The 45,258-nt window shown below is 64.5% G+C and carries 45 protein-coding genes (1 of these 45 cut by a window edge); 22 read left to right on the top strand and 23 right to left on the bottom strand.

What is annotated here, in order from left to right:
* Positions 1-54 precede the first annotated feature (54 nt).
* Positions 55-321 (bottom strand): hypothetical protein, encoded by a 267-nt coding sequence (locus EOC83_RS14000; protein WP_013528900.1) that lies wholly within the window; start codon positions 319-321, stop codon positions 55-57.
* A 130-nt stretch (positions 322-451) separates the two neighbouring features.
* On the opposite strand from EOC83_RS14000, the gene gcvA reads away from it, so the two are divergent.
* Positions 452-1,387 carry a transcriptional regulator GcvA gene (gene gcvA / locus EOC83_RS13995; RefSeq protein ID WP_013528901.1) on the top strand — a complete coding sequence of 312 codons (936 nt, stop codon included), beginning with the start codon at positions 452-454 and terminating at the stop codon, positions 1,385-1,387.
* A 139-nt stretch (positions 1,388-1,526) separates the two neighbouring features.
* Here the strand turns inward: gcvA and EOC83_RS13990 are convergent, their stop codons facing one another.
* Genes EOC83_RS13990 through tsaD form a run of 6 tightly spaced genes read right to left on the bottom strand, consistent with a single transcriptional unit; the run spans position 1,527 to position 5,543 of the window.
* On the bottom strand, positions 1,527-1,943 hold the full coding sequence (locus EOC83_RS13990) for a DUF1761 domain-containing protein (protein ID WP_024503046.1): 417 nt from the start codon (positions 1,941-1,943) through the stop codon (positions 1,527-1,529).
* Between the two features lie 51 nt (positions 1,944-1,994).
* Complete coding sequence (locus tag EOC83_RS13985) at positions 1,995-2,693, bottom strand: methyltransferase (protein ID WP_174299057.1); 699 nt, start codon at positions 2,691-2,693, stop codon at positions 1,995-1,997.
* A complete protein-coding gene (locus tag EOC83_RS13980) occupies positions 2,648-3,073 on the bottom strand; it encodes an EVE domain-containing protein (RefSeq protein ID WP_063169521.1) in 426 nt (141 codons plus the stop codon). The genes EOC83_RS13985 and EOC83_RS13980 overlap by 46 nt, the downstream gene beginning before the upstream one ends.
* Positions 3,074-3,110: 37 nt before the next feature.
* Positions 3,111-3,407 carry a YciI-like protein gene (locus tag EOC83_RS13975; RefSeq protein WP_063169520.1) on the bottom strand — a complete coding sequence of 99 codons (297 nt, stop codon included), beginning with the start codon at positions 3,405-3,407 and terminating at the stop codon, positions 3,111-3,113.
* 31 nt (positions 3,408-3,438) lie between these two features.
* Complete coding sequence (locus EOC83_RS13970; protein ID WP_063169519.1) at positions 3,439-4,461, bottom strand: NAD(P)H-dependent glycerol-3-phosphate dehydrogenase; 1,023 nt, start codon at positions 4,459-4,461, stop codon at positions 3,439-3,441.
* Positions 4,458-5,543 carry a tRNA (adenosine(37)-N6)-threonylcarbamoyltransferase complex transferase subunit TsaD gene (gene tsaD, locus EOC83_RS13965; protein ID WP_181172687.1) on the bottom strand — a complete coding sequence of 362 codons (1,086 nt, stop codon included), beginning with the start codon at positions 5,541-5,543 and terminating at the stop codon, positions 4,458-4,460. Before tsaD ends, EOC83_RS13970 begins: the two co-directional genes overlap by 4 nt.
* A gap of 101 nt (positions 5,544-5,644) precedes the next feature.
* Here tsaD and hemC point away from each other — a divergent pair, with 101 nt between their 5' ends.
* The 6 genes from hemC (at position 5,645) to EOC83_RS13935 (ending at position 11,731) form a co-directional block, all read left to right on the top strand.
* Positions 5,645-6,571, top strand: a complete 927-nt coding sequence (gene hemC / locus EOC83_RS13960) for a hydroxymethylbilane synthase (RefSeq protein WP_063170402.1) — start codon at positions 5,645-5,647, stop codon at positions 6,569-6,571.
* Between the two features lies 1 nt (position 6,572).
* Complete coding sequence (locus EOC83_RS13955) at positions 6,573-7,289, top strand: uroporphyrinogen-III synthase (RefSeq protein WP_063169517.1); 717 nt, start codon at positions 6,573-6,575, stop codon at positions 7,287-7,289.
* Between the two features lie 109 nt (positions 7,290-7,398).
* On the top strand, positions 7,399-8,871 hold the full coding sequence (locus EOC83_RS13950) for a COG4223 family protein (protein ID WP_063169516.1): 1,473 nt from the start codon (positions 7,399-7,401) through the stop codon (positions 8,869-8,871).
* A gap of 10 nt (positions 8,872-8,881) precedes the next feature.
* A complete protein-coding gene (locus tag EOC83_RS13945; protein ID WP_063169515.1) occupies positions 8,882-10,486 on the top strand; it encodes a heme biosynthesis protein HemY in 1,605 nt (534 codons plus the stop codon).
* Positions 10,487-10,522: 36 nt separating this feature from the next.
* Entirely contained in the window at positions 10,523-11,002 is a 480-nt protein-coding gene (locus EOC83_RS13940; protein ID WP_013528912.1) for a TerB family tellurite resistance protein, read from the top strand.
* Between the two features lie 15 nt (positions 11,003-11,017).
* Positions 11,018-11,731, top strand: coding sequence for a glutamine amidotransferase (locus EOC83_RS13935; protein WP_024503038.1), 714 nt, complete (start codon positions 11,018-11,020; stop codon positions 11,729-11,731).
* 100 nt (positions 11,732-11,831) lie between these two features.
* Here EOC83_RS13935 and EOC83_RS13925 read toward each other — a convergent pair whose 3' ends face one another.
* The 8 genes from EOC83_RS13925 to EOC83_RS13890 all read right to left on the bottom strand — a co-directional run bounded on the left by EOC83_RS13925 (position 11,832) and on the right by EOC83_RS13890 (position 21,209).
* Complete coding sequence (locus EOC83_RS13925) at positions 11,832-12,140, bottom strand: NIPSNAP family protein (protein WP_063169514.1); 309 nt, start codon at positions 12,138-12,140, stop codon at positions 11,832-11,834.
* A gap of 51 nt (positions 12,141-12,191) precedes the next feature.
* Positions 12,192-13,430 (bottom strand): MFS transporter, encoded by a 1,239-nt coding sequence (locus EOC83_RS13920; protein ID WP_063169513.1) that lies wholly within the window; start codon positions 13,428-13,430, stop codon positions 12,192-12,194.
* A 162-nt stretch (positions 13,431-13,592) separates the two neighbouring features.
* Complete coding sequence (locus EOC83_RS13915; protein WP_063169512.1) at positions 13,593-14,693, bottom strand: pyridoxal phosphate-dependent aminotransferase; 1,101 nt, start codon at positions 14,691-14,693, stop codon at positions 13,593-13,595.
* Between the two features lie 225 nt (positions 14,694-14,918).
* On the bottom strand, positions 14,919-15,380 hold the full coding sequence (locus EOC83_RS13910) for a MucR family transcriptional regulator (RefSeq protein WP_013528917.1): 462 nt from the start codon (positions 15,378-15,380) through the stop codon (positions 14,919-14,921).
* A 216-nt stretch (positions 15,381-15,596) separates the two neighbouring features.
* Positions 15,597-16,316 (bottom strand): ROK family protein, encoded by a 720-nt coding sequence (locus tag EOC83_RS13905; protein ID WP_063169511.1) that lies wholly within the window; start codon positions 16,314-16,316, stop codon positions 15,597-15,599.
* 13 nt (positions 16,317-16,329) lie between these two features.
* Entirely contained in the window at positions 16,330-17,706 is a 1,377-nt protein-coding gene (gene zwf / locus EOC83_RS13900; RefSeq protein WP_063169510.1) for a glucose-6-phosphate dehydrogenase, read from the bottom strand.
* Positions 17,707-17,728: 22 nt separating this feature from the next.
* Positions 17,729-18,742 carry a phosphogluconate dehydrogenase (NAD(+)-dependent, decarboxylating) gene (gene gnd / locus EOC83_RS13895; protein WP_063169509.1) on the bottom strand — a complete coding sequence of 338 codons (1,014 nt, stop codon included), beginning with the start codon at positions 18,740-18,742 and terminating at the stop codon, positions 17,729-17,731.
* A 34-nt stretch (positions 18,743-18,776) separates the two neighbouring features.
* Entirely contained in the window at positions 18,777-21,209 is a 2,433-nt protein-coding gene (locus EOC83_RS13890; RefSeq protein ID WP_063169508.1) for a glucan 1,4-alpha-glucosidase, read from the bottom strand.
* A 323-nt stretch (positions 21,210-21,532) separates the two neighbouring features.
* Between EOC83_RS13890 and EOC83_RS13885 the strand changes: the two genes are divergently transcribed.
* From EOC83_RS13885 to EOC83_RS13845, 9 genes are all read left to right on the top strand, one after another.
* On the top strand, positions 21,533-22,813 hold the full coding sequence (locus EOC83_RS13885) for a histidine kinase (protein WP_063169507.1): 1,281 nt from the start codon (positions 21,533-21,535) through the stop codon (positions 22,811-22,813).
* The gene (locus EOC83_RS13880) at positions 22,813-23,535 is read left to right on the top strand and encodes a response regulator transcription factor (RefSeq protein WP_027163049.1); all 723 of its coding nucleotides are present in this window, start codon (positions 22,813-22,815) and stop codon (positions 23,533-23,535) included. Before EOC83_RS13885 ends, EOC83_RS13880 begins: the two co-directional genes overlap by 1 nt.
* 81 nt (positions 23,536-23,616) lie before the next feature.
* Positions 23,617-24,618: a YihY/virulence factor BrkB family protein gene (locus EOC83_RS13875; protein WP_063169506.1), complete on the top strand. Its 1,002-nt coding sequence runs from the start codon at positions 23,617-23,619 to the stop codon at positions 24,616-24,618.
* A gap of 195 nt (positions 24,619-24,813) precedes the next feature.
* The gene (locus EOC83_RS13870) at positions 24,814-25,704 is read left to right on the top strand and encodes an SMP-30/gluconolactonase/LRE family protein (RefSeq protein ID WP_063170401.1); all 891 of its coding nucleotides are present in this window, start codon (positions 24,814-24,816) and stop codon (positions 25,702-25,704) included.
* 95 nt (positions 25,705-25,799) lie between these two features.
* Entirely contained in the window at positions 25,800-26,813 is a 1,014-nt protein-coding gene (locus EOC83_RS13865; protein WP_013528926.1) for an ABC transporter substrate-binding protein, read from the top strand.
* Between the two features lie 49 nt (positions 26,814-26,862).
* Positions 26,863-28,332, top strand: coding sequence for a sugar ABC transporter ATP-binding protein (locus tag EOC83_RS13860; RefSeq protein ID WP_063169505.1), 1,470 nt, complete (start codon positions 26,863-26,865; stop codon positions 28,330-28,332).
* Between the two features lies 1 nt (position 28,333).
* On the top strand, positions 28,334-29,314 hold the full coding sequence (locus tag EOC83_RS13855; protein ID WP_063169504.1) for an ABC transporter permease: 981 nt from the start codon (positions 28,334-28,336) through the stop codon (positions 29,312-29,314).
* A 3-nt stretch (positions 29,315-29,317) separates the two neighbouring features.
* Entirely contained in the window at positions 29,318-30,265 is a 948-nt protein-coding gene (locus tag EOC83_RS13850) for an ABC transporter permease (protein ID WP_013528929.1), read from the top strand.
* A 137-nt stretch (positions 30,266-30,402) separates the two neighbouring features.
* Positions 30,403-32,469, top strand: coding sequence for a 3-hydroxyacyl-CoA dehydrogenase NAD-binding domain-containing protein (locus EOC83_RS13845; RefSeq protein WP_063169503.1), 2,067 nt, complete (start codon positions 30,403-30,405; stop codon positions 32,467-32,469).
* A gap of 5 nt (positions 32,470-32,474) precedes the next feature.
* On the opposite strand, the gene EOC83_RS13840 is transcribed toward EOC83_RS13845, so the two are convergent.
* Positions 32,475-33,281 carry a LuxR C-terminal-related transcriptional regulator gene (locus EOC83_RS13840; RefSeq protein WP_024504754.1) on the bottom strand — a complete coding sequence of 269 codons (807 nt, stop codon included), beginning with the start codon at positions 33,279-33,281 and terminating at the stop codon, positions 32,475-32,477.
* A 114-nt stretch (positions 33,282-33,395) separates the two neighbouring features.
* Between EOC83_RS13840 and EOC83_RS13835 the strand changes: the two genes are divergently transcribed.
* The 6 genes from EOC83_RS13835 to EOC83_RS13810 all read left to right on the top strand — a co-directional run bounded on the left by EOC83_RS13835 (position 33,396) and on the right by EOC83_RS13810 (position 39,209).
* Positions 33,396-34,532, top strand: a complete 1,137-nt coding sequence (locus EOC83_RS13835) for an ABC transporter ATP-binding protein (protein ID WP_013528932.1) — start codon at positions 33,396-33,398, stop codon at positions 34,530-34,532.
* Positions 34,513-35,676 (top strand): spermidine/putrescine ABC transporter substrate-binding protein, encoded by a 1,164-nt coding sequence (locus EOC83_RS13830; protein WP_024504752.1) that lies wholly within the window; start codon positions 34,513-34,515, stop codon positions 35,674-35,676. Before EOC83_RS13835 ends, EOC83_RS13830 begins: the two co-directional genes overlap by 20 nt.
* A gap of 73 nt (positions 35,677-35,749) precedes the next feature.
* Positions 35,750-36,613: an ABC transporter permease gene (locus EOC83_RS13825; protein ID WP_063169502.1), complete on the top strand. Its 864-nt coding sequence runs from the start codon at positions 35,750-35,752 to the stop codon at positions 36,611-36,613.
* Positions 36,613-37,425: an ABC transporter permease gene (locus tag EOC83_RS13820; RefSeq protein WP_063169501.1), complete on the top strand. Its 813-nt coding sequence runs from the start codon at positions 36,613-36,615 to the stop codon at positions 37,423-37,425. Before EOC83_RS13825 ends, EOC83_RS13820 begins: the two co-directional genes overlap by 1 nt.
* Positions 37,426-37,435: 10 nt before the next feature.
* Positions 37,436-38,197: a glucose 1-dehydrogenase gene (locus tag EOC83_RS13815; protein ID WP_063169500.1), complete on the top strand. Its 762-nt coding sequence runs from the start codon at positions 37,436-37,438 to the stop codon at positions 38,195-38,197.
* A 301-nt stretch (positions 38,198-38,498) separates the two neighbouring features.
* Positions 38,499-39,209: a hypothetical protein gene (locus EOC83_RS13810; protein WP_063169499.1), complete on the top strand. Its 711-nt coding sequence runs from the start codon at positions 38,499-38,501 to the stop codon at positions 39,207-39,209.
* Positions 39,210-39,356: 147 nt separating this feature from the next.
* Here the strand turns inward: EOC83_RS13810 and EOC83_RS13805 are convergent, their stop codons facing one another.
* The 7 genes from EOC83_RS13805 to EOC83_RS13770 form a co-directional block, all read right to left on the bottom strand.
* Positions 39,357-40,865, bottom strand: coding sequence for an aldehyde dehydrogenase family protein (locus EOC83_RS13805; RefSeq protein WP_063170400.1), 1,509 nt, complete (start codon positions 40,863-40,865; stop codon positions 39,357-39,359).
* A gap of 160 nt (positions 40,866-41,025) precedes the next feature.
* Positions 41,026-41,370, bottom strand: coding sequence for a cupin domain-containing protein (locus EOC83_RS13800; RefSeq protein WP_013528939.1), 345 nt, complete (start codon positions 41,368-41,370; stop codon positions 41,026-41,028).
* 23 nt (positions 41,371-41,393) lie between these two features.
* The gene (locus EOC83_RS13795) at positions 41,394-41,735 is read right to left on the bottom strand and encodes a cupin domain-containing protein (RefSeq protein ID WP_063170399.1); all 342 of its coding nucleotides are present in this window, start codon (positions 41,733-41,735) and stop codon (positions 41,394-41,396) included.
* A 17-nt stretch (positions 41,736-41,752) separates the two neighbouring features.
* Complete coding sequence (locus EOC83_RS13790) at positions 41,753-42,103, bottom strand: cupin domain-containing protein (RefSeq protein WP_063169498.1); 351 nt, start codon at positions 42,101-42,103, stop codon at positions 41,753-41,755.
* Positions 42,104-42,332: 229 nt separating this feature from the next.
* Positions 42,333-43,607, bottom strand: coding sequence for a glycosyltransferase (locus EOC83_RS13780; RefSeq protein ID WP_063169497.1), 1,275 nt, complete (start codon positions 43,605-43,607; stop codon positions 42,333-42,335).
* A gap of 13 nt (positions 43,608-43,620) precedes the next feature.
* A complete protein-coding gene (locus tag EOC83_RS13775; RefSeq protein ID WP_024504743.1) occupies positions 43,621-44,694 on the bottom strand; it encodes an ABC transporter ATP-binding protein in 1,074 nt (357 codons plus the stop codon).
* Positions 44,691-45,258: the 3' portion of an ABC transporter permease gene (locus tag EOC83_RS13770; RefSeq protein ID WP_063169496.1), read on the bottom strand. Its footprint extends 227 nt past the window's final position; only the last 568 of its 795 coding nucleotides appear in the window; its start codon lies beyond the right edge, outside the window — the gene reads right to left on this strand; it ends in the stop codon at positions 44,691-44,693. The genes EOC83_RS13775 and EOC83_RS13770 overlap by 4 nt, the downstream gene beginning before the upstream one ends.

Below are 45,258 nucleotides of genomic sequence, written 5' to 3'. Positions count from 1 at the left end.
TTGACAAGCTCGGCGTGGCCTTAGTTTTTCCTATTCCCCTATTCCCCTACTCCCCTACTCCCCTATTCCCCTACGGCCAGGTCTCTGCCAGCCGATGTCGAGCAGGCCCAGCCGGCCAAGCTCCTTGTCCATTGCGCGAGCGACATCACGGCGCGCGCCGCCGATATCGCGCAGTTGGCGGTCGGAGAGATCCTCGACGTTCTGGTAGGCAGTATCGCGGCGGGGGAGGCGTATCGCGACCCGGGCGTGACGCAACCAGTCGAGGGTTTCGGCCAGCCAGTTCGGACGATGTGCGGACGAATTCAAAACGATGATGGACATGGTGTGCTCCGTTCTCCCCGAATATCAAATCCGGCTTGATGATGTTTCGATGGACAGATCATGCCAGATTGAAATCTCTGTAGGAAACGAGTAGTTTTCTCTCGATCATCAAGTTTTCTTTGAGGATAGGATGGCTCGTCTTCTGCCTGGGACTCGTGCCTTGAGGACGCTGGAGGCGGCGGCCCGGCACCTCAATTTCACCCGTGCCGCCGACGAGCTTGGGCTGACACCGGCCGCCGTCAGCCATCAGATCAAGGAAATCGAGGATCAGCTCGGGCTGGTGCTGTTCACGCGCACCAGCCGCACCATCCGGCTCACCGAGGCGGGAACGGTGCTGTTCGACGCCTCGGCGGACGCGCTCGACCTGCTTGGCCGGGCTGTTTCGCGGGCGCAAAAGCTGACGCGCGGCACCGCTCTTTTGAAGGTAACGCTCGACGCGCAGTTCGCGTCAAAATGGCTGATGCGACGCGTCGACGATTTTCGCAAGCGTCACCCCGATATCGAGTTGCGATTCGACATTGCCTATGAAGTGCGGGATTTCGAACTTGACGACATCGATGTCGGCATCCGTTTTGGCGCTGGCAAATATCCGGGCCTTCGCACCCACCGGCTGTTCGACAACATCCTCATTCCGGTATGCAGCCCGAGCCTTTTGACGTCCGGTCCGCCGCTGCGCGAGCCGCGCGATCTTTTCAACCATACGCTTGCGCATATCGAATGGTCGCGGCAAGGCGTGACGTGGCCGAACTGGCGGATGTGGATGGCGGCGGCCGGCATCAATGATTTCGACGACAGCCGGACAGTCGTGTTCGGAAATTCCACGGATGCCGTCCAGGCAGCGCTCGACGGCAATGCCGTTGCGCTCGCCGATTTCGCCATGGTGGCGAACGACCTTTCCCAGGGCAGGCTGGTGCAGCCTTTCGAACTCGGCCTGCGCGTGGCGCCCGAGTTCGCCTATTTCCTGGTCTATCCCGAGAATACCGCCGACGATCCGCGCATCGTCGCCTTTCGCGAATGGATGCTAGAGGAAGTCGCCAAGACGCGGACCACGGATAAAGGGCAGTAGGGCAGTAGGGCAGTAGGGCAGTAGGGCAGTAGGGCAGTAGGGCAGTAGGGCAGTAGGGCAGTAGGGCAGTAGGGATAGGCGTCGGTGCCGTCTGCTCCCCTATTCCCCTACTGCCTTACTGCCCTACTCCCTTCTTGACTCAGCTTGCCACCGCGCCGAACCAGCCGATGACGGCGCCGATGATCAGTAGCACGCCGAGCCAGTGGCCGCCGTCGATGAGGGTCAGGTCCCAGCCGAAATTCTCGTAGCGATGGTTGACCGAGAGCGTCGTGGCGACGAAACCCAGCCAGAGCACGAAGCCGAAGACAAGTCCGGCGAGCCATGTCGGCTCGCCGCCGGTCATCGCGCCGACGACCAGCGCCATTATCGTGGCCATGACCAGTTCGGCGATGAAGCTGACGACGAAGGGCAGCGGCGACTTCTTCATCGTGGCCGGATCGAGCTTGGCGGCCTTCAGCCACGCCTTGCTCAGGCTCATGTACCAGGCGGCGCCGAACAGCCACGCCACGATTGCGGCAGCGACCACCGCCAGCCAGTTCACTGCTGAAAAATCCATGAGCTCCCCCCTCTGATTTGGATATGATGGAACGCCTGTTCGGCGATCGCGTCAAGCGAACCGCCAGACGGTCGTGCGCTTGACCAGCGCATCCTCCAGCGCCCGCGTGACGGCCACTTCATAGACCGCAAGCGGCTCCAGCCCTGTCTTCGGCAGATACGACCGGCCGGGATCGCCGACAAGGATTTCGGCGCCGCGCGCCTTCAGCGTTGCGAACCATGGCACCAGCCGGTCAGCGAAAGATTTGTCATAGAAAACATCACCGGCCAGGACCACGTCCCAACCTGCATCGGTGCCGATGCAATCCGTGCCGAGGAATTCGGTCCCGATACCGTTGATCTCGCTGTTGAGCCGGATCGCGGTGGCGCAGAACGGGTCGATGTCGGAGGCGATCACCTTGGCGGCACCGGCCTTGGCGGCGGCGATGGCGACAAGGCCGGAGCCGGAAGCAAAGTCGAGCACGTGCTTGCCACGCACCGTGCCGGAATTGTCCAGGACATAGCGGGCAAGGCCCTGGCCGCCGGCCCAGGCAAAGGCCCAGAAGGGCGGCGGCAGGCCGATTTCGACCAGCTCTTCCTCGGTCCGCTGCCACAGATCATGCGCTTCGTCGGCAAGATGAAGCAGGATCTCCGGCACGTGCGGCGGCGCCATCAGCGCCGTGTTGTCGAGAATGAACTGTTTGGCGCTGTTGGGCGTGAGCGCCGTCACGGAACCGGCGTCAAGCCGCCCATGCGGCAGACTTCCTTCCATTCGGCCGGCGTCACCGGCTGCACGGAAAGCCGTCCGAGCCGCACCAGCGCCATGTCGGCAAGCCTCGGATTGGCCTTCACCTGTTCCAGCGTCGGCGGGTTCGGTACATCCCTTACGGCGCGGATGTCGACGCATTCCCAGCGCGGATCGTCCGACGTGGTGTCGGGATGGGCAAGCGCGCAGACTTCAGCGATGCCGACGATGTTCAGCCCCTCGTTGGAGTGGTAGAAGAAGCCGAGATCGCCGATCTGCATCGCCTTCATGTTGTTGCGCGCCGCGTAGTTGCGCACGCCGTCCCATTGCGTGCCGGCCTTGCCCTTGGCCTTCAGCATCTCGAAGGAGAACTTGAATGGCTCGGATTTGAACAGCCAGTAGTTCATGTCTTTCTCCTCCTTGGAGTCGCGCTGGCGACCGGGATTAACTAGCCGCCGGCTTGTTGAACGTCCAGTTCCACGGGCGGATTTCGACGCTTTCGAACAGCCCGGCCTTGGCGTAGGGGTCGGCGGCCGACAGAGCCTGCGCCCCTGCCAGGTCGGGCGCTTCGACGACCACGAGGCTGCCATTGGACCTGCCTTCAGTGTCAAGGAACGGACCGGCGAATGCCAGCTTCTTGTCGCCGTTCAACCCCTCGAGAAAGGCAACATGCTCGGGCCGCGTGTCGAGGCGCACCTGCAGGCTTCCGGGCTTGTCCTTGCAAATCACAGCAAACAGCATTTTTTCTCCTGATCGTTCAAAGTCGTGGGGATCAATCGTTGGTTTCGGTCTTCAGCGGCCGGGTCATCAACGCCGTCACGGCCTGCCGGACGGTGATGGTGCCATCCAGTATGGCGGCGACGGCGGCAATGATCGGCGCGTCGATGTTGCGCTCGGTCGCAATGCGGGCTGCGATCGCCGCCGTCGGCACGCCTTCTGCCAGCGGCAATCCGGCAAGTGGCTTGCCTTGCCCGAGCGCCAACCCATAGGCGAAATTGCGCGACTGGGTGGACGAGCAGGTCAGCAGCAGGTCGCCAAGGCCGGAAAGCCCCATCAGCGTTTCGGGCCTGGCGCCGAAGGCAGCGCCGATGCGGCGCAATTCGACAAAGCCGCGCGTCACCATGGCGGCCTGGGCGCTGGCGCCGAGACCCGCCCCAGTGACGGCACCTGCGGCAATGGCAAAGACGTTCTTCAAGGCGCCGCCGATCTCGACGCCGATCAGGTCGTCGTTCGAATAGCAGCGCAGATTTTCGGCGGAAAAGCGGGCGGCGAGATCGGCGGCCAATGCCTCGTCGCGGGCGGCGACCACAACGGCCGTCGGCAGGCCGCGGGCGACGTCGGTGGCGAAGCTCGGGCCCGACAAAACGGCAACCGGATTGAGCGGCAGGATTTCTTCGACAATCGCCGATAGCAACGCGCCAGTCTCGCTTTCGATGCCCTTGGCACACAGAACCAGCGGGATACCGGCCGGCATATGGTCCTTCGCGGCCGCCAGCGTCGCCCGCAGCGACTGCGCCGGCGTCACCGCCAGCACGCAATCGGCACCGTCGAGCGTGGCCTGGATGTTGCTCGTCGCCACGATGCCGGGCTGGAGCGTAATGCCCGGCAGGTAGCGTGGATTTTCGCCGCGGTCGATCGCGGCGACGGTCTCCGGATCGCGCGCGTAAAGGCGGACGAAATGGCCGGCGCGCAGCATGGCCAAGGCCAAGGCAGTGCCCCAGGCGCCGCCGCCGAGCACGGCAACGCGCCAGCCGCTTGGCGCGGTGACGTTGCCGCTCATTGCCACCTCGTTCATGCCTTGGCTCCGCGCCGGCCGGAGCCGACCATCGGCGCCGAGATGCTGTCCAGCGGCCAGCGCGAGCGCGGCACGAAATCGAAGCCGTTCTCTTGCGCCATGCCCTCGCGCAGCCGCTCGATGCCGGCCCAGGCGATCATCGCCGCATTGTCGGTGCAAAGTTTCAGTGGCGGCGCAATGAAGGTGAAGCCGGTCTCGGCGCAGAGCCGCTCCAGCATGGTCTTGATCGTGCGGTTGGCGGCGACACCACCGGCAACGACGAGGGCTGGGTTCCTGGTGCCGGGAAATGTCTCGCGAAAGCGCGTCAGCGCGCGAGAAACACGGTCGGCCAGAGCATCGGCTACGGCCCCCTGGAACGAGGCGCAGATGTCGGCGACGTCCTGGTCGCTCAGCGGCGCAATGGCGCTCGCCGCCTGGCGCACGGCGGTCTTGAGGCCGGAGAAGGAGAAGTCGGGCTGGGCCGAGCCCTTCATCGGACGCGGAAAGGCAAAGCGCGAGGCGTTGCCGGCCTGTGCCGCCTTTTCGACATTCGGTCCGCCGGGATAGGGCAGGCCAAGCATCTTGGCCGTCTTGTCGAAGGCTTCGCCGAGCGCGTCGTCGATAGTCGTTGCCCAGCGCTGGTAGCCGCCGACACCCCGCACGGCGACGATTTGCGTATGGCCGCCGGAGACCAGCAGCAAGAGATAGGGAAAGTCGAGCCCGTCGGTCAGCCTTGCGGTCAGCGCATGGCCTTCGAGGTGGTTGATGGCGATCAGCGGCTTGTTCGCCGCCGCGGCGATTGCCTTGGCGGTCATCAGCCCGACGATCAGCCCGCCGACCAGGCCGGGGCCGGCGGTGGCGGCAATCGCGTCGATATCGGCTAGCGCCGTGCCCGAATCGGCAAGCGCCGCCTCGATGATGCCGTCCAGCGCCTCGACATGGGCGCGCGCGGCGATTTCCGGCACGACGCCGCCGAAAGCGGCATGCTCCTCGATCTGGCTGAGCACGATGTTGGACAGGATTTTTGGCGCGGCGTCGCCGTCGACGGCCACCACGCTGGCGGCGGTCTCGTCACAACTCGTCTCTATGCCCAGCACGCGGATCAATTCGTCGCTGTCCCTAAAGATTGTATCATGGGGTTTTCCCCGTTAGGAGAACCCCGGAAAAGCCTCGCTTGCCGGGGGGTTATCACGGACTGCGCGCCATGCAAACAATCTTGAGAATCGGAACACGCGGCAGCCCGCTGGCGCTGGCGCAGGCGCATGAAACGCAGGCGCGGCTGATGGCCGCGCATGGCATGCCGGCGGAGGCGTTCGAGGTGGTCGTCATCTCGACCAGCGGCGACCGCATTCAGGACCGGCCGCTGTCGGAAGCCGGCGGCAAGGGCCTGTTCACCAAGGAGATCGAGGAGGCGCTGCTGGCCGGCCGGATCGACATCGCCGTGCATTCGTCGAAAGACATGCCGACGCAACTGCCCGACGGCCTCGAACTGTCGGCCTTCCTGCCGCGCGAGGACGCACGCGACGCCTTTGTCGGCAAAGCGGCGAAGACGATCGCCGAACTGCCGCGCGGGGCGAAAGTCGGCTCGTCGTCGCTACGGCGGCAAGCGCTGATCCGCCGGATGCGGCCGGATCTCGACGTGGTGATGTTCCGCGGCAATGTGCAGACGCGGCTGCGCAAGCTCGACGAAGGCGTCGCCGCCGGCACGATCCTGGCCTATGCCGGGCTGAAGCGGCTTGGGCTCGAGCATGTCGTCACCGACCTGATACCGCTCGATGTCTTCCCGCCGGCGCCGGGGCAAGGCGCGATCGGCATCGAAACCCGTATCGGCGACCGCGATGTCGAAAAGATGCTGGCGGCCGTCCATGATGTGCCGACCGGCCAGGCGCTGGCCTGCGAGCGTGCCTTCCTGGCGGCGCTCGATGGCTCCTGCCGCACGCCGATCGCCGGCTATGCGGCGATCGAGGCCGGAAAACTGTCTTTTGCCGGGCTGATCATCTCGCCCGACGGCACGCAGTCACACACGGTCGAACTGCAGGGACCGGCGCAAGACGCCGCCCGGATCGGCGGCGAAGCGGCCCGGAGCGTGCGCGCCAGGGCCGGCGAAAAGTTCTTCGACGGCTGGCTCTGAAATGCTTCGCGTCCTGGTGACCAGGCCGGAACCGGGTGCTTCGCGCACAGCGCATCGGCTGGAGGAGGCAGGTTTTCAGCCGGTTCTTTTGCCCCTGACCGAAACAAAGGCGTTGCCTGTCGCCGCCGGACTGATCCCGGACGATGCCGTCGCGGTGGCCGTCACAAGCGCCAATGCCATGCGCCATGCGCCGGAAGAAATCATCGCGACGCTCGCCGCCTTGCCTTGTCATGCCGTCGGCAGGCGGACTGCGGAAGCTGCCCGCAAAGCGGGGTTTTTGTCGGTCAGTGAAGGCCCCGGCGATGCCGAGGCGCTGGCCGACGTTCTCGCTGCCGATTTTTCTGGAAAGACGATTGTCTACCTCTGCGGGCGCGTGCGTTTTCCGGCGTTCGAACAGAGGCTCGGGACGGCGGGCGTTCGGGTCCACGCCGTCGAGACCTATGACACGCTGACAGTGGGTTATCCGGACGAAGTCACCCTCGAACGCCTGTCGGGGCAACCTGCCGACGCGGTATTGCTCTATTCAGCCAAGGCGGCGGCGGCGATGCAGATGTTGGCAAGACGGCCCGCTCTGCGCGGTCTCTTCGAAAAAACATGGGTTTTTGCGCTTTCCACGCGGATCGCCGCAGCCTTCGACGATGCCGCCGGCGAAAGGATCCGCATTGCCGCGCAACCTGACGAGGAGGCATTGCTGGCGCTTTTGCAGGCGCCGCGCTGAGCCGCGTCATCACACCGCCCCTTTTCACCGCTTGGTGATGTGCTAGACCCTTTCTGAACCATCATGCGCCGCCAGGCGTTGAGACGAAGCGAATGTGCGGAGCCCAGGCATGGTCAAGACGCCGAAGATGCGACACTCGAAAAGCCGCCGCGAGCCGGTGACCATCGATCTCGAGCCGGGCGCCGTCTCACGCATCGCCGACGAGGACGCCGCCACGCAGGAGGCGCAGACAGACGAGGCGAAGGCCGAGGAAGCAGCGAACGCTTCGCAGCCCGAGGTTCCCGAAGAGCCGGTTCATGCCGACCAGACCGATCTCGAGCCGTGGGAGCATGCCGATGGCGCCGCAGGTGCGGAAGGGCAAGCGCCGGCGCATGGCGGAGCCAAAGCCGCCGAGCCAGAGCTGCCTTATCCCGGTTCGGATGCGCCGCCCAACCGCGCCAAAACCTTCGACTACAGTTTCGACGACGCGTCGGCAGCGCAGACCGACGGCAACAAGGCAAAAGCCGAGACACAGGACGAGAAAATGGCGCCAGCCCCTGAAAAGCGTGGCGGCCTCAACGGCATCGCCGCCGGCATCATCGGCGGCGTCATCGCGCTGGTCGGCGCCGGCGGGCTGCAATTTGCCGGCCTGCTCGGCGCGCCGGGCTCCGGCGCCAGCGTCTCGCTCGATGGCGTCAATGGCGACATCGCCTCGCTGAAGACCGAAATCGCCGGCTTGAAGGACGCCGGCGGCAACGGCGATGCAGCGGCGAAGATGGTCGGGCTGTCCTCGGGCCTGGAGCAGGTCAAGGCTGATGTCGCGGCGCTGAAATCGGCTGTCGAGAAAGGTGGAGCAGGCGACGCGGCCGGCGTCACCGCACTGGGCGACAAGGTCGCGCAGATCGAGACGGCGGTCGCCGCCCTCGGCAAGGCGGGCAGCGCGGCGCCGGTCGATCTTGGTCCGCTCACCGAAAAACTGGCAGGCCTCGACGCGCAGGTGAAGTCGGCCGGCGAGGCGGCTACCGCGCAGGATGGCCGGCTGAAAGCGCTGGAGCAGTCTGTGTCGCAGCTGTCCGGCAAGGTCGAGGCGGCGGCGGGACAGCCGAAGATCGCGCTTGCCATCGCGGCGTCGGCCTTGAAGGCGGCGCTTGAGCGTGGCGGGCCGTTTTCGGCCGAACTCGAAACCCTCGCCGCGATTTCGCCTGATGCGCCGCAGCTTGCGGCACTGCGCCCCTATGCCGAAAAGGGCGTTCCAACCCGCGCCGAGATCGCATCGCAGGCTGATGCCGCCGCCAATGCCATGGTCACGGCGGCGACGCCTGTCGATGAGAATGCCGGCTTCGTTCAGAGCCTTCTGTCGAGCGCGCAATCGCTGGTCAAGGTCAGGCCGATCGGCGCCGTCGAAGGCGCCGGCGCACCGGAAACCGTCGCGCGCATGGAGGCGGCGGTCAACCAGGGCGACTACGCCAAGGCACTCAGCGAGTATGAAACGCTGCCCGAGGCCGCCAAGGCCGCGGGCGCCGACTTTGCCGGTAAGCTGAAGGCGCGCATCGAGGTCGAGACCCAGGTCGATGCGCTGATCTCGGGCGCGATGAAGGCATGAGGGCAACACAATGATCCGCCTGCTCGCCTTCCTCATCGTCGTTTTCGCGCTCGGGCTGGGCTTTGCCTGGCTGGCCGACCGGCCGGGCGACATGGTCGTCACTTTCAACGGCTATCAATACCAGGTCAGCCTGATGGTGGCGGCGGTGGCTGTCGTTGCCGTGGTCGCTGCGGTGATGATCCTGTGGTGGCTGCTCAAGTCGCTGTGGAACAGCCCCTACACCATCTCGCGCTATTTCCGTGTCCGCCGCCGCGATCGTGGCTATCAGGCGCTGTCGACCGGCATGATTGCCGCCGGCGCCGGTGATGGCGCGCTGGCCCGCAAGAAGACCAAGGAAGCCGCCAAGCTGATCCGTTCCGACCAGGAGCCGCTGATCCACCTGCTCGAAGCGCAGGCGTCGCTCCTCGAAGGCGATCATGAAGGCGCGCGGCAGAAATTCGAGAGCATGCTCGAGGATCCCGAAATGCGGCTGCTGGGTTTGCGCGGGCTTTATCTGGAAGCCGAACGGCTCGGCGACCGCAACGCCGCCAGGCATTATGCCGGCCGCGCCGCCGCTGTGGCGCCGCAGCTGGCCTGGGCGGCGGAATCGACGCTGGAAGAGCTGACCGCGCGCGGCGACTGGGACGGCGCCCTGAAACTCGTCGACGCGCAGAAAGCGACACGGCAGATCGAACGCGATGCCGCCAACCGCCGCCGCGCCGTGCTGCTGACCGCCAAGGCGCAGGCGCTTGCCGACAGCGATCCCGCCGCCGCCAGGACGGCGGCGATCGAAGCGAACAAGCTCAGGCCCGATTTCGCGCCTGCCGCCGTGGCCGCCGCGGCCGCACTGTTCAAGCAGAACGATGTGCGCAAGGGCTCGAAGATACTCGAGGCGGCGTGGAAGGCCGAGCCGCATCCGGAGATCGCCGAGCTCTATACCCATGCAAGGCCGGGCGACGCGGTGCTCGACCGCCTCAACCGGGCGAAGAAGCTGCAGGAGATGAAGAAGAACCACGCCGAATCGTCGATGACGGTGGCGCGCGCCGCGCTCGACGCGCAGGATTTCGCGACCGCCCGCCGCGAGGCCGAGGCGGCGATCCGGATGGACCGTCGCGAGGGCGCCTATCTGCTGCTCGCCGACATCGAGGAGGCCGAGACCGGCGATCAGGGCAAAGTTCGGCAGCTGCTGTCCAGGGCGCTGCGGGCGCCGCGCGATCCGGCCTGGGTCGCAGACGGCGTGGTATCGGAACGCTGGGCTCCGGTATCGCCGATCACCGGCCGGCTCGACGCCTTCGAGTGGCGCGCGCCGATGGAGCGTCTTGGCCAGTTGATCGACAGCCATGATGACGCGCCAGCGGGTGCGGCACCGGTTATTGAAGCATTGGCAAAGCCGACGAGCGAAAAAAGGCCGATCGAAGTGATCGACGACGCCGGTGGCGAGACGTCGGCGGGCAAGCAAGCTGAAAGTCGCGAAGAAGATCATGTCAGACCGATCACGGCAGCGGCCTTCGCCGCGGTGCCGAGCGATGCCGAAGGCGTCGAGCCGGCCGAGGAGCTTGCGCGGCTGCCGGACGATCCCGGCGTCGATCCGGACGAGGAAGCGGAGAAATCGCCGCGCCGGTTTCGGTTGTTTTGAGTTGGGCAGGCCGTCAGGCCGTTGGGGTATGGATCTATGTTTGAACGCGTTCTGTCGTTTCTCAGGGATTTGCCGGCCGGTGCCGGCACGCATGCCAGCACGGACGATCCGCGTGTCGCCGCCTCGGCGCTGCTCTACCATGTGATGAACGCCGATGGCGTGCGCCAGGATGTCGAGTGGGAGCGGTTCAAGGCGGTGCTGGCCGAGAGCTATTCGATCAGTGGCGCGGAACTCGAAGCGTTGGCCGCTGCCGGCGAGCGGGCCGACAATGAGGCGATCGATCTCTACGCCTTCACCAGCGTCTTGAAGCGCCATCTCGATGCCGATGCGCGCAAGGCTTTCATCGGCCTGATGTGGGAAATCGTCTATGCCGACGGCGAGTTGCACGAGCTCGAGGACAACACCGTCTGGCGCGTCGCCGAGCTGATCGGCGTCGAACGCCACGACCGCGTCGAGGCGCGCCGCAAGGCGGCGGCGCACGCGCCCGGCGCCACCGGAACATCGAGCGACGAATAGGATCTTCGCCTTCCCATGCCACGCCAGACGAGTTCGAAGCCAAAGATCCTGATCGTGCTGCATCAGGAGAGTTCGAGCCCGGGACGTGTCGGCCACATGTTGCTGGAAGAGGGTTTCGATCTCGACATCCGCCGGCCGCCGCTTGGCGACGCCTTGCCCGAAACACTGGACGACCACGCCGGCACGGTGGTGTTCGGCGGCCCGATGAGCGCCAATGACGACGACGAGTTCGTCCGCCGCGAGACCAACTGGCTGGAAATACCGCTGAGGGAGAACCGGCCATGTCTCGGCATCTGTCTCGGTGCGCAGATGCTGGTCAACTGTCTCGGCGGCAAGGTCGAGGGTCATGGTGAAGGGCTGGTCGAGGTTGGCTGGTATCCCCTGAAGGCGACCGAAGCCGGCAAGCAACTGATGCACTGGCCGGAGATGGTCTACCAGTTCCACCGCGAGGGTTTTTCGCTGCCCAGGGACGCGACGCTGCTGGCGACGGCCGAAACCTATCCCAACCAGGCCTTCCGCTACGGCGACAATGCCTGGGGCATCCAGTTCCATGGCGAACTGACCAGGGTGATGATGCAGCGCTGGGTGGTGCGCGGCGCGCATCGCTTCGAATTGCCCGGTGCCCAGCCCGGCCGCGATCATCTCGGCGGCCGGCTGATCTGGGACATGCATCTCAAGCGCTGGCTGGACGAGTTTTTGCGGATGATCTTCGGCAAGTCGAGCAGATAGCTAAACCGTCGTCTGAACGGATTTCAGGCGACCCGCTTTAGGTCTTTGTCTTCATGCATGTCGTTCTCCCAAAACCGGGGCCACTTTTGGGCGACATGCATTAAGGTTCGAGCACCGGCCGCAGGAAGCTGCGCTCATAGCTGAGAATGCTGCGATTGCGCTTTTCCATTTCGAACACGTCCTGGCATTCCGGGTCGGCAGCCATCCGTTTGCGATAGTCCTCGTAGTCGGCAAGACTCGGAAAGCTGAACATGGCATAGGCGATGTTGCTCGCCCCTTCGCTTGGAAGGAAATAGCCGTGATGGTTTCCGCCGAGGCGGTTGACCAGAGCTATCCAGCGACGACCATAATCTTCGAACTCGGCAAGCTTGTAGGGGTCGATGACGTATTTCAGGTAGCAAGTGATCATGAGAGCTCCTGTGGCATGGGCTAGGCATGTCGGCTGTCAACCGTGGGAAGATCAGTTGCGCCCGTTGAGGTGGCGCACCTTGCGCAGTTGCGGGAACAGCACCACCCACAGGCCCGCGACGGCGATGGCGCCGATGCCGCCGATCACCACGGCCGGCACCGTGCCGATCAGCGCGGCCATCGTGCCGGCCCGGAATTCGCCGACCTCGTTGGAGGCGCCGACAAAGACCTGGTTGACGGCGTTGACGCGGCCGCGCACCTCGTCGGGCGTCCACAGCTGGATCAGCGTCTCCCTGATGTAGACGCTGAACATATCGGTGGCGCCAAGGAAGACCAATGCCACGATCGACAGCCAGGTGATGGTCGACAGGCCGAAAACCACGGTGAAGGCGCCGAACGAGGCTGCAGCGGCCAGCATGATCATGCCCGCGTGGTTGCGAAGTGGATGCCCGGCCAGCCAGATGGCGACGCAAATGGCGCCGATGCTGGGCGCCGAGCGCAGCAGGCCGAGGCCCCACGGGCCGAGCTGGAGGATGTCGCGCGCATAGACCGGCAGCAGCGCCGAGGCGCCGGACAGGAGCACGGCGAACAGATCGAGCGAGATGGCGCCGAGCACGATCTTCTCGCTCCAGATATAGCTGAACCCGCCGAGCAGGTGCTGCATCGTCGGCTTGTCCGACTCGGTGCGCTGCGACGGCTTCGGGATGGTGAAGATCAGCAGCCCGGACACAAGCATCAGGACAGCGGCGGTTCCGTAGGCCGCTTCCGGCGACACGCCGTAGAGCAGGCCGCCGGCGACGGGTCCGACGATGGTCGCCGTCTGCCAGGCCGATGAATTCCAGGCGATGGCGTTGGCGAAATCCTGAGGCGGCACCAGATTGGCGAACAGCGAGGCCGAGGCCGGACCGAAGAAGGCGCGGGCGACGCCGAACATGGCAAGCACGCAGAAGATCGGCAGCGGCCCGCTGATGCCGCGCAGCGCCAGGAACAGCAGCGCCAGCGCGCACATCGCCTCCACCACGACCGCCAGCGCCATGATCAGGCGGCGGCCGAAGCGGTCGGCGGCGACACCGGTGACCAGCACCAGAAGCAGCGACGGCAGGAACTGGACGATGCCGACCAGGCCGAGATCGAGCGGGTCGCGGGTCAAATCGTACATCTGCCAGCCGACCGCGACGGACACGATCATGGTGGCGAATGTGGTGAGGAAACGCGCCGCCCAATAACTCAGGAAGGAGCGGTGGCGGAACGCGGCATAGCGCTGGTCCGGTGATATCTGTTCGGCGGTCATGATTTAAGAGGCCCCATTGCAGTGGCGTCAGCTGGCGGGGCACTTCCACGATGGGCGCTGGTCCGGCTGGCGGAACTTTTAGCTCAGTTCGCCGCGGATATGCGTCAGAATCAGTGCTGGATCAAGGAATTTTCAGCCTGCTCCATCGCCGGCACGCGGAAGTTACTGCCGCAGCGCGACGGAGATGGCGTCGAGGCCGCCGCGCAATTCGGCTTCCGTCGGCCAGCCGAAGCCGACGCGGAAGAAGCGTTTTTCCATCTCGAACCAGTGGCCGGGTCCGACATAGGTTCCATGGTTCTCCAGCAGGTTCGCATAGAACCGGTCGAGGTCGAAGCCGGGTTCGATATCGAGGCGCGGGAAGCCGACGACACCGCCTTCGGGCCTGATCCAGTCGACCAGCGGTTCGCGGTCGATCCAGGCCTGGACGATGTCGCGGCGCTTGGCCATTTCGGGCAGCAGTGTCGCCAGGAAGGCATCCCGGCGCTCGAGCATGCCGCGGGCAATGCCTTCGTCGATGACGCTGCCGCAGATGCCGATCTGTTCCTTTGCGGCGAGGAATTTTTCCTGAAGCACCGCATCCCTGGTGATCAGCCAGCCGATGCGGATGCCGGGAATGCCGAAGGCCTTGGACAATGACGAGACGCTGATCGCCTTTGGGCTCAGTGAGGCAGCCGTCGGCAGCCGCCTGCCGTAGGAGAGGTCGCGATAGGTCTCGTCGACCAGCAGATGGCAGCCGCGAGCCTCGGCAAGCGCCACCAGCGCATCGAGCTCGGCTCGGCTCATCATCGTGCCGGTCGGGTTGTGCGGGCAGGTGACGCTGATCAGCTTCGTGTCCGGCCGAATCGCGGCCTTGACGCGTTCGACGTCGATGGCGAAGCCTTCCTCGAATGCCAGGTCGACAAAGCTGATGGCGCAGCCGATCGCCCTTGGGGTTTCGATGTTGGTGGCGTAGTTGGGCCGGATGACGACGAGATGGTCGTTGGCCGACAAAAGCGAGGTCGAGATGATGAACAGTGCGCCGGCGGCACCGGCGGTGACCAGCACATCATCCGGCGAAATGCCGGCATCCTGCGCCGATATCAGTGCACGCAACTGCTTGTCGCCGCGATGCTCGCCATAGAAAAGCGTGAGATCGGGCAGCGACAGGCCGATGTCGGAGAGCTTCTGGTCGGCGATCGAGCTTTCGGAAAGATTAAAGCGGATACGGTCGTAGCCGTATTCTTCCGGTGCCTCTTTCTCGATCCCCATCCTGGTGTAGTTCATGGCTCACTCCCCAAGAGCAGTTCACCGTTTCACGGAAACGGCGACCCGCTCTAACTCCTTGTTTTTTTACGCAATTCCGGACGGAAAACCGTTTCACACTTTTCCTGGAATTGCTCTAGGAACCCGGCCACCTATCCAAGCCATAAAAATAGGAAGCCGGCCAAGGCGGATTCGCCGGCAGGCTTCTGTTCCAGTCGTCCTAACTGTTGGCTCAGGACTGAATGTTCAGGCCGAGGCCTTGGCCTTCCTGCCCTTGGCGGGCGCCTTGACGGGGGCGGCCTTGCGGCCGAGGCCGATCGACTTCGCCAGCAGCGAACGCGAGGCCGCGTAGTTGGGAGCGACCATCGGATAGTCCGACGGCAAGCCCCATTTGGCGCGATAGGCGTCCGGCGTCAGGCCGAAATGTACACCGATGTGACGCTTCAGCGATTTGAACTTCTTGCCGTCTTCGAGGCAGATGATGAAATCGGGCGTCACCGACTTCTTGGGATTGACCGCCGGGACCAGCGGGGCAGCCACCGGGACCGCAGGCTTGCCGAGCCCGCTTATCGAGGCGCTGACGCTGGCGATGAGGTCGGCCAGGCCGGAGGCAGGCAAGCGGTTCTTCTCGACGTAAGCGGACACGATGTGGGCGGTCAGCTCGAGCAGATCGATGTCTTTACGGGCACTGTTGCTATCGTCGGTCACTCTATTTCTCCGTCTACAGCGAATGACCTGAAAATCGGATTCGACTTCCGGAAAGGATCATGCGCGAAATCAAAATGCTATGGCGTCCTTCGTGCGTCCACGGGACGAATTGGCGTTGTTGTAGCGCGGAATTCCTAGTCGGCAAATCTGCGTATTGCAACGACTTGATGGCAGGTCACACGTTATTTTGAACAACTATATTAAACAATAACAGTATCAGACTATCAGCGCCTTGTCGCGCCACAAACGAAACCCGCCTTCGAAGGCGCGTGTGTTGTCGCCGCGCCTGGAGTCGGCGGGCAATTCATCGAGCTTGTCGACGTTGCCGCCGCCAATGACGACATAGTCAGGCTGCATGGCGGCACGGAGCCGGTCGACGACGTCGAAGACGTATTTGCGCCATTTCTTCTTGCCGCGCTTTTCCAGGCCGCGTTCGCCGACATAATCCTCGAAGCTCTTGCCCTTCTTGTAGGGCAGATGCGCGAGTTCCATCGGTTGGGCGACGTTGTCGGCAATCATCGCCGCACCGAGCCCGGTGCCGAGCCCGAGGAACAGCATGCGCCCGCCCTCGTAGCTGCCGATGGCCTGCATCAGCGCGTCATTGACCACTTTCACCGGTTTGCCGAACGCGCCCGCAAAGTCGAATCCAGCCCAGCCCTTGCCGAGATTGGCGGGGTCGGCGAGCGGCCTGTTGTGGTTGACCGGACCGGGATAGCCCATCGAGACGACGTCGTAGGACAGGCCTTCGGCGAGCTTCTTCACGGTATCGATCATCTGTTGCGGCGTCAGCCCCGGCCCCGAATCGGCGCGGCGCTCCGCGCCGCCGGCGCTGGTGAGGATCTTGACGTGCGAGCCGCCGATGTCGATCGTGAGCACGATCTTTTCAGTATCCGGCGTCTCGGTGCCCGATGCTGGTTGCTTCACTGCCTTGGCCATCGCGTGGTTCCTCTCACTTCACCGGATCGATCCAGCCATTGGGTGGCCCGAACCCGGCCATGACGTCCGCCGGTCCCCATGTCAGCGGCTCGTAGAGGTGCGGCGGCGTGGTGTCGCCAAGCACCGGGCCGACGATGCGCCAGGCCAGTTCGCTGGCGTCCTGGCGGGTGAACAGCTGGCCGTTGCCGTTCATGGCGTCGCCTATCAAGCGCTCATAGGGCGGCATGTCGCCCTTCGAGTCGTCGAGCGCCGTCAGTTCGACCTGCTCGCCGATCATGTCGTCGCCCGGCGCCTTGCGCTGTGCTCCGATGGCGATCACCACCTGTGGGTCGATGCGGAAGCGGACGTAGTTCTGGTCGGCGGGCTTGATCGGATCGAAGACATCGAGCGGCGGCCGCTTCAGCCGCACCACCACTTCGGTGACATGCACCGGCATGTTCTTGCCGGCGCGGATGAAAAACGGCACGTCCTGCCAGCGCCAGGTGTCGACGAAGAAACGCACCGCCGCGAAGGTCTCGACGGGCGAGTTCGGCGCCACGCCGGGTTCAGTGAGATAGCCGGTGAACTGGCCGCGCACGACATCGTCTTTGGTCAGCGTCCTGATCGCGCGCAGCACCTGCACCTTCTCGTCGATCAGATCGTCGGCGGAGCGGCCGACAGGCGGCTCCATGGCAAGCAGCAACAGGATGTTGAGCAGATGGTTCTCGATGACGTCCCTGATGCAGCCGACATCGTCATAGAAGCGGCCACGTCCCTCGACGCCGAAATCCTCGGCCATGGTGATCTGCACGCTCTCGACGTAATTGCGGTTCCAGATCGGCTCGAGGAGGGAATTGGCGAAGCGGAAATAGAGCAGGTTCTGGATCGCTTCCTTGCCCAGGTAGTGGTCGATGCGGAAGATCGACTGCTCGTCGAACACCAGATGCAGGACCCGGTTCAGCCAGCGCGCCGATTGCAGATCGTGACCGAAGGGCTTTTCCACCATCAGCCGCGCGCCATGCGCCGTGCCCGACTGCTCCAGCCCCTGGACGACGGTCTCGAACATGGTCGGCGGCACCGCCATGTAATGCAGCGGTCGCTGTGCGGTGCCGAGCGCGCTCTTCAGTTTCTCGAACGTCGCTCCGTCACGGTAGTCGCCGCTGACGTAGCGCAGCAGCGAGGCGAATTTGGCGAACGCTTTTTCGTCGATCTTGCCGAGCGCATTGACGATGCCGTCACGCGCGCGCGCCTGCAGTTGCTTGAGGTCCCAGGCATCGAAGGCGACGCCGATCACCGGTTCGGTAAGCGTGCCCTTGGCGACCATCTGGTAAAGGGCTGGAAATATCTTCTTGTGGGCGAGGTCGCCGGTTGCCCCGAAGAGCACCAGCGTGTCGGACCGTTCCTGGCTCATGCGCGTGTCTCCCCCGCTGTCCTCACTTGCCGGCCTTCGGCTTCTCGACATGGCCGCCAAAGGCATAGCGCATGGCGGAGAGCAGCTTGTCGGCGAATTCGGATTCGCCCTGCGAGGAGAAGCGGTCGAACAGCGCCGAGGACAGCACCGGAGCCGGCACGCCGGTGTCGATGGCCGCCTTCAGCGTCCAGCGGCCTTCGCCGGAATCCGAAACGCGGCCGCCGAAATTCACCAGGCCCGGATCGCTTTTCAAGGCGCCGGCCGTCAGGTCAAGCAGCCAGGAGCCGATAACGCTGCCATGCCGCCAGACCTCGGCCACCTGGGGAAGGTCGATGTCGAACTGATAGTATTGCGGGTTTTCCAGCGGGCTGGTCTCGGCGTCCGCCGTCCGTTGCCGCTTGCCTGCATTGGCCGATTTCAGGATGTTCATGCCTTCGGCATAGGCGGCCATGACGCCATACTCGATGCCGTTGTGCACCATCTTGACGAAGTGGCCGGCGCCGCTCGGTCCGCAATGCAGGTAGCCGAAGGGCGCGGTCCCGGCATCCCTGGACGGATTGGAGCCGGCATCGGCGCCCGGCGCCAGCGTGGCGAAGATCGAATCGAGGTGCTGCACCGCCACGTCGGGACCGCCGATCATCAGGCAGTAGCCACGCTCCAGGCCCCAGACGCCGCCGCTGGTGCCGACATCGACAAGATGGATGCCCTTGCCGGCCAGTTTCGCGGCCTGGTCGACGGCGTCGTGATAATAGGAATTGCCGCCGTCGATGACGATGTCGCCGGGCTCCATCAGGGCCGCCACCTGGTCGATGATCCTGCCGGTGATCGCCGCCGGCAGCATCAGCCACACACAGCGCGGCTTGGCCAGCTTGCCGATGAATTCTTCCATCGAGGCCGCCCCTGACGCGCCGTCGGTCACCAGGGCCGCGACGCTGGCCGGGTTGATGTCGTAGACGACGCATTCGTGGCCGTCGCGCATCAGGCGCCGGACCATGTTGGCGCCCATCCGGCCCAGTCCCATCATTCCGATCTGCATGGTTTCGTCCCTGTTTTCTAGGAGATTTGCGGGGTTATCGAGGGAAGGTCTGCTGGCTGTCCTGGTCGCCTGAGATGACGGAGAAGTCGACATTCTCCCAATCGCCGGCCCCGGGCCAGAAAAAAGTGAAGGTCAGCGTGCTTCCCTTGGGAAGGCCAGAGACGGGCAGATCGGCAAGATGGATGCCGAAATCGTTTTCTACCGTCTGGCTGTCGTGGGCGGTCGCCCAGTTGTCGGTGCTCCAATGGACTGTAGCCGGGGCCAACAGTTCGAAGCGCAGCGTCTTGCCGGCCGGGACCGTGCGGATCTTGTTGTTGAACCGCCATGTTCTGAACGGCGATACGGTCTTGTCCTCGATATAGCGCTTGACGCCTTGCGGGGGCATGTCGAAGACCGCGCCGTCGCGCAGCGAGCGCAACAGCTTGATATGCTCCGAATGCGCCCAGACCAGCGGCATGGCGCTGCCCGAGGGGCGGCCGTGCAGCAGTTCGCGCTCCGGCCTATCGGCGCCGTCCCAGACCTGCTCCGGCAACAGGCCGCCCGGTCCGGCCGAGCCTTCCAGCGCTGCCAGCAGGCTGGCTGCCTTTTCCCTGCGCCCGGCCGCCAGCTCATAGTGGGCGCGTTCGCCGGCCAGCAGCGGCCAGGGGCGACCCTGGCCGGTGCCGTCGAAAGGTGCGCCATCTTCATGCTCGCCATAGCCGTCGCCGTTGTAGCGGTACCAGAGCGGCCCTTGCGGCAGATCGCAGCGCAATTGCGCGTCGATGACCTTGACCGTGTCTGTCATGCGCGGGTCGTCGGCCGCCCGCAGACCGAAGCGGACAAGTGCAAGCGCATCCGGACTGACGATTTGCTCGGCCGGCCGGTCGGTGTCGCCGGGCGGCCGGTTCTTGATCGGGACATAGCCGTCCTTCGGCGAACCGGCCGAGGCGCTGTCGGGCGGCGCGATGCGGACATAGTAGCCGTCGACGCCGACTTGACCGCAGATCGCCGTGCCGGTGACGTAGGTCCAGCGCTCGACCTGGTCGTTCCAGACGTCTGATGTCTCGCGCAGATAGGTCGCCCCGTCCGGCTTGCCACAGGCGTCGAGCAGGTCGGCTGCGGCAAGCAGTGCGGCGATTTCGACGGCGAGCGTGAACGGGCTGTAGCCGGCATCCTCTTCCCAGCGGTCCTCGCCGGTGACCGGCCCGTTGCGCACGACGAACCCGGCGGCGCGCTCGATCATCGGCAGAAAGACTGCGAGCCTGGCGTGCGGCAAATGGCCGGCGCGGTGCAAAGCTTCGGCCAGCAGCAGCGGAAAGGCGCATTCGTCCATCTGGATGCCGGGCCAATAGGCCGATCCGTCGAGCCAGGCGTTCTGCGGCCAGTGGCCGTCCGGCTGCTGGATGGAGCCGAGATAGTCGAGGATTTGCAACGCCGAGGCGGCGTCGCCGGCAGCAAGAAAGCCGCCGGCCGTCTCGACCAGATCGCGCGGCCAGACCAGATGGTAGCCGCCGAGGTCGTCGTCGCCCTTGTCGAAGCCCCACGGGATCGACAGGCTGGCGACCGCGGCGCCCGGTGTGGCGATCGACCGGTGCGTCGCCAGTACCGCCGTCGAGACGCGATAGAAGTTGATCCCGGGCACCGCGTGCCGGTCGAGCGGCAGCAGGCCCTTTTGCCAGTTGCGCCAGTTCTGGAGGTAGGATTTCGCCGCGGGTTCAAAACCCTGCTTCAGGCTGGCGAAAGCATGTTCCGCGGCCTCCTCGGGCGTCGCGCCAAATCCCAGCGCCAGCAAAGCCTTGGTCCTGGCCGCGGAAAAGCCGATCTCGCCGGTCAGCGCGACATTGCCGTCCTCGGCCCGCTGGTACGCAGCATCGAGCTCACCTGTGTTGTGCAGTTGCTGCCAACCGTCGGAAAAACCGACATAGCCGGCCGAGCCGGTCCGCCAGGGCAGCGACGAGGCCAGCGCCAGGCAGGAGCCGCGCCCCGAGGCGAACAGCACGGGCTTTCCCTCGTGCTCGCCGACCCAGGCGGTGTTGCCCATGCCGGCATTGACCAGATGCGGCGCCAGAAGCGCGTAGACGCGATAATCGTCAGCGACGCCCCTCAGCGCCGTGAAGGTGATTTCCTGCAGCAGCGCCGGGCGCGCCGGATCGGCGAGGATGCGCTTTTCGATCCGCCAGGCGCCGTCGTTCGCCGTGTTGACCAGCCGGTAGGCGGGTACGCCGTCCTCGAACGGTTCGATGCTGTGCGTGGCAGCGCGCTTCTCTTCCGAGAAATAGCCGGCGGCGCCGGTGACGATGAGGCCGAGGTCGCGGGTGCAGGCACTGTCGACGCGCGGATAGTAGATTTCGTTGAGCATGCCGTGGCTGATCGTGAACCAGATCCGGCCGGCCGGCGAAAGCGACGTTCCGACGCCGCTCTTGGCGCTTGACGTCCAGCGCGCCGGAATTCCCGGGGCGCCCGGAGCAACGTTTTGCGTCACTGGCATTCTGTTTCGGTCTCCTGGCCTCCTCCCTAGACCAGGACGCGAACCCTTTACAATCATTGCACCGCAAGTTGATCGGCGCCGACGGCAGGGCAACGAACTAGGGCTAACGGGTTTCTTCGGAGCTTTCGTCTGCGCTGACGGAGCAGCAAATGAAAAACCCGCCAGTGCGGCGGGTCACCGGCGCAAATCAGCACCATGGACGAAAATGTACCATAGCTGAGCTCACCGAGTCAAGAAAAAATTCCTATGACCAAAGGCACCGTCGTTGACAGCGGCGGCGGCATGCGTCCACTATTTCCCGGCACGGGAGGATCGTGAAAGCAATGGCGGAAGTGTCCCTGGTCCTGATCGACCGGCTGCTGGCGATATCGCGGGCGCTTGCCGGCCATATCGATCCCGGCACGGCGTTCCGCGCGACAGCCATCGAGATCGGCTCGCTCATCCCGCACGACCACATGGATCTGGCGGTGCTGTCGCATGATGGGCGCCGGCACGCCTGTTACGAAGCCGGCTTCCACACCAGCTGGAGCGAGCTTGCCCAGCATCCGCTGCCGACCGAAGTCAGCCCGATCCGCTCGGTGCTGTGGGGCGAAGTCCCCTATCTGCTCGCCGACGACGCGCTGAGCGACGAGCGGTTCCATTTCGCCACCGCTATCGATGGTCCGATCTTCGCCGCCAGGCTGCGCAGCCGCATCGTCGTGCCGCTCAGGGCGCGCGGCGGCATCATCGGCGCGCTCAACATCAGCCGGCACGAGGTCGACTGCTACACGCTTGCCGACGTCGCGGTCGCGCAGCAATGCGCCGACCTGATCGCGCCCTACATCTTCGCGCTGATCCAGACCGAGGAGGCGCGCCGCGCCATGCTGGCCGAGAGCGAGGCGCGAAATCGCGTCGAGCTGCTGCGCGTCGGCGCCTCGCAATTGACCGAAGGCATGGAGCGCGAACGCCGGCGCATGGCCATGGACCTGCACGACCAGACGCTTGCCGATCTCGCCCGCATCGCGCGCCAGCTCTCGGCACTTCGCGGCCAGGGCGTGGCGCGGGCAGCACAGCTTGCCGATCTCGAGAAGGAGGTCGCCGGCTGCCTGACGGAACTGCGCCACATCGTCGACGACATCCGGCCGAGCGTGCTTGAACTGTTCGGCCTGCGCGATGCGGTCGAGGCGCATCTCAACCGCAGCGTCGCCAGGGCCAAGCCGCCGATCGCCGTGCGCATCGCCGACACCAGCGACGGCGGCGCCGACAGCCTGTCGGAGCCAGTGCGGACCGCGCTCTACCGGATCGTGCAGGAAGCGATCAACAATGCCGTTCGCCATGCCGCGCCGCACCGCATCGACGTGCTGCTGGCGTCGACCGCGAGCGTGCTGCGGGTGATCGTGACGGATGACGGCCAGGGCTGCGGCGCCGTTGACCCGGCCGCGTATGGCGGCATCGGCCATATGCACACGCGGGCAGCCCTTATCGGGGCGCGGCTGCGCATCGGCCAGGCCGGCCGCAAGAACGGCGGCACCCGTGTCGTCGTCGAGATCGACCGCCAGCCATTACGGGAACTGGCGGCGGCTGCAACAATGCCTGGCGAACTCGCCGTATCGGAGGCCATGTGATGCTTGTGATGATCGCCGAGAATGACGGGCTGCACCGTAGCTTCGCGCGGCGGACGGTGGAGCAATTGTGGCCCGGTGACGTCGAGGTGATCGAAGCGAGCGACGGCGAGGACGCCATCAACCTGGCGACTGAGCGCGAGCCACTGCATGTCGTGCTCGATTTGCAGATGCCGAAGGCGACGGGAATCGAAGTTGCCAGGGCGATCTGGAACCGCCGCGCCGGCACGCACATCCTGTTCTGGTCGAATTTCGCCGACGAAGCCTATGTGCGCGGCGTGGCGCGCATCGTCCCGCCCGGCTCTGTCTACGGCTATGTGCTGAAATCGGCGACGGAGGAAGGCATGCGGTCCGCCCTGCGCGGGGTTTTCCGCGAAGGCCACTGCATCATCGACCGCGAGATCCGCGGCATCCAGCATCGCGTTCAGGACAAGTTCGAGGGCATCACCGACGGCGAATATGAAAGCCTGATCGACATCGCGCTCGGCCTGACCGACCGGGCGATCGCGGCACGTCGCGGCCTGTCGATCCGTGGTGCGCAGAGCCGCATCAAGCACTGCTACGACAAGCTCGGCATCGTGCCGGCGGAGGACGGCACCGGCGATGCTTCCGTGTTCAACTCGCGGACGCGGGCGATCTATCTCGCCATGGCGCGCGGCCTGATCAACATCGACGCACTGCGTCGCGAACAGGACCGGCTCGACGCCTGGCTGGCGGAGCACTGAAACAGCGGCGGCCACAAGCCGGAACATCGGAAGGTCCGGCGCATTGCTAGTGAACGCCAACTCAACGCCTGCGGATCCGAAGTGCGACCCTCATTTGCAGATTCATGGCACCTGGTGCGCGAAAGCGTCGTCGGTTTCATCGACGACAATGCGCTCAGCCATGGTGCGGCGATGGCCTTTTATGCCGCCACCTCGCTGGCGCCGATCTTGCTGATCGTGGTTGCGATTGCTGGTCTCGTCTTCGGCCACGATGCCGCACAATTGGCCTTGTCCGCGCAGATATCAGGGCTGATGGGACCGGAAAGCGCCGATCTCCTCAAGACTGCGCTGGAAAGTGCATCCGGCAGGCTGTACGGCACCTGGGCCGCGATCATAGGGCTGGTCACCTTGCTGGTAGCCGCTTCTGGCGTCTTCGGCGAAATGCAGCAGTCGTTGAACACAATCTGGAAGATCGAACCGCAAGGCAATTCCCTGTCGCGTCTGGTGAGGGCACGGGCCGCCAGTCTGGGGTTGGTGGCCGCACTCGGGTTCCTGTTGCTGGTCTCTCTCATCGCAAGCGCTGCGATTTCGGCACTGGGCGCTTTCATCAACGCCCATCTGCCGTTCGGAACGATCATACTCAGCGGGATCAACGGCGTCGTTTCGTTTGTGCTTATCGCCGTGATGTTTGCCGCCATTTACAAGGTTTTGCCCGATCGAACCCTGGAATGGCGCGATGTGGGAATCGGCGCTGTCGGAACCGCGGCCCTGTTCACATTGGGAAAATCGCTTATCGGCTGGTATATCGGCACCAGCGCGATTGCGTCGTCGTACGGCGCCGCCGGCGGACTGCTCGTGATTTTGCTCTGGGTTTACTACTCGTCGGAGATTTTCCTCCTCGGCGCCGAGTTCACGCGCGCCTATTCCGTTCGCCACGGCAGCCGGTCCGATCTGAAGAGGTTGGTTCACAGCCCTTTGTCCGTGCAGCACGGCTCAGCTCGAACACAACAGGAGTCCAATGCTGCTGGCGTGGTCGTGCTTGTGGCGGTGGCGTGCGCGAGCGCAACCTTGACCGCGCTTTTGCGAAGTGTTCGCCGGCCCTGATCTGACGTCGCCGGTATTCTACGCTCGATAGGCACGGGCGACTGTGCAAATGCACAGTCGCCCGTGCGCTTTGACCCGTATCGGCTCGTCGGGACCGCGCCTACGCTCTGCCCCAACAAGAAGACTGTATCGGGAAGCGCTCATGCCATTCGTCACCATGCGGAGTAGCACGGCTGTTCGCGCCGGGAGCCGATGATGTCGGTGCCGGCGCGTGCGCGCCATTCCGGTTTCGACGATGTCGTCGGCGATGCGCCGATCGAAACGCTGGCGAGCGGCTTCGGCTTCCTCGAAGGGCCGGTCTGGCATCCCTATGAGAAATGGCTGGTCTTCTCCGACATTCCGGAAAGCCGGATGTATCGCTGCAGTGCCGAGGGCGAGATCGAGCTGTTCCGCGAGCCGAGCCATAAGGCCAATGGCAACACGCTGGACCGCCAGGGGCGGCTGGTCACCTGCGAGCACGCAACGAGCCGCGTGACCCGCGCCGAGCCCAACGGCAGCGTGACCGTGCTGGCCACGCATCATCAGGGCAAGCAGCTCAACAGCCCGAACGATATCGTCGTTGCCACCGGCGGATCGATCTACTTCACCGATCCGGGCTATGGCCGGAGGGAGTTCTATGGCGTGCCACGCCCGCAGGAGCTGCCGTTCCAGGGCGTCTACCGCATCGATGGCGACGGCGCCCGGCTGACATTGCTGGCCGACGATTTCGGGCAGCCGAACGGGCTGTGCTTTTCGCTGGACGAGTCGCGGCTGTTCATCAACGACACCGAACGCGGGCACATCAGGGTGTTCGGCGTCGAAGCCAATGGCGACCTCAATGGCGGCGCGGTGTGGGCAGCAACCGAGGGCGACGGGCCGGGAGCGCCCGACGGCATGAAGATCGACAGCCGCGGCAATCTTTACTGCACCGGACCCGGCGGCATCCACATTTTCGACGCGTCGGGCACCATTCTTGGCGTCATCCGGACGCCCGAAGATTGCGCGAATTTCACCTTCGGCGACGACGATTTGCAAAGCCTCTACATTGCCGCGTCGACGTCGCTGTACCGGCTCAGGGTGCGCGTGCCGGGATTGAGACTGTTTTGAGCTCGCGACAATCCGTGCTCAAATCAGAGTTGGGAGTGAGGCCGGGTCAAAGCCGGTGGGAATACAGCAGTCAACACATCTGGGAGGATAACGACATGAAGAAACTGTTCGTTCTGGGCGCTCTGGCGGCAATGCTCGCTTCGGGCACGGCGCTGGCCGACACCAGTGGCAAGAAGATTGCTTTTTCCAACAATTATGCCGGCAATTCCTGGCGACAGGCGATGCTCGACAGCTATGGCATCGTCACCAAGAAGGCGGTCGCCGACAAGGTGGTCGGCGCGGCCGACATCTTCACCACCGCCGACAAGGAGGTGCCGACGCAAGCGGCGCAGGTGCAGAACCTGATCCTGCAGGGCTATGACGCCATCGTCATCAACGCTGCCTCGCCGGATGCGCTCAACGGCGCCATCAAGCAGGCCTGCGATGCCGGCATCACCGTCGTCTCCTTCGATGGCACCGTGACCGAGCCTTGCGCCTACCGCGTCGTCGTCGACTTCAAGGACATGGGCAAGCAGGAAGTCGAGCAGATGGCCAAGTTCCAGCCCAAGGGCGGCAATCTGCTTGAAATCCGCGGCCTTGCCGGCACCTCGATCGATGATGCCATCCATGCCGGCATCCTCGAAGGCGTCGCCGCCCATCCCGAGTTCAAGATCGTCGGTTCGGTGACCGGCGACTGGGACCAGACGACGGCGCAAAAGGCGGTGGCGACCATCCTGCCGTCGCTGCCCGACATCGTCGGCGTCGTCGATCAGGGCGGCGACGGTTACGGCGCCGCACAGGCCTTCGCCGCCGCCGGCAAGCCGCGCCCAACCATCATCATGGGCAACCGCCAGGACGAGTTGCAGTGGTGGAAGGAGCAGAAGGACAAGGACGGCTACCAGACCTGGTCGGCATCGATCGCGCCCGGCGTGTCATCGCTCGCCTTCTGGGTGGCGCAGCAGGTGCTCGACGGCCGCACCGATATTCCGCACGACCTGCTGGTGCCGTATCTGGCCTTCACGCAGGACGATTTCGAGGCCGAGCTGCCAAAGATCCCCAAGGGCGGCGTCGCCAGCCACGAATACACGCAGGAAGACGCGATCGCGGCCATCAAAGCCAACATCAAGTGAGTGTCGGCCAAGCGTTGCCGTCCGTATCGCCAAGCGAGTATCGTTGAGCATGCCCAGGGGTAACGCTGACATCATCAGACTGAACGGCGCCGAAAAGCATTTCGGCGCCGTTCGCGCGCTGGGTGGCGTGGATTTTCACGTCGGACCCGGCGAATGCGTCGGGCTCGTCGGCCACAATGGCGCCGGCAAATCGACGCTGATGCACATGGTGGCGGGCACGCTGGTGCCCGACAGCGGGCAGATCGGCGTGCATGGCGACACCGAGGACAACTACTCGGTGTCGCGCGCGCAGCAGCTCGGCATACGCTGCGTGTTTCAGGAACTGTCGCTGTGCCCCAATCTCAGCGTCGCCGAGAACACACGCATCAACCACGCTTCGCTGCGTGGCTTCGGCTGGCGGCGCAAGGCGGCCGAGCTGATCGCCGCCAAGCTCGACGAGATCTTTCCGGGTCATAGCATCTCGGCGTCGGACATTGTCGGCGACCTGTCGATCGGCCGTCGCCAGATGGTCGAAGTGGCGCGCGCCTTCACCGTCACCCAGGATCGTCTCGACCTCGTCATCCTCGACGAGCCGACATCGTCGCTCGACGCGCATACGGCGGGCCAGTTGCTGGCCTTCGTGCGCCGCTTCGTTGCCGGCGGCAAAAGCTGCATCCTGATCTCGCATGTGCTGGGGGAGGTGCTGCGCAACGCCGACCGCATCGTGGTGATGCGCGACGGCAAGGTGGTTGTCGCCGACGCCGCCACCGCCTTCGACCGTAACCGGCTGGTGACGGCGATGGGCGGCGCGGAAGCGCGCCAGAAGATCGCGGCGCAAATCGCTGCCGCCAAGCCCGCCGCCAGTCCGCTGAGGGTCCGGGCGCGGCCCGCCGCGCAGAAGGACGGCACCGACCTCGTCGCCTGCGCTGGGGAGATCATCGGCCTTGCCGGGCTGGCGGGCCACGGCCAGACCGATCTGCTGCTGGCGATCTTCCGCGGCGCCACGCGCGCCCGGGCCGGCATCGAGGTGACAGCGCCGGTGGCGCTGGTCGCCGGCGACCGCCAGTCGGACGGTATCTTTCCGGAATGGTCAATCGCCGAGAATATCGGCATCCGCTCGCTGGCGCGGCTGCGCAGCGGGCTGCTGATCTCGCCGCAGCGTGAGGCCGAGCTTGCTGCATTCTGGCAGAAGAAGATCGGCATCCGTACGCCTGATATGAACAACAACATTTTCTCGCTATCGGGCGGCAACCAGCAGAAGGCGCTGTTTGCGCGTGCGCTCGGCTCGGATGCACAGATCGTGCTGATGGACGACCCGATGCGCGGCGTCGACATCGGCACCAAGCTGGAGGTCTACGACCTCGTGCGCGAGGAGGCTGCCCGCGGCCGTACCTTCCTCTGGTACACCACGGAAACCGAAGAGCTCGACAATTGCGACCACATCTATGTCTTCAAGAACGGCCGCATCGTCGCCAATCTGCGTCGCGACGAGTTGACCGAAGAGAAGATCATCCAGTCCTCCTTCGGCGATGCGGCCTGAGATGACGGCGGCGACACTCGAAAACGGTCTCAAGGCGTCCGCGGCGCGCGGCAGCGCGGCACGCGCGCGCCTGCTGCGCGGATTGCTGCCGGCGCTGTCGCTGGCGTTGGTGCTCATCGCCATCGCCTGGCTCAACCCGCGCGCCATCAGCTATTTCGGCTTCAGCCTGATGCTGAACCTGGCGATCCCGATCGCGCTGGCGACGATCGCGCAGATGTTCGTCATCGCGGGCAACGAACTCGACCTGTCGATCGGCACCTTCGTCGGTTTCGTCGGCTGCGTCACCGCGACCTGGCTGAAGGACGCTCCGCTGATCGGCGTCGCCATACTGCTCGGCTCGATCGGCATCTATGCGCTGCTCGGGGCGCTGATCCATCTGCGCAATTTGCCGTCGATCGTGGTGACGCTCGGCATGAGCTTCGTCTGGCAGGGGCTGGCCATTCTCGTGCTGCCCAAGCCGGGCGGCAAGGCGCCGGACTGGCTGCTCGGGCTGATGGCGTTCAAGCCGCCTTTTGTGCCGTTCCCGATCATTGCGGCGCTGCTGATCGGCCTCATCGTCCATTTCGGCCTTATGCGCACCTCCTACGGCGTGATCTTGCGCGGCTCGGGCGGCAATCCGGCGGCGCTCGGTCGCGCCGGCTGGTCGCTGCTCCGAACCAAGATTGTGCTGTTTGCGCTCGCCGGCCTGTTCGGCGTGCTGTCCGGCATGGCGCTGATCGGTATCACCACCTCGGCCGACGCCAATATCGGCAATGGCTACACGCTGCTGGCGATCGCCGGCGTCATCCTCGGCGGCGGCGAATTCGTCGGCGGCCGGGTGTCGCCGATCGGTGCGGTGATCGGCGCGCTGACGCTGGCGCTGGCCGCCTCGCCGCTGCTCACCTTCATGCACATCCCGCCGGACTGGCAGGTGGCCGCCAACGGCGCCATCCTGATCATCGTGCTGGCGGCGCGCGTGCTGATCAGCCGCAAGGAGAGGTGAGCGATGACATCGGTGAGATCGCTGCTTACCAAACCCTGGATCTGGTCGTTCATTGGCGCCTTGCTGGTGTGGCTGGCGACGATCGCCTTCACCGGCGGTTATGGCGGGGGTGGCATGGTGACGGCAGCCCTTTCGCTGGCGGTATTCACCGTCATTGTCGGCGTCGGCCAGATGTTCGTCATCACGCTGGGACCAGGCAATGTCGACCTGTCGCTGCCGGCCAATATCGGCCTTGCCAGCGCCGTCGCGATGAAGGTGATGGACGGCAACGATTCCATGATCGCGGTCGGGCTTTTGGCGGCACTTGCCTGCGGGGCGGCGATTGGCGCCGCCAACTACCTGCTGATCTGGGCGCTGCGCATCCCGCCGATCATCGCCACGCTATCGGCCAGCTTCATCATCCAGTCGATCGACATCAGCTATGGCCGCGGGCTGCAGATCAAGCCGCCGCCGGGCTTCGCCGATTTTGCCAACTGGCAGGTGCTGGGCATTCCGGTGCTGGCGATCCTCACGGTATTGTTCACCGTCGGCGCGGCCATCGCGCTGCAGCGTATGATCTATGGCCGCTCGGTGCTGGCGATCGGCCAGAACATTCGCGCGGCGTGGCTGGCCGGTGTCAATGTCGGCCGCATCCGCTTCCTCACCTACACGCTGTCGGGCGCGCTCGGCGGCATCGACGGCGCGCTGCTCGCCGGCTATTTCCGCGGCGCCAATGTCGACATCGGCAACGAATATCTGCTGGCCTCGATCGCCGTCGTCGTCATCGGCGGCACGTCGGTCGCCGGCGGCAAGGCCAATGTCCCCGGCGTCTGGGGCGCGGCTTTGTTCCTGGTGCTGCTTTTGACCATGCTCAACACGTTTGGGGTGAGCGCCGGGGTGCGGTTGCTGCTGACGGGGCTGATCATCGTCGGGGTGATCACGGCGGCGGGCGGGCAGAAGGCGCTGCGGTAGCCTCCGCCTTCGTCGTCCCAGACACCTTCAAGGCCTGTAATCATTGTGCCAGGCCGACATCCGGTTCCCTTCGACGTTATGGCGCTGTAAATCCCGTTCGCGTGGCCACGGCCGCTGAATAATGCTGGGAGGTTTGCGTGTCCGATTTTGTGAAGGTCAGCCGCGACGGCGACGTTGCCGTCGTCACCATCGACAATCCGCCGGTCAACGCGCTGAGCTTCCATGTCCGCGAACCGCTGATGCAGGCGCTGGTCGAATTGCGCGACGATGCGTCGGTTGCCGCCATAGTCATTGCATGCGCCGGCCGGACGTTTGTCGCCGGCGCCGACATCACCGAGTTCGGCAAGCCGATGCAGCAGCCCGAACTGCGCGCCATCGTGGCGACGCTGGAAACCATCGCCAAGCCGACGGTCGCAGCCATCCACGGCACCGCGCTCGGCGGCGGGCTGGAGCTGGCGCTGGGCTGCCATTTCCGTGTTGCCGATGCCGGCGCCAAGCTCGGCCTGCCGGAAGTCAAACTCGGCCTGCTGCCGGGTGGCGGTGGCACGGTACGGCTGCCGCGCCTTGTCGGCGCGGTGAAGGCGTTGAAGATGATCGTCTCAGGTGCGCCGATCGGCGCGACCGAGGCGCACGCCGCCGGTCTCGTCGATGCCGTCTTCGAAGGCGATCTGACCACGCATGCCGTGAACTTCGCTGGGGAAATCGCCCGCAAGGGTGGTCCCTTCACGCCGGTGCGCGATCGCAATGATGGTCTCAAGCAGACTGATCTCGCGGCGTTCGACGCCGGGGCTGCGGATCTTGCCAGGAAAGCGCGCGGCCTCGAGGCGCCGATCGCTTGTGCGCAGTCGGTGCGCAATGCCGTCACGCTGCCGTTCGATGCGGCACTGGCGGCAGAGCGTGCGCTGTTCGTCAAGCTGGTCGCCAGCGACCAATCGCGGGCGCAGCGCCATCTGTTCTTCGCCGAACGTGAGGCGACAAAGCTTCCAGGAAAAGACGTCGTCAAGCGCAGGATCGCCCGCGTCGGCGTCATCGGTGCCGGTACGATGGGCGGCGGCATTGCCATGGCCTTCGCCAATGGCGGATATCCCGTGACCTTGCTGGAAACCAGCCGTGAGGCATTGCAGCGTGGCTTGGCGACCATCGACAGGAACTACTCGGTTTCCGTCACGCGCGGTTCGCTCAGCGACGACGCCAAGCGGGAGCGGCTCGCCCAGTTCAAGGGCTCCACCGACTATGCCGATCTCGCCGATTGCGACCTGATCGTCGAGGCGGTGTTCGAGGACATGGCGGTCAAGAAGGAAGTGTTCGGCAAGCTCGAAGCCGTGGCGAAGCCCGGCGCGATCCTGGCCACCAACACCTCCTATCTCGACATCAACGAAATCGCTGCCTCGACCTCGCGGCCGCAGGATGTGCTCGGCCTGCATTTCTTTTCGCCGGCCAATGTCATGAAGCTCTTGGAGATCGTGCGCGCCGAGAAGACCGCGCCCGATGCGCTGGCGACATCAGTCGACCTGGCGAGGCGGATCGGCAAGGTGGCCGTCGTGGTCGGCGTCTGCCACGGCTTCGTCGGCAACCGCATGCTTGCCGCGCGGGGCTCGGAATCGGAAGCGCTTCTTCTGGAAGGCGCAACGCCCAGCCAGATCGACCAGGTGTTCACCGATTTCGGCTGGCCGATGGGGCCGTTCCAAATGGGCGATCTCGCCGGTCTCGATATTGGCTGGCGCAACCGCAAGGCACGCGGCCAGAAAGCCGTGATCGCCGACACGCTGTGCGAACAAGGACGTTTCGGCCAGAAGACCGGCCGGGGTTTTTACCTCTATGAGGCTGGCGCGCGCACGCCAGTGCCGGATCCCGAGGTTGAAGCGCTGATCCGCGACAAGGCCGCCGAGAAGGGTATCGCACCGCGTGCGATCAGTGCGGAGGAAATCGTAGAGCGCACGCTTTACCCCCTGATCAACGAGGGCGCCAAGATCCTGGAGGAAGGCATAGCGGCCCGTGCGTCCGACATCGATGTCGTCTGGGTCAATGGCTACGGCTTTCCCATCGGCAAGGGCGGACCGATGTTCTGGGTTGGCCTTGAAGGTCCGGCCAGGATCATCGAGCGGCTCGAATACTGGCATCAACGGACGGGCAAGGATGTGTTCAAGCCGGCGCCGTTGCTGAAGCGGATGGCCGAGACCGGGTCGTGGGAAGCCGGCGGTTAGAGAGCCTACCGGATCCGTGCATCGATGATCTCGACGAAGCGCGCGAACAGGCCGGCCTGCGACTTGATCTTGAGCTTGCGGTAGATGTTGCGGCGATGGACTTTCACGGTTCCCGGCACGATGCGCATGGCGCGGGCGATCGACTCCGTCGAATGCCCCTGCAACACCAGGTCGACGACATGCTTTTCGCGCGGCGTCAGCGACAGGCTCTGCCAGATATGGGCGCGGTCGAATTCGTTGACCATAGCGGCCGTCTCGTCCTGCTTCGCTTCCGCCGTTTCGTCGGCCGGAAGAGCAGGCCAGCGCAACCTGATGAAGCTGATCACCGCGGGAGCCATGTCGCGCAGCAATCTGGCATCGGCGGTGCCGAAAGGGCCTGAAGCGCGCAGCCGCATCAGCGACAACACCAGCGCATCCTTGCCCGGCAGCGGCACGAAGAAGCCGACCTCCTCGGCCAGCCTGGTCTGGCTGTAATAGGAGCGGAAATACTCGCTGGCATAGAAACGGTCCGGCGCCAGCTCGCGCATGCGCCAGAACCCTTCCTTGCGCTCGACCGCAGCGTGATGGAACGGATCGAGCAGATACGGCCCTTCCTGATAGAGCGCGACGAACACATGGCTCTCGGTGGGCGAGAAGGTCTCGAACAGCAGCGGCGGGCGCGAGGCGCCGCGATAGCCGAAGATCACGCAGTGGTCGAATCTAACGTGCTGCCGCAGCCACTCGACCAGCGCCTGGCCAAAGAGATCGCCGCTGGTCTCCCGCGTCGTCGCGACGAGCGTGGCGAGCCGGCTGTATTCGTCGCTGCGGGACAATGCATACCCCCTTAAACGAGAAAATAGATCAGATATACCACCTGAGAGGTATATACTAGCCGCCATTGGCTCTGGTAGCGTTCCGATATTGCCCTGTTGCTGGAGCCATCAGCCTTGACCGCAGTGCCCGACATCGAATTTCGCGGCGTCACCAAGCGCTATGGCGCGGTGACCGCGGTCAGCGGCATCGATCTCGCTGTCCCGCCCTCCGCCTTTGTCGCGCTGCTCGGTCCCTCCGGCTGCGGCAAGACCACCTGCCTGCGCATGATCGGCGGCTTCGAACAGCCGAGCGAAGGCCAGGTGTTCATTCGCGGCCAGGACATGGCCGGCACGCCGCCCTACCGGCGGCCGGTCAACATGGTGTTCCAGCAATACGCGCTGTTTCCGCATCTCGATGTCGAGGACAATGTCGCCTATGGGCTGCGCCAGGCGCGGCCAAGGCTGTCTTCGCGCGAGATCGCCTCAAGGGCGGGCGAGGCGCTCGAAATGGTGCGGCTCGCCGGCTATGGCCGCCGCAAGATCCACGAACTGTCGGGCGGCCAGCAGCAGCGTGTGGCGCTTGCCCGCGCCCTGGTCAACAAGCCGGCGGTGCTCTTGCTCGATGAGCCGCTGGCGGCGCTCGACAAGAAGCTGCGCACCGACATGCAGATCGAGCTGCAGAACCTGCAGCGCGAGATCGGCATCACCTTCGTGCTGGTCACGCACGACCAGGAGGAAGCGCTGTCGATGAGCGATTTCGTCTGCGTCATGAATGGCGGTCGCATCGTCCAGCTCGGGCAGCCGAGCGAGATCTATGACGAACCGGCCGACCTGTTTGTTGCCGATTTCGTCGGCAAGACCAATCTCTTGAGCGGTACTGTCGCCGGGCATTCGGGCGATCTGGTGGAGGTGGCGCTTGCCGACGGCACCGTCATTGCGGCGCGCAAACGGACCGCTTTGCAGCAGGGCGAGGTCGTTTCGGTCAGCCTGCGTCCTGAATCGCTCAGTCTCGGCGCCCAGGCAAGCGGCCCATTCAAGGGCATCGTCCGCAACCGGATATTCCTGGGCTCGACGGCGGAATACGCGATCGAGGTCAAGGGCATCGGAACGCTGCTGGCCAAAGCCGATCACCTGATCGGTCACGGCAACCTCTTCAAGCCGGGTGAACCCGTCGCCATCGGCTTTGCCTCCGGAACGCCGCTGGCGTTTGCGGAGACCAAGAACAACGGGGCCAACCAGAGGGTAGATAAACATGTCGAAATCATATCGTGACGGACTGCCGATAAGCCCTGAGAATTTCGTCGACCAGCTGATGCGTTTGAAGCGCGGCTCGATCGGCCGCCGCGACTTCCTCGGCCTCACCGGCCTTGGCATTGCCACGGCGGTGATGGCGCGCGAGATCGGCATCATGCCGACACCAGCCTTTGCCGCCGAAAGCCTTGGCGACCGCATGTCGATCGCCACCTGGCCGAACTATCACGACCCGGCGACCTTCGAGAACTTCAAGAAGGACACCGGCGTTGCCGTCGAGGTCAACGTGTTCGGCTCCAATGAGGAGATGCTGGCCAAGCTGCAGGCCGGGGCCTCGGGCTGGAGCCTGTTCGTGCCGACCAATTACACGATCTCGACCTACAAGAAGCTCGGCATCATCGAGCCGCTGGAGATGGCGAAGCTGCCGAATTTCGACGGCTCGCAAGAGGATCCGCGCTTCACCTCGGAGGGCACGATCGATGGGACGATCTACGCCGTGCCGAAGAACTGGGGCACCACCGGCTTTGCCGTCAACACCAAGAAGCTGACCAAGCCGATGACGAGCTGGAAGGAGTTCTGGGACACCGCCATGGCGGAAGGCGACAGCCGCACCATGGTGCATGACTACCAGCTGACCACGATCGGCAATGCGCTGAAATATTACGGCTACTCGTTCAATTCGCTCAAGCAGGACGAACTGGCCAAGGCGGAGGAGCTGCTGCTGAAGGTCAAGCCGCATCTGTTCGCGGTCTCCTCCGACTACCAGCCGGGGATGCGCGCCGGCGACGCGTGGATGACCATGTGCTGGACGAATGACGGCGCGCAGCTGCATCGCGACATTCCCGAGATCGCCTATGTGCTGGGCAAGGAAGGCGGCGAGATCTGGACCGATTTCTATGCCATTCCGAAAGACGCGCCGAACAAGCCCGCCGGTTACGCGCTGCTCAACTACCTGATGAATCCGCAGGTGGCGGTGAAGGAGCATTTGGCCAATGGTGCGCCGTCGACCGATGCGCGCGTCAACAAGCTGCTGCCCAAGGAGGTGCTCGACAACCCGATCCTCTATCCGGCAGCCGACCTGTTGACGCCGCTGGAATTCGGCGCGGCGGCAACGTTGACCGATCCGGGCCGCGCCGAATTGATGGCGCGCTTCAAGTCGGCCTGAGCGACGGCCTCAAATTCGACTCAGATAATTTGACCGGCGGGTTTATGCCCGCCGGCACCGGGGCAATCTTTCCATGCACGGCAGCCGTCTTCGCAGGAATTTTCTGACCGCCATGCTGCTCGGTCCGGCGACCGCGTGGCTGGTGGTGTTCCTGGTGCTGCCGTTCATCGCCATCGCCGTGTTCAGCGTCGGCGAACGCGCACCGGAAGGCGGCTATCAGGCCGCCTTTACGCTGGCGCAATATGCCAATCTTCCGGCGCGGGCGACCGCCTTCTGGAACACCATGGTGCTGGCGCCGGTGGGAGCGCTCGCCTGCCTTCTCGTCGCTTATCCCGTTGCCTACTATCTCGCCTTGCGCGCGCCGCAGCGCTGGCGGCTGATCCTGCTGGCGCTGGTCGTCATTCCGTTCTGGACCAGCCTGCTGATGCGGACCTATGCCTGGATGTACATTCTGGGCGGGCGCGGCATTCCGGCGCTGCTCGCCTTTGTCGGCATCGAGGATGTCAGGCTGATCAACACGCCGGGCGCGGTGCTGCTCGGCATCGTCTATGGCTACCTGCCGTTGATGATCCTGCCGATCTATGTCAGCCTCGAACGGCTTGACCGCAGGCTGCTGGAAGCCTCCGCCGATCTCGGCGCCACGCCACTATCGACTTTCCTGGGCGTGACCCTGAAACTGTCGTTGCCGGGCGTGATGACCGGCTTCTCGCTGGTCATGATCCTGCTGCTCGGCGAATATCTGATCCCGACGCTGCTTGGCGGCGGCAAGGTGTTCTTCATCGGCAATGCGCTGGTCGACCTGTTCCTGCAATCGCGCAACTGGCCGTTCGGATCGGCCATCGCCATCACGCTGGTGCTGGTCTCGGTGGAGGTGCTGATTGCCGCAAACCGCATTTCGACCCGAGTTTCGGGCGCGCGCCGGGTGGATCTGATCTGATGCGGGCTTTCGTCATTGCGGTGTTCGCTTTCCTCTATCTGCCGATCGCGCTGGTGGTGCTGTTTTCCTTCAACGCCGGCCACCATGCCAGCGAGTTCACCGGCTTTTCGGTGCAATGGTACGGCAAGGCACTGGCGAACCCGTTCCTGGTCGAAGCGCTGAAGAACAGCCTGTTCATCGCCACCACCAGCGCCTTGCTGGCGGCGCTGTGCGGCACCGCGGCGGCACTCGGCCTGGCGCGCGTCGGCGTGCGGACCCGCGCGGTCTTCGACGCACTTCTGGGCGCCGCGATCGTCGTTCCGGGCGTCGTGATCGGCATTTCGACTCTGGTCGCGCTCGTCCAATTGTTCACCGTGGTCAATCCGTTCCTCGCCTCGATCTGGCCGGACGACCAGCCGCCGCGGCTGGCGCTCGGCTACGGTTCGATCATCGCGGCGCACGGGCTGTTCTCGATGGCGCTGGTGACGATGATCGTCGGCACGCGGCTCGGCAGCCTCGACCGCAATCTGGTCGAGGCGTCGAGCGATCTCTACGCGACGCCGTTGACGACGTTCCGCTCGATCGTGCTGCCGCAGGTCATGCCGGCGGTCGTTGCCGGCTTCCTGCTCGCCTTCACCTTCTCCTTCGACGATTTCATCATCGCCTTCTTCGTCGCCGGCGCGCAGACGACGCTGCCGATCTATGTCTTCGCGTCGATCCGGCGCGGCGTGACGCCGGAGATCAACGCCATCGCGACGATCGTGCTCGTCGCTTCCGTGCTGCTCGTGGTGCTTGCCCAATGGCAGTTGCGCCAGCGCAAGCCGTCGAACTGAAAGCCGCATCATGATCCTCAAAGACCGCATCGCCGTGGTGACAGGCGCCGGCTCCGGCATCGGGCGCGCCGGCGCCATGATCATGGGCAGGGAAGGCGCGGTGGTCGTCATCGCCGACAGGGATCAGGCCGCCGGCGAAGCAACGGCTTCGGACATCCGCGCGGTCGGTGGCCAAGCCGAGGCGATCACGACCGATGTCGCTGATGATGCGGCGGTCGAACAGCTCATTGCCGGCACGCTCGACAGGCATGGGCGCATCGACATCCTGCACAATCACGCCGGCATCCAGATCGGCGGCACGCTGACCGAAGTGGAGGTCGGCGGCATGGATGCCTCGTGGCGGGTCAATGTGCGGGCGCAGTTCCTGGCGGCGAGACAGGTCATGCCCTCGATGATCGCGCAGGGCGGCGGGGTCATCCTCAACACCGCCTCCAATTCGGGCGTGTTCTACGACCGCGAGATGATCGCCTACGCAACCTCCAAACATGCGGTGGTGGCGATGACACGGCAGATGTCGCTCGACTATGCCCGTCACAATGTCCGCATTAACGCGCTCTGTCCGGGCTGGGTCGACACGCCGTTCAACGAACCGTTCATCGCCCAGATGGGCGGACGCGGGGCGATCGAAACCTATGTCCGCACCAAGATCCCGATGGGCCGCTGGGCCAGCGCCGATGAGATCGCCGAAGCGATCCTGTTCCTTGTCTCCGACCGTTCATCCTTCATGACCGGCCAGGCGCTGGTAATCGACGGCGGTGAAAGTATCGGCTGAGCCTTTTGCTTTCGCTATCAACTCCCCTGTTTTCAAAGCTTGTCCGATATACCACGCAAAGACTTTCACCCATGCCGCTGCTTGCCCGCAGGACTATAGTCCTGCCGGCATGGGACTTCAGTGCCATGGCCGTCCAAGAGCGTGAATTTGTGTTTGATATCAGTCGGTTAAGTTTCTGGCCGGGTGCCAGATCGCGTATTGAGACAGCATTTGTCTAAAGTTTACTCTGCACTATTAGCAATTCCTCATAGGACGGTCGCTTAGCGGTCGGGCCAGGGCGACGATTCCCGAGGAGATTACCATGACAAACCGGAAAACTCTGCTGGCGGCGCTTGCCGCATTGGCGCTCCTGGCATCTCCGGCGCTCGCCGGCAATGGGCACGGCGGTGGCGGTGGCAATGCCGGAGGCAACGGGCACGGCAACGGCGGTAGCAATGGCAACGGCGGCGGCAATGGCAAGAGCGGCGCTTCGCACGGCAAGTCGTCGTCGGCCCCCGGCCAGGTGGCCAAAGCGGACGACACCACGGTCGACAAGACCACCAAGGTCTCGTCCGTGCCCAAAGGCAAGAACATCCACGCCAAGCTTGGCCGGGTGAGCTCGCTGAAGCGCAACATCAATGCCTATATGAACTCGAAGAGCAAGAAATTCGCCGCCCTTCAGGCATTCGTGACGCAGTCCGCCAAAGCCAAGGTCGCTCAGGCCGCCGCCGACGCAGCACAGGCTAAGCTGGATGCGCTGACGTCCCTGACACCCGATCAGATTGCCGCGATGTCGCCCGAAGATCAGGCGGCCCTGCCTGGGAAGATAGCTGCTCTGCAGGCCGAGGTCGCTGCCGACAACGCTGCTGCTGCTGCGGCCGCGGTCGGCACCGATGATGCATCGCTCGACGCGGCATTGGCGGATATGGCCAACAAGCCCGTCGACGCCGCGGTCACGTCCTGGGCTCAAGACGTCCTTGCCGGCAAGATCGACCAGACGGCTGCCGCGATGCAGACGGAAACGACGCCGTAACGAACCGCCGCCGAAACGGTAGTGGTCAGTCAAAGAAGATGCCGCCGGGTTTCACTCGGCGGCATTGCCTTTTCCCGCTCATGGTCGGGCTGGCTATCCAGGGATAGCCACCGAGCTGGCGTCCAGGGATAGCCAGGCTCGAAACACTCAGACGTGCTTGCGGCCGCCGGTTTCGCGGAACCAGCTGTCGGGATAGGGATACCACCAGTCCTGGATCGCAGGCTTGTGGTCGATGATCACCATTTTGGAGCGGCGGAAGGCGTCGAGCCCCTGGCGTCCGAGCTCGCGGCCAAGGCCCGAGGCCTTCCAGCCGCCGAACGGCAGGGCATCGTTGTCGATCAGCGGGTTGTTGACCCAGACCATGCCGGCTTCGAGCCGTTCAGCCGCCTCGTGGGCTTCGGCCAGATTCGATGTGAACACCGAAGCGCCGAGCCCGAACGGGCTGTCATTGGCAAGCCGGATCGCCTCGTCGAAATCCCTGACCCGGCAGATGGCGGCGACGGGTCCAAAACACTCTTCGCGCACGATCGCCATATCAGGGGTGACGCCGGTCAGGATGGTCGGTTCGTAGAACCAGCCGATGTTGTGCGCCGGCGGGATGCGCCCGCCGGTCACCGCCTTGGCGCCATGGGCAATGGCGTCATCCACAAGGCGCATCACTTTGGTCCGCGCGCTTTCGCTGACCAGCGGGCCGATCTCGGTCTTGTCCATGCCGTTGCCGATGCGCAGCGCCCGCGTCCTTTCGGCGAACAGCGCGACGAAGCGGTCATGCACGGAATCGACGACGAAGAAGCGCTCGGCCGAAGTGCAGACCTGGCCGGTGAGGTGGAAGGCGGCGGTGACGCTGCCGGCCGCCGCGATCTCGAGCGGGGCATGCTCGCTTATGATCAGCGGGTCGCTGCCGCCGGCCTCGATGACGCACGGCTTCATGCGTTCGGCGCAGGCTACCGCCACCGCCTTGCCTGCGGCGACCGAGCCGGTGAAGGCAACGGCATGGGTGCGGTCGGAGGCGATCAGCGCCTGCGCTGTGGCCGCTCCGCCGGGCAGGCAGGAGACCAGCCCCTCTGGCAGCGAGCGGAACACGGTCATGTAGTCCAGCGTCGAGAGCGTCGTCGCCTCGGCCGGCTTGATGATGCAGGCATTGCCGGCGGCGAGCGATGCGGCGACCGTCCAGCACATCAGCAGGATCGGGAAATTGTAGGGCATGATGTGTACGGAGACGCCGTAAGGTTCGTAGCGCGCATACTGGAACGAACCGGCCTGCGTCGTGCCGGCGATCTTGCCGGCATCGTCGCGCGCCATCTCGGCATAGTAGCGGAAGATCGGCGCGCAATTGGCGATCTCGCCGATCGCTTCGGGGTAGGGTTTGCCCATCTCGCGCACCATCAGCTCGGCGCAACGCGTGAAGTCCGCCGCCTCGATGGCGTTGGCGACGGCATGCAGATGCTTGGCCCGGCTCTTGGCATCGAGCTTCTTCCAGGCGGCCTGCGCCTTCGTCGCGGCCGTGAGTGCGGTATCGATCTCGCCGTCTGTCGCAGCAGAGATAGCGCCGACGGTTTCCAGCGTCGCCGGATCGATCACCGGTTTTGCCGCGCCGGCCATCGACCGGTAGTCCGGATTGACGAAGAAGGTTGGCCGGTCAGGAGAGAAATCCATTTTGTCCTTCTCCATTTACGGAGCCTTTTTGAGAATTCGTCCTGCCGAGGCAGATGGCGTGGCTTTCGAGAACCGGAGCGCAGCGGACATTTAGTCCGTGAGCACCGGAAGCGCAGAAAGCCGCGTCAGGTGTCCGGCAGGGCAGAATTATCGAGAAGGCTCAGCGGATCATGTAGACCTTCTTGATTGTCTCATGGACGGTGCAGACGCCCTTCCAGTCCTGCGGGAAGAACGCTGCCGTATCCGGCTCGATCTCGATGACCTCGCCGGATTCATGCACATAGGTGCAGCGCCCTTCGAGGAAATGGCAGAACTCGTCGCGGGTGACATGGCAGTGCCATTTGCCCGGAGTGCAGACCCAAAGCCCGCATTCGGAGCGGCCTTCCGGCCCCTTGTACAGCAGCTTGCCCGAGGTATGGGATTGGCCCTCGATCATGGTCGGGATGACGCCCCAGTCGACGAGGTCGGTAATGGTAAGCGGGGATTTCATGATGGGGGTTGTCATATCGATTCCTTGGAAATGGGTGCTCAGCGGCACATGAAGGCCTTGGTCAGCGTTTGCGTGATGATGGAGATGCCGGTCCAGCCGGCGGGGAAGAATACCAGCGTGCCGGCCTCGACCGCGATCTCCTCGCCGTCGCCATGGACATAGCTGCCGCGTCCCGACAGGAAGTGGCAGAATTCGTCGGCGCCAAAGGTGACCTTGCGCGTGCCCGGCGTGCACGCCCACAGGCCGCATTCGCTCGATCCGTCCGGGTTCTGCGCCAGGATCTTGCCCGAAGCGCGCGGCGAACCGGCGAGCGTGTTGCTGCCCGCGCCCCAGTCTTCCAATTCCACGGCCGAAGCCTTCGGCCAGTGCGGTGTCGACATGTCATCAAGCTCCGTGGTCACGCCAGCATGTAGACGTTGCGCATCGTCTCATGCACGGTGCATTCGCCTCTCCAGCCGGCAGGGAACATGACCACGGTGCCGGTGGAGACTTCTATCACCTCACCGACATCCGACCGGTAGGTCGCGCGGCCGGCGACGAAATGGCACAATTCGTCGCGCGGGATACTGAGGCGCCAGCGGCCTGGCGTGCAGACCCAGATGCCGGATTCCGGCTGGTTGTTTGGCCCTTTGTGCACGAGCCTGCCGGTGGAGCGCGAAGCGCCGTCCAGCGCGTCAGGTTGGACGCCCCAGTCGACGAGGTCGGTTCGGGTGGTGGCCTGGTGGAGGTGTGGGGCGGAGGAGGTCATGAGCGTGCTCCATCATTTGGGCGCTCAATCCCGCCCCGTTTTCGCTCTACGAGGCCCCCCTCTGTCCTGCCGGACATCTCCCCCTCAAGGGGGGAGATTGGCAACTTTGGCTTCTGTGTCTCTTCTTCAGCGTTGAAAATTGGCGAAAGCCGCCGCGAAATCCAATCTCCCCCCTTGAGGGGGAGATGGCCGGCAGGCCAGAGGGGGGCGCCTGGGCTCCGCATCTCAATCACAGCAGCGTCTCCAACAACCCGGCCGCTTTCTCCGGCCCATTCTGCGCGTGCATCTGCGCCGATGTCTTCGCCAGCTTGGCTTTCATCGCCGGGTCGGTCAGGCAGGTCTCGATCTTGGCAACCAGCTCGGCATCGGTCCAGTCGTAGCGCGGCATGCCGAAGCCGTGGCCGGTTTCCTCGACGCGGGTGGCGTTGTCGTGGCCATCCCAGACATAGGGCATGATGATGGCCGGTTTGCCGAAATAGAGGCACTCGGTGAACGAGTTGTTGCCGCCATGGTGGATGACGGCATCGACCTGCGGGATCACCGAGGGCTGCGGAAACCAGCTGTCGACAATGACGTTACCGGGCACGTCCGTGTACTGGTCCTTGTAGCCGCCGACATTGACCAGAGCCCTGTAGCGCGTCTTGCCCAATGTCGCGATGATGCGCTTCAGCAGATCGACATCGCCGGCGCCCAGGCTGCCGAAGGAGACGTAGAGCAGCGGCCCGTCATTGTTCCTGGAGAAGGTCGGCACCGTGTACGGCTTTTCGTGCCGCACGCAGCCTTCGAGGTACTGGAATTTTGCCGGGTCGAGCGGATGGCGGCGCTTGAATTTTGCCGCTTCGGGGTAGAGCAGCAGGTTCAAATAGGGCGAGGCTTCGAAGAACTGGCCGATCGGATAGGGCGCCTCGTGGTTGGCGGTGAGAAAGCCGTTGAAGTCGTCATGGATCGGCTTGATCACCGCATTGAAGTGGTCGCGGTAGCGCTGGTGGCCGGCATGGTCGTTCTCGCCGCAGCCGGAGAGATGGGGCGGGATGTCCTCGTCCTCGATCTCGTTTTCCGAGCAGGAGATGACGCGCACCCACGGCTTGCCGTACTGCTTGATGGCCGGGAACAGGATGACGTTGTCGACGCAGATCACATCCGGCTTGATGGCTGAGAGAACGCGCGGCAGATCCTTCTGCGCCCATTTGGCGCTGTCGACGATCGCCGTCCAGCAATCCTTGACGTAGTTGTCGACCTGGTCGTAGGGCGATTTGCGGAAGTTCGGGATATGGCCGTTGATGAAATCCTCCCAGAATTTCGCCATCTGCTCGGGCGGCATCGGCTCCGACAGGTTCACCGGATGCGCCTCGAAGCCGTAGCCCTTGTAGACATCGACGAAGCCGGGGTCGGACAGGAACACCGCCTTGTGGCCGCGCGCTTCGACTGCCTGGGCGATACCGACGGAATTGAGCGCCGGGCCGTAGGCGGCTTCTGGAAAAAACGCGATCGTCTTCTGCGCCATCAGGCTTCTCCTGTCATTCTGCGAAAATTCTGACATCGGCGGCATCCCAGCCGAGTTCGACCTGGTCGCCCGACGAGACCGGCCGGCGGTCGGCGGCATCTGCGGTGACGCGCACCAGGAACGGCTTTGGCGACAGGGGCGTGCGGACATGCAGCTGCAGGTCCAGCCCCTGATAGGCCAGCGCCTCGACCGTGCCGGTGATGCGGTTGGCGGTTTCCGCCGATGGGAATAGCCGGATGCGCTCAGGGCGCACCGAAGCGACAGCGGATGCGCCGGGCGAGAGCGTTGCCGGAACCTTGCCTGATATGCGTGCGCCATTCGTGGCTACAACGCCATCGACGGCGGCTTGGCCCGGCACGAAATTCATCACGCCGATGAAGTCGGCGACGAAGCGATCGGCGGGGTGTTCGTAGATCGCGTGCGGCGTGTCGCATTGCAGCAATCTGCCGTCTTTCAGCACCGCCATGCGGTCGGCCATGACGAGCGATTCCTCCTGGTCATGGGTGACGATGACGAAGGTGATGCCGACCTCGTGCTGCAGGCGCTTCAATTCCAGCTGCATGGCGCCGCGCAGCTTCTTGTCGAGCGCGCCGAGCGGCTCGTCGAGCAGCAGCAGGCGAGGCCGCTTGACCAGCGCGCGGGCAAGCGCGACGCGCTGCTTCTGGCCGCCCGACAATTGCTCCGGCTTGCGGTCGGCGAAGGGGACGAGCTCGGTCGTCGCCAGGATGGCATCGACGCGGGAGCGGATTTCAGCTGTTGGCAAACGTTCCATCTCCAGGCCGTAGGAGACATTGGCGCGAACGCTCATATGCGGAAACAGCGCATAGGATTGGAACATCAGATTGACCGGCCGCTTGTTGGGCGGGGTTTTGGCGATGTCACGTCCGTCGAGCAGGATGCGCCCGTCATTGGGCGTCTCGAAACCGGCCAGCATGCGCAAGAGCGTGGTCTTGCCGCAGCCGGACGGGCCGAGCAAAGCGAAGAACTCGTTCTCGCGGATGTCGAGCGAGATGCCGTCGACGGCCATCACCCTGCCGAAATTCTTCGACACATGATCGATGGCCAGCAGAGTGCGGGGTTCGCTCATTGGCCGATGATCCCACGGTTGAGCCGCTGCGACAGGGTCAGCGCGGTGATCGAGACCGCCATGACGATGGTCGCCAGCGCGTTGATCTCCGGCGTGATGCCGAAGCGGATCATGGCGTAGATCTGCATCGGCAGCGTCGTCGAGGCGCGGCCGGCGCCAGCGGTGAAGAAGGCGATGATGAACTCGTCGACCGAGAGCGTGAAGGCGAGCAGCGCCCCTGCAATCACCGCCGGCGCGATGACCGGCAATGTCACCCGCCGGAAGGTGGTGAGCGCGGAGGCGCCGAGATCGGCGGAGGCCTCGACGATCGACCAGTCGAAACTCTTCAGCCGCGCGCGCACCACCGAGCAGACGAAGGCGAGGTTGAAGACGACATGGGCGAGGATGATGGTGTGCAGGCCCATGGTTAGATTGAGCATGGAGAAGAACGAGAGCAGCGCGATCGCCAGCACGATGTCGGGAATGATCATCGGTGCGAAAATCAGCGCTTCGAGGGCCTTGCCGTATTGCCGGCGCATCTCGATGCCGATCGCCAGCAGCGTGCCGAGCAGAGTGGCGATCGCG

This window comes from Mesorhizobium sp. Primo-A, from assembly GCF_003997175.1.
Classification (GTDB): Bacteria; Pseudomonadota; Alphaproteobacteria; order Rhizobiales; family Rhizobiaceae; genus Mesorhizobium; species Mesorhizobium ciceri.
The sequence above is the reverse complement of the archived record's forward strand: the minus strand, read 5'-3'. Positions and strand labels throughout refer to the sequence as shown.

Excerpts from the sequence above, each read along its gene's own strand:
- EOC83_RS14000 (WP_013528900.1), bottom strand. The coding sequence starts at position 321 with ATGTCCATCATCGTTTTGAATTCGTCCGCACATCGTCCGAACTGGCTG.
- gcvA (WP_013528901.1), top strand. The coding sequence starts at position 452 with ATGGCTCGTCTTCTGCCTGGGACTCGTGCCTTGAGGACGCTGGAGGCG.
- EOC83_RS13990 (WP_024503046.1), bottom strand. The coding sequence starts at position 1,943 with ATGGATTTTTCAGCAGTGAACTGGCTGGCGGTGGTCGCTGCCGCAATC.
- EOC83_RS13985 (WP_174299057.1), bottom strand. The coding sequence starts at position 2,693 with ATGGAAGGAAGTCTGCCGCATGGGCGGCTTGACGCCGGTTCCGTGACG.
- EOC83_RS13980 (WP_063169521.1), bottom strand. The coding sequence starts at position 3,073 with ATGAACTACTGGCTGTTCAAATCCGAGCCATTCAAGTTCTCCTTCGAG.
- EOC83_RS13975 (WP_063169520.1), bottom strand. The coding sequence starts at position 3,407 with ATGCTGTTTGCTGTGATTTGCAAGGACAAGCCCGGAAGCCTGCAGGTG.
- EOC83_RS13970 (WP_063169519.1), bottom strand. The coding sequence starts at position 4,461 with ATGAACGAGGTGGCAATGAGCGGCAACGTCACCGCGCCAAGCGGCTGG.
- hemC (WP_063170402.1), top strand. The coding sequence starts at position 5,645 with ATGCAAACAATCTTGAGAATCGGAACACGCGGCAGCCCGCTGGCGCTG.
- EOC83_RS13955 (WP_063169517.1), top strand. The coding sequence starts at position 6,573 with ATGCTTCGCGTCCTGGTGACCAGGCCGGAACCGGGTGCTTCGCGCACA.
- EOC83_RS13950 (WP_063169516.1), top strand. The coding sequence starts at position 7,399 with ATGGTCAAGACGCCGAAGATGCGACACTCGAAAAGCCGCCGCGAGCCG.
- EOC83_RS13945 (WP_063169515.1), top strand. The coding sequence starts at position 8,882 with ATGATCCGCCTGCTCGCCTTCCTCATCGTCGTTTTCGCGCTCGGGCTG.
- EOC83_RS13940 (WP_013528912.1), top strand. The coding sequence starts at position 10,523 with ATGTTTGAACGCGTTCTGTCGTTTCTCAGGGATTTGCCGGCCGGTGCC.
- EOC83_RS13935 (WP_024503038.1), top strand. The coding sequence starts at position 11,018 with ATGCCACGCCAGACGAGTTCGAAGCCAAAGATCCTGATCGTGCTGCAT.
- EOC83_RS13925 (WP_063169514.1), bottom strand. The coding sequence starts at position 12,140 with ATGATCACTTGCTACCTGAAATACGTCATCGACCCCTACAAGCTTGCC.
- EOC83_RS13920 (WP_063169513.1), bottom strand. The coding sequence starts at position 13,430 with ATGACCGCCGAACAGATATCACCGGACCAGCGCTATGCCGCGTTCCGC.
- EOC83_RS13915 (WP_063169512.1), bottom strand. The coding sequence starts at position 14,693 with ATGAACTACACCAGGATGGGGATCGAGAAAGAGGCACCGGAAGAATAC.
- EOC83_RS13905 (WP_063169511.1), bottom strand. The coding sequence starts at position 16,316 with ATGGCCAAGGCAGTGAAGCAACCAGCATCGGGCACCGAGACGCCGGAT.
- zwf (WP_063169510.1), bottom strand. The coding sequence starts at position 17,706 with ATGAGCCAGGAACGGTCCGACACGCTGGTGCTCTTCGGGGCAACCGGC.
- gnd (WP_063169509.1), bottom strand. The coding sequence starts at position 18,742 with ATGCAGATCGGAATGATGGGACTGGGCCGGATGGGCGCCAACATGGTC.
- EOC83_RS13890 (WP_063169508.1), bottom strand. The coding sequence starts at position 21,209 with ATGCCAGTGACGCAAAACGTTGCTCCGGGCGCCCCGGGAATTCCGGCG.
- EOC83_RS13885 (WP_063169507.1), top strand. The coding sequence starts at position 21,533 with ATGGCGGAAGTGTCCCTGGTCCTGATCGACCGGCTGCTGGCGATATCG.
- EOC83_RS13880 (WP_027163049.1), top strand. The coding sequence starts at position 22,813 with ATGCTTGTGATGATCGCCGAGAATGACGGGCTGCACCGTAGCTTCGCG.
- EOC83_RS13870 (WP_063170401.1), top strand. The coding sequence starts at position 24,814 with ATGTCGGTGCCGGCGCGTGCGCGCCATTCCGGTTTCGACGATGTCGTC.
- EOC83_RS13865 (WP_013528926.1), top strand. The coding sequence starts at position 25,800 with ATGAAGAAACTGTTCGTTCTGGGCGCTCTGGCGGCAATGCTCGCTTCG.
- EOC83_RS13860 (WP_063169505.1), top strand. The coding sequence starts at position 26,863 with ATGCCCAGGGGTAACGCTGACATCATCAGACTGAACGGCGCCGAAAAG.
- EOC83_RS13855 (WP_063169504.1), top strand. The coding sequence starts at position 28,334 with ATGACGGCGGCGACACTCGAAAACGGTCTCAAGGCGTCCGCGGCGCGC.
- EOC83_RS13850 (WP_013528929.1), top strand. The coding sequence starts at position 29,318 with ATGACATCGGTGAGATCGCTGCTTACCAAACCCTGGATCTGGTCGTTC.
- EOC83_RS13830 (WP_024504752.1), top strand. The coding sequence starts at position 34,513 with ATGTCGAAATCATATCGTGACGGACTGCCGATAAGCCCTGAGAATTTC.
- EOC83_RS13825 (WP_063169502.1), top strand. The coding sequence starts at position 35,750 with ATGCACGGCAGCCGTCTTCGCAGGAATTTTCTGACCGCCATGCTGCTC.
- EOC83_RS13820 (WP_063169501.1), top strand. The coding sequence starts at position 36,613 with ATGCGGGCTTTCGTCATTGCGGTGTTCGCTTTCCTCTATCTGCCGATC.
- EOC83_RS13815 (WP_063169500.1), top strand. The coding sequence starts at position 37,436 with ATGATCCTCAAAGACCGCATCGCCGTGGTGACAGGCGCCGGCTCCGGC.
- EOC83_RS13810 (WP_063169499.1), top strand. The coding sequence starts at position 38,499 with ATGACAAACCGGAAAACTCTGCTGGCGGCGCTTGCCGCATTGGCGCTC.
- EOC83_RS13805 (WP_063170400.1), bottom strand. The coding sequence starts at position 40,865 with ATGGATTTCTCTCCTGACCGGCCAACCTTCTTCGTCAATCCGGACTAC.
- EOC83_RS13800 (WP_013528939.1), bottom strand. The coding sequence starts at position 41,370 with ATGACAACCCCCATCATGAAATCCCCGCTTACCATTACCGACCTCGTC.
- EOC83_RS13795 (WP_063170399.1), bottom strand. The coding sequence starts at position 41,735 with ATGTCGACACCGCACTGGCCGAAGGCTTCGGCCGTGGAATTGGAAGAC.
- EOC83_RS13790 (WP_063169498.1), bottom strand. The coding sequence starts at position 42,103 with ATGACCTCCTCCGCCCCACACCTCCACCAGGCCACCACCCGAACCGAC.
- EOC83_RS13780 (WP_063169497.1), bottom strand. The coding sequence starts at position 43,607 with ATGGCGCAGAAGACGATCGCGTTTTTTCCAGAAGCCGCCTACGGCCCG.
- EOC83_RS13775 (WP_024504743.1), bottom strand. The coding sequence starts at position 44,694 with ATGAGCGAACCCCGCACTCTGCTGGCCATCGATCATGTGTCGAAGAAT.